The following is a 57,671-nucleotide window of genomic DNA, read 5'->3' as shown; positions in this document are numbered from 1 at the left end:
AAGCACAATATCCGCCTCCTCCTGAAGGGTCACTGTATCTTCTTTGATGTGAATGCTGTTTCGCAGGAGAAAACCGAGCGATTCCACCATTTGAGAAATTTGCTTCTGCTGATTCGCTTTCGCCAGCCAATTGATGGACTCAAGCGTGTTATACAAAAAATGTGGGTTGATCTGGGCTTGCAGCGCCTTCAACTCTGTTTCTTTAATAATAAGCTGCTTTTCCACGTTTTCTTCCATCAGCTCATTGATCCGCTTCATCATCACGGTAAAATGGCGGTTCAGCGTTCCGGCCTCATCTTGTGTATGTTCCGGCAATGACAGCGACACGCCCGCCTCAATCCCGCCGTGCTGCACCGATTTCATTGCGGATACAAGCTGCTCGATCGGCTCTGTGATGCTGTTGGCAATCTTCCGCCCGAAAAGCAAAACTACACTGAAAAACAAAAGAAAACACGTACCGATCACCGTTTTCATAAAGGAAATTTTCGCGAACATCTGATCAAAGGGGATGACATTGTAGTAGCTCCAGTTTTGATAGGATGATTGAAGGAAAGAAATAAAATAACGTTTGCCATTCTTTTTTACCAAGTCATAACCAGGATGCCGCAGCGTCTTCTTTGTCATCTCAGGCGTAAGCACCGATGCATGTGCCGAATACACCAGATTGCCGTCCTTGTCTGCGATCATCATGTCTCCGACCGAATCGCCCCAATCCTTCGGCAAGTCACGAATCATCTGTTTCACATTTACTTGAATCAGCACCATGCCCAAGCCATTTAAACTCAGCTGATGAAACGATCTGATTTGCCGCGCTGAAATCAGGACAGGATCTGAACTGCCTAGGGTCATCCAAAGATTTCTGCCTTTTTGCGCTTTCGCCCGTTCAAATACCTCTTCCTGCTGCTTCATAAGGTCCGATGAACTGCTTCCGGCGGAATACTCTGAGCCGCGGGCATCAATCAAATGAATCGAATCAATGTACTTTTCATCGCCGGCATATTGCGCAAGCTGATCCCACAGCTCCTGCTTCATTTGATACTGGTCATACGTATCATCACGGTTTTGCATGCTGAGAATGCGCTGAATTTGTTCATCGGTAATGATTTCATATGATACATCTTCAATTTTCTTCAGCTCGTCTTCAATCCGTTCAGAAGACATCCGCAGCACCTCCGAGGATTTGCGGTAAATTTGCTCATCATAGACATGAAAAGCGTACTGCACCCCGCTGTATACAAACAGAAAGGACACGGCCATGATCAATGACAGAAACACAAACAGCTTATCCTTAATCTTCATTCGCCTGTACCAGCCCGCGACTCTTCCTTTCATGCCGCCTTTTCTTTCTCCTGACGCTGATCTATTGACATAAATGCTGTAAAGGACAGCTTCGTTAACAACAAGCTCAGCGCGCTGCCGCTGAAAAACAGCAAAAACGTCACATGAAACAGCACTAGAAACAACATTCCGACCGCACCCGCTGCCATCATCAGTGTCACCAATGGCCGGCTGAAGGCAATCAAAAAGCTGATGCTCAGCACCTGTCTGAGCTTTACATCAAAATGAGAAAAGACCGGAAACACATATAACAGCACAAACACGAAAATCAATCCGATGCTCATAAACACATTCACCAGCACAGGCTGATTCATCTGAGCGGCAATCCGTATATCCGCAAACAAAAACAAGCCGGCCGTCACAAGAATGAGCCCCAACAGCTGAGCTGCACCCCACTCCTTCTTAAACGTCCGGATAAACACAGAAAACACCGGGACATCCGTGTTCCCCTTCGCCCACTCTCTCGCCACTGAAAACATCGCGGCCGTAGCAGGCATCAACCCAAACACGACGAGCCCGGCAAGAGAAAACAAGATCCACAGCACATTTACATAAGCCAGTCTCATCACCCATGTACAAAAACGATTCAGCCCATTTGTCAGGCTATGTATCATCGACATCACCTTCCCACTACAGAAAACGCTTTCATTGCAAAGTAATATGTATTTCTCCACTCGAAAGAAAATTCCTGCCGGCCCGTAAAAAATTCGACATCATTTGAGACGGCAAATGTCTTACCTTCTCCTGATTTGCCTTTTCAACAGCCGGAACACCGTCTCGATCAAGTACCCGGCAAACGCTCCGACTATCACATGAATCCCAAGCATGCCCAGCGCCAAGCCATCCCAGCCGCCGACAAAAAAGATGCTGCACCAAATTGTGATCACACCGAGAACAAGCAGCCCACCCAGTATCCATTCCGGCCATTTATTTTGCGGCATCCTCAACCGCAGAAAAATGAAGACACAAGCGGAAATACAAGCCGTCGCAATGGCCATCACATAAAAAAAAGATCATCCGCCCCGTCCTCCCTTTTCAAAAAGGCAAAAAAGCCCCCTAAAAAGGACGCTTATTCTGACTTGTTCAGTTCTTTCTCAAACAAATGAAACCCCGAGGCATCTGATCCCTTGAATTCATATCCCATTCTCCGGTAGAAGGAATGCAAGGCGTCGTTATCAGCAACACAATCAAGACGGATCCGCTGTTTCCCCGGATACTCAACACCTGTCTCGGTCCATGTGAGAATCTCGGCCCCAAGCCCATTTCCCGCAAACCGGCGGCTGACCGCCAGACGATGCAAATAAATGGACTCTTCGTGCCCCTCGTCTCCCCAAAGCGTTCTGTCCCACTCGCTCGGCTCAGGCAGAAGCATCACTACACCGGCCAGCTCTTGATCTTTCTGGAACACAAACACATGTCCGCTTTCAATTGAGCCAACAATATCATGTGAGTCATGCCCCTCCAGCAGCCCGCTCCATTGGTCAGAGCCCTGGTCCCGCAGCCATTCAGCCGTACGGACGAGCAGTCCCGTTATTTGCTCTGCATCCTCACGATCTGCCAGGCCGGCGTAAAAATCATTTGCGACAGTTTCTTTCGTAATCTTAAAAGATGTCATAAAGGCCCCCCGATCAAAACTAAACTTACATGCATACCTTCATTATAATGCAAGCAAACGACAAAAAAACAGAATATTTTGTCTGTATGTAAAAGGACGCATGAAGGGAGCCCCCGCTGCCTGTTAAAAGAGTTTCTTCTTATCCCTTTCTTCTTTTAAAATCTCAACCGCTTCCCTGAAGCGCATAGAATGCACAATTTCACGTTCACGCAAAAACCGCAGAGAATCGTTCAAATCAGGATCATCCGAAATATCAATCAGCCACTGATACGTCGCACGCGCTTTTTCTTCTGCTGCGATATCTTCATACAAATCCGCAATCGGATCGCCTTTCGCCTGAATATAGCTTGCCGTAAAAGGCACCCCCGCCGCATTGTGATAAAAAAGCGCGCCGTCATGATTCGCGTAATGATCGCCAAGCCCGGCTTCACGCAGCTGCTCCGGCGTCGCATCTTTCGTCAGCTTATACACCATCGTCGCAATCATTTCCAGATGAGCAAACTCCTCCGTGCCGATATCTGTTAAAAGGCCGATGACCTTATCAGGAATGGTATAACGCTGGTTCAAATACCGGAGAGCCGCGGCCAGCTCGCCGTCCGCTCCGCCATATTGCTCAATCAAATACTTTGCCAGCGTCGGATTGCACGTGCTGACCTTGACGGGATATTGCAGCTTCTTTTCATACACCCACATTCAAGCATTCCTCCTTATACTTGCCACGGCCATGGCCCTCGATTCCAATCCCAATCCTCACCCGCGGGGCTGTTGCCGTACTGCAAAAGCGGTCCGTAAGATAATTCGAACTGTCTTTTTAAGTGCCTCGAATAACCGGAATATTGATTAAATTGCTTTAGCGCGTCTTCATCATCAGGATGTGTATCTAAATACAGACTCAGCTCAACAAGCACAAAATCCGCTGCTTGAATCTGCTCAAGCTGGCGGTAATATTCCGCATCAACCTTTTTTGTCATGTGCGTCTCCCCCTCGATAAGGATTTTCATAAAAATCATAGAGATCCTTCCAAAGGGTGCCTTTCCTTAAAGCCTCCATCGGTGAAAACTGCTCCATATGCTCAGGCTGAAAGGTCATATAGAGGTTAGGCGGCGTTCTGTAATATTTCTTCCCTATGGGCGGACAGGGATCAAAACGGCTGTGAAAGGGCGTGTATGATTTAACAGGTGTAAACGGCTGCATATCCTTCATTCTGGCTCCTCCTTTCTCAAAAACAATGACCTTAATAGGTATGAGGCAGGAGGCGTCATTATGACAAAAATCTTAATAAGGAAGCTTGATTTGTTTTTCTATACCCGCAATCCGGAGAGGTCCCAAAAGCGTTAAACGTGTTAATTGATTTGCCATAAATAAAGGACTGTACTTCATGCCGCTTTCCAGCCAGGAACAAATCACCCCGATATGGGCGGAGGTGATATAGCTGACCAGTATCTCTTTCGGAATCTGAAGCTGTTTCTCAGATTCTTCAATGGATGAAAGCAATTCTTCGTAAATTCGTTTCTGAACGAATTCCGCCATCAGACTTCTGAATTGAGGAAGCCCTCTGTCACTCAGCATCACTTGAAAGTACTCGGCGTGTTCATGGATGTACTCAAAGAGCCTCACAAATGAAACAGGCGGATGATCCTCATCCATACTGACCGGTTCCACCGGCGTCTCAGGCTTAACCTGCCGGATCAAATCATCGAGAACCTCCGTCATGCTTTGAAACAGAAAATCCTGTTTATCCCGATAGTGCAAATAAAAAGTGCCGCGGGTCAGATCCGCTTTTTCAGTAATTTCCTGAATCGTAATCGAATTGGCTTCTTTTTCTTTCAGCAATGCGATCAAAGCGTCTCTTAAATATTTGTTCGTTCTTTTGACTCTCGGATCTACTTTATGCTTTTTAGACATTTTTTACCTCCTTGTCTAACTTTTATTTTATTCTGGACAAATCATCAGCTGATGTCTTCTTCTAAACGTTTGCACGTTCTCTGTTTATTGACCTTTTCCCAAAATCTACTGTACCATGAACTTACATCTTGTACATGATGTAAAGTAATAAACACGGTGTTCATTACCTATTGAAACGAAGCTTCGTGACGTAAAATGAGTGCACTCCATCTGATCTACACCAGACATGAAAAAGAGAGGAGCCTTTTGACATGAATGGAAAAATCGCATTAGAAGAGCACTGGGAATCTCCTGATTTTCCGGCAACGGGAAGTCACAATTTTACTGACGATGAATATTTCAGCGCTGTCCAAAAACGATTGCAGGAATTCGAGAAACGGATTGAAGACATGGATAAAAACGGCATCCAAACGTCGATTCTCTCATTAACCCAGCCGGGGATTGAAGGAATCACCGATCCTGACAGAGCTGTGAAACTCGCCAAGCAAATGAACGATCACGCTGCGGAATTCTTCGTTTCCAAACATCCAGACCGTTTTAAAGCATTTGCGGCGGTTCCGCTTCAAGATCCTGAAGAAGCAGCGAAGGAGCTGGAGCGGGCAGTAAACGAACTCGGTTTTGTCGGCGCCTTGGTCAACGGCTACAGTAATATCGGAGACGAAAATACCGCTCAATATTTAGACGAGCCACAGGTACGCCCTTTCTGGGAGAAAGCTGCACAGCTTCAGGTTCCCGTCTATCTGCATCCGCGTATTCCGCTGCCAAATCAGCAGCGTATCTATGAAGGCTACGAAGGCCTCCTCGGCTCAGCATGGGGCTTTGGCGTTGAAACAGCAACACACGCCATCCGCCTGATTCTGAACGGCCTGTTTGACGAATACCCTGATTTGACCGTAATTCTCGGACACTTAGGCGAGGGTCTGCCATTTACGCTGCCGCGCGTCGAACACAGACTGCGCCATCAGCGCCCTGAGACCCATGGAAACCATAAAAAAGCGCCGACTGAATACCTCCGCAAAAACTTTTATCTCACAACAAGCGGCGTATTCAGAACACAGGCATTAATTGATACATTGTTAGAGGTCGGCTCTGACCGCATCTTATTCTCGGTGGACTATCCGTATGAAACGATGGAAGAAATCTCTTCCTGGTTTGACCAATGTCCAATCAGTGAAACAGACCGATTCAAAATCGGCATCGAAAACGCGGCCAGTCTTTTTAAACTCAATAGATAAAAAGAAGACCTTCGGCAGAGCCGAAGGTCTTTCTAGACTATTCAGTCCAAAATGAGGTCAGCGCGTCCAGTACGAAACGTGATCAGCCGCAAACTCATCCAGCGAGCGGGGCTCTTTTCCCGTGACACGCTTCACTGTATCCGTCACCCGGTGTTCGGCACCATGGCGAATCGCTTCTTCTAATTCCGCCATAAAGCGGGCGTAATCCGCAGGCAAACCTGCTGTTTCCATCCTGTTTTGCAGTTCGGAAGAAGAAATGCTGACATGCGTCACCGGACGTCCCGCCGCGGCTCCGATGATCTCCGCCGCTTCAGCGTAGCTCAGCGCCTCAGGTCCCGTCAAAATATGATGAGTATTATGAGGCGCAATGTCAATCAAAGCACGCACTCCTGTTTCCGCAATATCATCAGCATCAATAAAACCAAGTTTCCCTTCACCCGCCGCCGTGATGATTTGCCCCTCAGTTTGAATGGACATGCGATGCTGGACATTGATGAAGTTTTGCATGAAGTATGACGGCCGCAGCACCGCCCATTCCGGAAACCCGCGTACTGCACGATGCAATGCACCAAATACAGGACCATCCTCAGGAACAGCGGACGCGCTGAGCATCACCACACGTTCAGCACCGAGCCGCTTTGCTTCCTTTAAAAATGGAAGCACATAAGGAGACGGATCAAACACACCAACCGGCGCAACGAGATAAATCCGTTTCACCCGCTCCAAAGCAGGCGTAAAGCTGTACTCATCCTTCCAATCAAAATATACATACTCCGCATTGCTAATCTCGCCCTTTTTCCTGCTCGCGATGCGAACGCTGTAACCCTGCTCAATTAACCGTTTAGCAATCCGGCTCCCTGTCGTGCCGGTTCCTCCCGTAATCAGAATCTGATCGTGACTCATCATTTTTCATCCTCCTCTGTTTGTATAAATGTTTCAATGGTTTCTCCAAACGTCTTATTGACGACAAGCGGATTCCAATAATCCTTATAATGCAAAATGCTGCCGTCCTTCGTTTCAATCACACTGATATAGGTTTGCCGGTAAGGCAGCCCAGTCGCGATCGCATAGCCTTCACATTGAAACTCCGCAATGATCGTGTTTGTATCAGCCGAGCGATACACTGTCGGAGCAGTAAACGCAGAAATATGGATTTTATCAGGAAAATCCTTAATATAATCGTAAATGGCCGCCTTCCCTTCAATTCTTTCCGGAAATCCCTCTGGCGCATAGGGAAACTCCAATACGGCATGTTCATCCCACAGCTCTGTCCAGCTCTCCATATCCTTTTCAAGCATATATTGCATAAATTGATTCAGTGTGTCACATGCTTTTTCGTATTCCGTCATCATCATGGATCATCACCTCGTATTTTATTCTAGACCATTCAGTCCAAAAAATGCGTCAAAGGGCTAAGCACCCTTTATCAAAAAAAGTCAATCAAGGACAGATAAACTCACTTCAACATAATCCTGAAGATGGTCAAAATCAGCAGAAACCTTAGCGATAAACGTCAGAGACAGCCTGCTCTGGTTTAAATAACGGGCAAGCGCCGATATATCAAGATGCTTCTTCAATTCTCCTTCAGTCTGTGCCCTTCTCAGCGCCTGATAAAAGGCCGTCTCAAGCTGTTTCGTCTGTCCTTCAAAGTACCGGGCAAGGGCCGAATCATGCGGGATTTGTTCAATAGCGCTGTTGATGATAAAACATGCCTTTGAACGTTCAGGATCTTTCAGGACATTCACACCCTCCTGAAAAATATCACGAATGGCTTCCTTGACAGAGCCCGGTGCCTCAAGCCTTTCAACAACAGCCGCGTTTTTTCCCTCAAGATACGTTTTCACAGCGGACAAAAACAGATCCCGCTTCGTTCCATACGTATCGTACAAACTCTGGCGCGCAATGCCTAAATGAGAGAGCAGCTCCTGAAGAGACGTGCCTTCGTAGCCATACTCTCCAAAAACCTCTATCGCTCTGCGTAAAACAAGCGCGGTATCGAATTCTTTATTCCTACCCAAACGAATATCACCTCCTGCAAGATGATATTACCTTTTCCAGACTGAACAGTCAAGAAAAAGAAAAAGAAAAAAACACCCTTGATCAGCAAGAGTGTCCGTTCTCCACGCTTTTTATTTATGGCCGTCTTTTCCCCAGTGCCCCATTTGGTGGTGATGGTGCCCGTAGTTACCATCATGATGCCCATAATTTCCGTCCTCATGATGGCCGTAATTTCCATCCTGATGGTGTCCGTAATTTCCATCAGGGTAATGCTGGTGATGTCCATCATTATCATAATGCATTCCGTAGCTCGGATAACTCATTGAGCTCGGATAGCCTCCGCTTGGGTAGCCGCCGAATCCTCCAGACATGCCATAACCCGGGTAGCCTGCGCCTCCATAACCTGGATGGCCCATCCCTGTATACATGCCATGGCCCGGATAGCCCGCGCCTCCGTACATGCCGAATCCCGGACCGCCTGCACCATAGCCTGGGTAAGCGCCAAAACCGGGTCCGCAGCAGAAGTGTCTTGTATCAGTCATATCCAATCTCTCCTTCACATAGGTTACAGTCCAGCGTATGAGAAGAGCTTGCAGATCGTATAGACACCTGCCTATAAACGGATAAAACAATTTCCCGGACAATAAAAAAAGCAGACCATGACAGTCTGCTCCTTTTTTATTCACCAAGATCTACGTTATGATACACCTGCTGAACGTCTTCCAAGTCCTCTAACGCGTCAATCAGCTTTTCGAACTGTTCCTTCGCGTCCTCAGGAAGTGTCACTTCACTTTGCGCAAGCATGGTCAGCTCCGCTACCGTAAATTCCTCAACGCCCGCGTTTTTAAATGCCTCCTGCACCGCATGGAATTGATCCGGCTCCGCATAGACGATCACGCTGTCATCCTCTTCTAAAATATCGCGGACATCTACATCCGCTTCCATGAGAATTTCAAGCGCTTCATCAGCCGTTTTGCCTTCCACACCAATAACAGCCGTTGCGTCAAACATGTAAGCGACAGATCCGCTCACACCCATGTTTCCGCCATTTTTTCCGAACGCCGCACGCACTTCCGGCGCCGTACGGTTCACATTATTCGTCAGCGCATCAACGATAATCATTGATCCGTTCGGCCCGAAGCCCTCATAACGAAGCTCATCATAATTTTCTTCCGCTCCGCCCTTCGCCTTCTCGATCGCACGTTCAATGATATTTTTCGGCACACTGTAAGTCTTCGCGCGCTCAAGCACAACCTTCAGCGCCTGATTGGATTCCGGATCAGGCTCGCCCTGCTTTGCCGCCACATAAATCTCACGGCCAAACTTTGCGTAAACCCGACTCGTATTTGCGTCCTTAGACGCCTTCTTCTCTTTAATATTGTTCCACTTACGGCCCATGATGTTCCACTCTCTTTCATTTATATCAATCTAAATACTGTTATTCACTTTAACCATTATACCTCAAATGCTTTGGTTGTTTCGAGTGTCTTGCGTTAGAAATAGAAGGAATGCGGTAGTTTAAAAGTACGAGACGACACAAACTTCCAATAAAGCAAGAAAAAAAGCCCTAGCTAAGGGCTTTCTTATCCGGATCAGTCATGACATGATGAGGGGAATGATCGATATACGTTGTGTTTCGATCCGTTGATTCCTTAAAATCGCCGGACTGTGTCAAGAAAGGAACCGCAATGCTTCCGCAAATAAGGGGAACAGCAAGACACATCATCACTTTTTTCTTAATAAGCATATAAACACTCTCCTTTTTGAATATCCTCTTGCGCTTGCAGCACTTTTCGGTAAAGCACAGCAGCATCTTCAAAATGACAGCGGCTTTCAAATACAGATGCCGCACTTTGGGCACATGCTTCCACATAGGCGTGCAGATTCTTTTCTTCAAAGCAGCTCAATACATCATGAATCCTGTCTTCATCCATAACATCTTTGTACAACGCCTGTAAGAACGTATACAATTCTTTATAGTATTTATGGTGAAGCATACTAGGATATTTTTTGATATATTCTAAGCCTTCATCTATAAACTGAAACGCCTGCTGTTTTTGTCCAGCTTTACATAATGTCCAGCTTAACCCAAACAAGACTTTCGGCAGCAAATCAGGAACCGTTTCTCTGCTTACTTTCGCCGCTTTTTGGAAGTGCTCAATTGCCAAATCATATCTTCCTGACCTGTCATAACTGTTGGCGATGTTCAATAAAGAGATGCCAATGAACCTGTCGTTTTGAATGTCCATTGCCAGCTCCAGTGCCTTTCTTAAATGCGGGAGCGCTTTATCATAACATCTGAAGTCATCATAATTTCCTGCTATGACAAACAAGCTTTGTATTCTTCTCATGCTATATAACGGATGATCTTGATAAATGTCTAAGGCTTGAAGGATATGATGCATCGACACATGGGTTTGCTTCATATGGTAATACGCTTCTGCCACTTTAAAATGAAATTCCGCTTTCTCAATTTCATCTGACAAAAACGGCAGTTCCTTCTCCGCCTCGCGATAAAAACCGATCGCTTCCACATATTCTTTTTGATCAAATTCATACATGCCGCGAAAAAACAAAGAGTAGTATTTCAAAAGGCCTGTGAGTTTTTTCTGAGGAGTTTCAATCGTTTCCAGAAGCTCTGTCACTGTAGGGCGATTCCCATATGTTTGTCCCGGCTCCAAATAATCCAGCATCAGCTGGTGCCGAAAACACATGAGAGAATAATAGATCAGCAAATCCTGATCCTCTTCCATCTGCTGAATGTCCTGCTCCACCTCCGCTTTGAGAACCTCAGCATCCGGAACACTGAACTGGCGAATCATCTTGTACCATTCATTAATCTTAACACCAACACGCGAAGACGGTATGGCTTGACTCAACGGCTTCCCTCCTTCTCTGTGAGATATGTCATATTCTATCAATCCCAAATTTTGAAAACAATACGAAAGGAAGAAATTGTTTTTTCATCCTGTCAATTTGTTTTTCTCCGCAAAAAAGGACCCCATGAAAGGGTCCCGTGTCATTCTTTTTTCATATACGTTTTCACTGATCGTACACCACAACAAAATCCTGAACCTTCACTTGTTCCTCAGGCAAATCAAACTGATAAAGCATCTTCTTAGAATGGATATCAAACACACCCACGTACCCGCCAATGCCCTTTTTATGCTCTTCCTGGGCAACAACATACAGTTGATTCCCCTTAAACTTTGCATCCATATAAGGGAATTTTAAGCCGTATGTGCGAAAAGAAAAGTCATTCCCATACTCAAGCAGGTTCGCTTCCCCCTCTTTGTCTTCGTACGTCACATAAAAACTGCCGCTTTCTTTGTCATAGTACACGGTATCAGCATATTCAAGATCATCAGGATAAGAAATATACTTCGTCTTCCATGTCCCTTTTTCAATCACAGTCAGTTCATGCTGCGAGCTCGCGACAATAAATTCCTCCGAGTCTGCGAATTTATCAGCGTATGAGGCTAAGCTCAGGGTCTCTATGATTTCCTCTGTGTTTCTGTCAATCACGTAAATTGCCATGCCTTGAATGACATAAATATAATTCTCGTCACTCGACCCCATCGTGACAAGTGAAGGCAAGGTGAGGCTATATTCCTTTTTCGTTTTTTTGTCGTTTATATGCACGTCATTCCCCGTCGTATCAACGTTATAGGCCTTAACAGAGACATCCTTTCCCTCATACCAAAACGCAAATGGATCTGACAGCGGATGCTTTTTTATGGCATCCTTCTCCAGCGTGTAATAAAAGGACTCATGTTCCGCTAATAAAACAATGTCTGTTGATGCGTAAGACTTCGTTTGGATGTACGGCACATCCGCCACCTTGAACGTGCGCCTATTAAATCTTTCGCCTGTTGAGGTTGAGAGCAGCGTGCTTTCTTTTATGAGAGGGTTGGAATAGATAAAATAGATGCGGTCTTCTTCGGGATGAATGGCAGAAGTTTTGACAGGAATATTGCTTTTATTATGTAACTGAAGATACAGAGCAAACAGGATGATGCATATCATAAACCCTAATAAACCGAATATAATGTTTTTTCTTCATCAAAATGCTCCTTTAACTGTCTATCAATAATCATTTCGACTATGTTTACACAATCCCTTCGTGAATAAAGACACATGCCAAACGACTCATTTTTCCATCGAAACACGTTTCCACAGCCATTCTTATCCTGCTCCGTGGTAAAATTTTGATATCGAGCGAACAAAAGAAGGGAAATGGTCATGAAAGTATTTGAAGCGAAAACACTGCTTTCGGAAGCGACAGACCGTACAAAAGAGTATAAAGAACTAAGAACGCAAATGGTCAACTTGAGAAAAGCATTAAAAAGCGTCGCTGATCTCAGTGACAGTGAATTCTCGGGAAAAGGCGCCAGCAACATCAAAGCCTTCTACCATGACCACGTCGGCGTCACCGACCAATGGATCGACTACATCGACATGAAAATCGCATTTTTCAACAGCATCGCCGGAGCCGTCGAGGATAAAGCCCTCTCTGACGCATACATCGAAGAATCCTTTCTGGAACACGAGCTGGCAAACGCCCACCAAAAATCGAAATCCATTATGTCCGAACAGAAAAAAGCGATGAAAGACATCTTGAACGATATCGACAACATCCTCCCGCTCGACCTGTTTTCAACAGAAACCTTCAAGGACGAGCTGGCCGATGCCAACGACAAACGCAAAAAAACACTGGAAAAATTGGACGCCTTGGACGAAGACCTGCAGACAGAATACTCCCTGTCAGAACCAAACGAACAATTCATCAAGTCTGACTTCCAAAAGCTCCAAGAAGCAACAGGCAAAGGAAAAAACGCCACACCCATCCACTACAACGCCAAAGCGTACCGTGAGAGTGACATACATAAGAAAAAAGGCGACATTGAAAAGCGGACTGAGGCTTACTTGAAAATTAAGAAAGAGGAAGCGAAGGAACGCGAGATCAAGGAATTGAAGAAAAAGCTTGCGGATGGGGTGTCAGATCCGGATGAGTATTTAGAAATTGCGAAGAAGATTGGGTATGAGAACCTTGAGCCTGCACAGTTACAGTATGTGGCACAGCTTGAACAAGCAAAACAGCTAGAAAAAGTTGGCGAGACTGTACTGGAAGTCGGCGAAACCGCTTGGGAAATTCTAAAAGGAAGCGGAGTCGCTCTTTATGATATCGGGAAAGACACGGTAACAGGCGTCAAAGATTTAGCTGTCGGCGCATGGGAATTCTCCCAGCTATCCGATGAACAAAAGCTCGCCAAAACAGTTTCAACAATATTAAACACACCTTCCTATGCAAAAATCATATGGACAAACATAGCTGATTCATGGAATGATAAAATGGTTAATGGCGATGCATACTCACGATCGCATTATATTACCTATGCGGTCGGAAGCCTAGTTGGACTAAAAGGCGCTGGCTCTGCTGTAAAAGTAACAGGCAAGCTTGGTAAAGCAGGTGCTGCCAAAGTCGATAAAGTGCTTGAAGCTGGAGAAAAAGCTACTACTAAACATGTAAAGACAGGAATAGAAAAAGGAAAAAACTTCATCAATTCTTTTCCTAAAAATGAATATGAACCTGCCCTTGTAGGAATAGCGCAAGACATTGGTAATACTCACAATGTTAAGAATACCCCCTTATTAAAGAAGATTATAGAAGAAACTAAAGAATCTAGCATTCTATTCACCAAAAGAAACATCCCAGGTGTAGCAACTGGTAAAGTAACTCCAAGTAGAGGGCTGCAGCTTCAAGAAAGACTGATGTACAATAATGGTAAATTAGGGGTTATTCCTCAAGAAGTACGCAAACAACTTCTTGGGAAGGAGTTCAAATCATTTGATGAGTTTAGAAAAGAATTCTGGAAATCTGTAGCCAACACTGAATATGCAAATGAATTTAATAAAAATAATATAGCTAGAATGAAAAATGGGAACTCCCCTATCGCACCTAAAAAAGAGCATTATGGTAAACATAAGTCATATATTTTACACCATAAACAACCTATTGATAAAGGTGGAGATGTGTATAATTTAGATAACCTAATTATTACTTCTCCAAAAATGCATCAGGAGATACTAGATCCAGCTTATCATTTCGGAAAAAAAGGAAGTAAAAACTAAAGTAAAGAAAAGGAGAATAAACCCTTGAATAAAATGTCAAAAGAAGAATTAGTCTCATTGGTGAAAAAAATTATGAATCCTGAATTAGAAGATGAGGTTATTGGTAAATACATCGATTTATTAGAAGAAAATGTCCCTCATCCTGCACCAAGTGATTTAATTTTTTGGAGCGAAGAAGAATACACAGCCGAGCAAATTGTGGAAATTGCTCTTAACTATAAAGAAGAGTAATCACACTATAATCCGTAACCTTCAATTATAATCAAGATGTTTTGTCCAATTAGAGCCTCAATAGGGACATTTTAAAGTTTTCATATTATTATGCTTATACCGATGGACTTAAAAGGTACCTTCAACGCCCAGTGGTATGAGGATCTATAAATCCAAGATAGCTCTTCTATACTGGGCTATTTTTGATTCTAGAGGTACTTTTATGGAAACAGAAAAAATGGGCGTATTATATCAAAAAATAGCAGAACAAATTAATGAAATGATTCCACAGAATGGAATAAAGTTTCTCTATACGCAGAGATTTTAGATGACTCTAGAGAAGTATACTTTTTCTTTAATACAAAAAATAGTGAAGAGTTCATTTATTCTCATGACATTCCCGAATATTATCAAGTAAGTGCACAAATTTTGATAACTTGTTAATCGAACTACAAGATTTATTTGATGAACTAAGGGATGAATGGAAAGCGAATAACTCAGATGTGTGGACTAACCTTACGCTCAAGCTAGATTACACTGGAAAATTTTCAATAGACTATGATTATGAAAATGTTATTGAATCTACGTTAGACGACTACCAAAGACAAATGATCTGGGGATACACTAACTTGGGTATTTCCCCTATGGACAAAGAGGATGAGGAATTTATAAAGAACTATCTGAATTAGTGATGACGTTTACATCTGATGCAATTTCCATTACCCTCTTTTGAACCATTATGCTTGAGTAAGGGGTGAAAAATTGGAAAAACAAAGTTTTGTATCGCTTTGGATAGGGTACATAAAAAATTCATCCTCTTTAAATGATTACGTTAACCTAAAATACAATGAAGATGAAGGCGATTTTCTCCCTTCTCAATTTTTAATTGACTTTGATATAGATATCGATGATTTAGATGAAGACTTTATAGAAAAAGTCGCACATGAAAATAGTTGTAATAATTTAACTACACTAATTGGCGGTTGTTCGTACGATAGTGTTATCTTACCTCGATTTGAGAACATGGTAGGTACCACAATTCCTGAACAAATCAATGCTGCTGTTCTCTTATATAATTTTGAATATGACGGCAGGGAGAAAGAAATAAATGCAAAAAACTATTCATTTAAATTTATTGGTGCAGTATCCTATGTTTAAGTAAGGTTTAAAACAAAAAAAGTTCTAAATAAATATGAAAAATAGAAATTAATAGGTAAAATTTAATGTAGTAAAGATTTATTCGTTCGACTGTGCTTAATAAATCTGAAGCCCTCTTACTTGAGGGCTTTATTTTTATCTCATCTCACCTTTATAAAAGGAGCATCACCTTGACAGTAAGAAAAGAATTAATAAAACAAATAAATTTAACAATCACAGCAATAAAAACAAACAATCAAAAGACTCCAACTCCAATGGTGAAAAACATATTAAAAAGATATGAAGAGGCAAAAGAATTTATCCAACATTCAACTGAGGAACAATTCGAAGAAGACCTCTCTATAGTTAAAAATAAACTAGATACTCTGACAAGAGCATATCTAGAATCAGCTAACGACTATATGAATCCTATGAGAAATGCATAAGACAGAAAAACTGCTAAAAGAGTATGACGAAACTGCCCAGTCGTAATAACCGCAATCCAAAATTCAAAATTTGAGTTCGCACTAACCACCACAAAACCAAATATAACGCAAAACACCCATACTCCCTTTTGCGGATTACACCGAAAATTTATTTTGCGGTCTCTCAACCCCTTCCTATTAAATTTCAGTATTGATAAAATTTACATAATTAGTGAGAAGAGTGAGCAGTTTGGGCACAATTTCGTCTCCGCACGGGATGAAAATTAATGAGTGGAATCGGCATATTCAAAAGTTTAATGTGACTGACGCTGAAATGCTGAAAGCTGAGATCGAACGGGACATTGACATTATGGAAGAAGACCAAGATCTCTTGATTTACTATCAGCTCATTGCATTTCGTCATCAACTTATGATCGACTATGTGATTCCATCTGAAGGAAAACAAATGAAGTTATCAGAATATTTGAAGAGAATTGAAGGCAGCAACAGGAAGATGGAGAAACTTGTTGAATATTACTATTACTTTTTTCAGGGAATGTATGAATTTAAACAAGGCAATTTCTTGACTGCTATTACACTCTATCAAAAAGCAGAAAACACAATTCCTTATATTTCAGATGAAATTGAGCGGGCGGAATTTTATTTTAAAATGGCTGAAGTGTTTTATCATATGAAACAAACCCACGTATCCATGCACTATTCTTCTCAGGCGTATAACATCTATAAAACGCACGACCTTTACTCAGTCCGCCGCATACAATGCCATTTTGTAATCGCAGGTAACTACGACGATTTAGAAAGTCATGAAAAGGCGCTCCCTCACCTCGAACAGGCACTAAAAGGCGCACGGCTGCTTGAAAGCAAAAACAAGCGGATTTACGGCCAAGCTTTATTCAATATCGGAAATTGTTATCTTAAAATGGGCGAATTGACGAAAGCAGCAAAATACATGGAGAAATCGATACTCCAATTTAAAAAATCAAATTTCAACAACTTGACACAAGCTTACCACGATTTAGCCTTAATTTATTTTCTTCAACCTAAACAAGAACAGGCAATGGATTGTTTCAGAAAAGGCGTACGCTTCGCATGTAAATTCGATGATGACCTATTTAAAATCATGTTTGAAGGATTGCAGGCGCTGTTTATCAAAAAAGGAGAAGCGTCCATTTTATTAAATGTTTTCAACAAATTAGAGACGCCCCAAGGATATCCTTATATGGAAGAGTTGGCATTATTAGCCGCAAAGTTTTATACTGAAATTGGGCAGGTGGATGATTCTGTTATCTGTTTCAAAAAGATGGTTCATGCCCGCAAACAAATTCAGAGAGGGGATTGTTTGCATGAAATTTAAACTGATTTCATGCGCTGTAATTGCTTTGATCGGTGTAAGCTTTATCAGTTCTTCCTTAGGAAATGAAGTAAACGTAGCATCCAGAAACATGACAAGCAAAGCTGCAAACGATTCAACGAACTCCCTAGCAGACAAAGCCATCTTTGACAAGGAAATGACGATTGAAAATGGAACGCTTGGTTAAGGACAAGACGCAGTTTAGGCTGCGTCTCTTTTTCTAAAGAATACGTTAACAAGGTGAAGGAATGTTTTATGTTCAAACCTCTTAGAAAAAATAAATAGCTACGGTCAAACAAATATACTTTCTGTTGAATTCGAAGAACAACAAGACAATCTAAATGACTTGTCTACAATAATAAACGAAATGGATAATCTTCTAAAAAAGAGTAAACGTATTGATCTTAACAATGTTCAAGATGCTGATCAACTTCTGCTTGAAATCCACAAAACGATGACCTCACTTGAGTAGCATATATCTGAAATTAGTGATCTAACTATAAAATTACTCAAGAAAAACAATGAAGATTAGCCTTTCCATTTATAACAATCAAAAAAGGCAACAACCCCAAGGGTTAGTTGCCTTCTCTAAGTTCAAGCACTGCCATACACTCCACATGTGTCGTGTGCTTTTGACAGAACTGCGACTATATTCTACTTAAAATATAAGGAGTGGTTATCCACTCCTTATAAATATTTTATATTTAATTTTTCCACGTTTTAACACCACTAGTAATAGGTAACGCTCTAATTACTTCTCTAAAACCTTCTAAATGACTATCAGGGGGTTTTCCATACATACCTCTGTAACATTGATGGTACCTGTCCCCTTTTCCCTTTCTTATCAGGTAGTGAAAGTGTAATTATTGAAAATCTCTCTCTTTTTTTCATCTTTTCTGTAATCGCATAATCAATCTCTTGCTCCAAATCACCATCATCAACATAATTAGGGGTAACAAAGAATACCGCAGCACAAGAGTCCTCCATCCCCTTCAACAAAGCTCTATGAAGTGCTTCACCAGCAGCCATGGCATCCTCATCAAGCCATGGTTCAAAACCAAGCTCCTTTAATAAATAATGATATTCTCGTACAGCTGGTTTATCGATCCCCTTGTGACTTAAGAAAATCTTCTGTGGAAAATTCAAAATTATATCCTTCTTTAATATGTGAAAACTTATAGTAGGTAATCCAGTTTTTATATCGTTATCTAAGATCGGGGCGGCTTTTATAATTCCTTTCAACCAACTAACATCATTAAACTCAGAATGTGACGCCTTTAATAAACTGAGATTTATATAATAATAGTTATCCTCTATAATTAACCATTTGAACTTTACTTTATACTCTTTCATTTTCTCAAATAACAATCGTTGGTTAGTTTGAAGAGTAGGTATTGTAGAAATTTATAATTAACCCCTCATCTTTTTTCCAAGGTTGATGGTAATATTGTGAAATTCAATTAGAACTTCATTTTCTTTTTAAGATATATGTAGTGTCTTCATTTTATTATCTCCGTTGTTTCGCAAATTTTCTTATTTGATTTGACAAAGAAGTAATTAATTCAAATAAAATTTCTGTACTAATATACTTATTGAATTGAATCATATTTGGGTGCCTGAAAGTAACCATTGCGTTAAAGCTTAACGGTTGAAATTTGACATGTAAAATCTCTAAATGATTTAAATTTAGAATAGCTTCATATATCTCGCTCTTGTTTATGAAGGACCCGCTATATGACTCTGACTCTAAATCGTCTAAAAAGTTTAGATTTTCAATTGTCACATCCATTAGATTATTACTAAAGTTTTCTTTAAAAAGGAATTTGATAAATTGCTTATCAGTTACATTTATTTGAGAGATGGAATTTTCAAAAACTTTTTCAATATTAGTTTTAAGGTTTGCATGATCTTCATTTTTACTAAGAAATATCTACAATACCTGTTCAGTATTTATTAAATAAGGCGAATATGACATGGTCGACCTTATATTTTTAAATTTGTATTACTTTATATTGTTAAGAATTAGTCCTTATATTCTTATAATGAATTTGTCGAAAAAATCGACTTTAATACTTAAAAAGAAAAGGAGAGAATTATTATGTTTACAGTGGCAAAAGTAGCAGAGTTTTTGCAAATGAGCAAAATTACGATTTATGATCTAATTAAGACCGCAAAGTTAAAAGTGTATAAGATTGGTCATCAATATCGAGTATCATTCATAATCCACTCCGTTCGTTCCTCACGTTGTGGATGGGGGTCGCTAACGCTCCCCCTTTATTCTTCTTCCTATAACACTCATTCTTTTAAGGAGCATGAGCGCAGCGAATTGCTCCGTGCACCTTGACCGAGCGTAGCGAAGGGCAAGTGCACCAATTTAAATGGTGCTTAAAAATAAACTATTTTTCTTTGACTGTACCCTTTTTATCAAAAGTCCATCTTGAAATATCCTGATCAAATATTACTTTTTCCTGAGACCCATCTAAATATTTCAATAGGAGCAATGCAATTTTACCACCTGCATCTACCACACTCGTATCTTCTACGCTATAACACATGAATGAATAGGCGAATCCTTTCATTCCTATTAGTGTATCGTTAACATAAATATATTTCACTTCATCAAACATATATTGTCCAGTGGTTTCTTGTCCATCAATTCTTGGTAATCCATTTATTATAGGACTTAGGACACTTTCGTAAGTAGAAACTGAATTTCCCTTCGCATCGTAAAAATAATTAGCCCGAGTATCAGCTTCTTGCTGTAATGTGCCTTTTCCATTTAATGCTTCTTTTAACTTTTCAGTATCGTTTTCATCGTAAATAAAGGATATCCGCGGGGTATCAAAAAGTAAAGCTTTGATTGATATATGAATTTCCTTAATTCTGCCTTCCCAATCTGTTTCCTCAAATTCTCTTAATACTGCAAGTTTAATGTTTTCATCATCTGCAAAATTAACAGCTTCTCTTGTATACCCTTGACTTGTCACCACAATTGCTTCATCCGGCTTGATCTGATGAACCGCACCATGAAAATCTCTTATTATACTAATGCCAACAGTATTGGTATAATTTTTACACTCAATCAAAACCCTCTTTTTTACCCCAGCCCTCTCAATGACGATATCGATCTGGTGCTTAGTTTTTTTACCCACCCCAGACAGACGCATATCATGTATAACAACGTCCTGGGTCTCCAACACCTTGTAAACAATAGCTGCTAACTTCTCGTACTTTGTACCGTTTTTCAGCTTTTCTTTTACAACATACTGATCATATATCAAATCCATGCGGCTCATTGGCTACACCTCTAGTACTATAAGTTTTTTATACTTTTAAGAAAGGGCAAGTGTTGCACTTACCCTTTTTAAATATTAACCAGCAAACATCCTTGTTATATCATTAGCAAATCCACTATTCTTAGGGGAAGCAGGATGTATTACATTAGCAAGATGTTCATCCTGACTTACATGCCAATATTGACATTCATGGAGGAAAGCATCCTTAATATTGTGAGTGTACTTAAAAATAAAGTAATCGTAATTGTAAAGGTGGTTATGACTAATTAGTCTTGTTCGTAGACAAAACGGTCAGAACGTCCTACGTATCCAACTTTAAATCCATTTAAATCATTACCCAGAACGTAAACGCCAGTTCTATTGGGTTGACTTAAAACACTCTTTAACAATTTCAGGTGTGAACTTCCTTGTTAAAGCGAACATATTACAGCTGTTCCTTCTCTGCAAGGCTATTTATTGCTACTCCCAGTGCTAGACCCCATTGGGAGCGTAACTGGCTAAGCACTATATCATTATTATCAAAGAAGGACTCGGACTTAGCATAGCTCAACAATAAAAGCATAAAGGCGCGGCGTATCTTTTGTTGTTCAACAGTTTTCGTTCCTTCGTAAATATCAGACTCCTCATCCATTGTCTCTATGCTTCCACATAAAGGCTCAAAAATTTCCTTGTAGAATGGGTGATTAATATTTAAGTTGACAACAATATGTCCTAATAGATGCTTAGTTTCAAAGAAAATGGACTCAGGATACTCTACAGGTACAATACTGTACGGCTTTTCCTCTAACTCCTTTCTTCGTTCCTCAACAGTTTTGTCTTCGACCCCCGTTTTGGATGCTGAAGCTGCCAACTTATCAAATTCTTTATTGGCAGTCTCTTGTGAGACATCTGATCCTCTTTTTCCTTTGGCCATAATCTTGTCCGCCTCAGCCATTGCATCTTCAGCCCCAGCAAAAATGCCTGACTTTTTCGCTTCTAGACGTTTATGTTCACGGCGATCACGCTGAATCTCTTCTCTTAATGATTTGACAGCCTCAGAAATAATATCTCTGATTTTGTCACGTAGCGCAGTTACTGGCTCTGCACCACGTTTTATATAACGGACATGAAAATAGTTATCAAGTTCCGGCGGGAAGGATATCTCACATCCCCACCATCTATCGATATCGAGAGACCTAGCCTGACCTCTTTTTCCAATAATATAAGGTACATGGCCATATAAAACTTCTCGATTTGCTCTAAGAATAGAGACTCCTTCATTCTCATGAATTTTTCGGTCTGTAGCAAATTTACCGCCACCAGACTGGTCTTTTATACGCCATTCTTTTGGCAATAGGGTCATTGTTATTTCAACATCAGCGAACTCACCAGGTTTGCCCTGTACCTCAATAGGAATTTTAACAGTTTTACCCCAAAGCCTTGCTTTCATTTTCGTTTTAGGGTCCTCTAGGCTCTTTGGATCCACTTCAAATCGTGTTGGCCCTAATCGATATAAAGGATCATGAAGATAAACCTTTTCCTCATTGATGGTGATGTTAATACCACCATAAATAAACTTTCTAAAAGTTCTACCAATGTAGCTGGATAAACCCTTAATTTGTTGATCAGCTGCTAAAGCTTTTTCATTAATCTGATCGTATTGCAATCGGTCACAATCTTTTAAAATAATAATTGTGCCGGTACTATTTTCGAGAAATTTACTGTATTCCGCGGGCGGCTCCTTATAAACCGGAAATGGAATATATGCCTTCGCTGGATCTTTGATCACATCCAAGTCTAAGTAGGTATGATAGAATGCACCATCTTTCTTATCACGGGAGTATAATTCTAGACGCCTTGCAAGTGAGATACCGCCCAGGGTTAAGCCAACACCAAATCGGCCAATACCCAACCCTCCTTTTTTACGAGGGCGTGGACTGTCACCTAGGATCAGTGCACGACTAATTACGTTGTAATCCATTCCTTTACCGTTATCAATTACAGCAATTTCGTCCATGACTTCTTTAGCTTTTTTGCTATTTTTACCTTTTGAGTTAATTGTCTTCGTCAATATATGAATGTTATTCGCCTCAGCTTCAACTGCATTATCAATTATCTCGCCAAGCCCACTTGAAATCTCATATTCCGCATAACGCAGCGACTCATACATGGTTCCTGCTTTTACTAGTGATGCTCCTTTTTCCTCTAATAGCGGTACAACATCATCCGTAAAAAGTTTCTGTTGACCATACTGTTCAATAGGTAATTCAATCTGTCCTGCGATAACTTTTTCTTTTTCTTTACTCAATTACTTCACTTCTCCTTTGTAATGGTATGCGAGCCAATACAAAGTGCCCATACAACACAAATAGACCTGCTTATTTACGCAGATCACATAGCGTTATATGGGCAAAAAGGTAGTATGGTAGCTTTACCTTAGCTATTATTCTATGATGTATATATAAATGAAAGTAGTTTAGTTGTGGTTAGCTCTCATCCTTATCCGTTTTTGACCCATAGCCCCAATGGGGTGCTATGAGACCTGTGTCGGACTCGCTAAGAATAATTTACCACCTTTTTTAATAGTTGTAAACTCATAAATTAAAAAATTCTTTTTTGTGTGAAAACCTTTTATACTTAAACTAAAAGAAATTTAAGGAGGCAATAATAGTTAAACCTTTACAATTATATGAAACTTATGACAGGAAAATGGTGCATGACATTTTCGACCCCTTTTCTTCTTTTCATCCTGGCACAGGGAAATGGGGCGGCCAGGGAATAGTTAAAATTCCAAACCGAAATAAAGACTATGTTTTCTTTGTTACTTTTGGCAGAAAGCAGGGTGAGCATCAGTTTAAAGAGGAAATTACCGAGGAAGGAATTTTAACTTGGCAGTCGCAGCCGAGTCAAAGATTAAACGACCAAAATATTTTAAACTTTATTACCCACGATCATGTTACCAATAACATTTATTTGTTTTTACGGACCCGGAGCTTGAACCCTATCACAAAAAAAGCTGAGCCCTATACTTACCTGGGGCAGCTTGCATATATAACACATGATGATACAAAAGAACGGCCTGTTCATTTTACTTGGCAAATTCTTGATTGGCACATCAACGAAGAAACTTTACGTAGAATGGATCTAGCTATAACACCAACCGAGAATGACCGAATGTTAAATAGTAACAAATCCAATATCAATCTAGTACTGGCTGATCCGCCATACAGCAAGAATGACCGTAATGTAAGTTCCCCAAGTTTTCAAGCCAGGCATATTAACTTTTCTGAAAATGAAACAATAAAAAAATCCATTGGACTTTCAGGGGAATTATTAATTTTGGAAAATGAAAAGCAATTCCTAATAGAAAATGGTCGTAAGGATTTAGCCGAAAAAGTTCTGCATACTTCATTAGTTGAAGGAGATGGCGCAGGTTTTGATATACAGTCTTACTTTTTAGATGGTAAGCCAAAATTCATTGAAGTTAAAACAACAGTTGGTGGTATAAACACACCTTTCATTGTAACCGCCAACGAGTTGGCATTTTCAAGGGCTAATTCTGACAGTTATGAATTACATCGAGTTTATAATTTCAAACCAATTTCAAAATCAGGGTATTATTACTTGCTTAAAGGGGATATTGCGATTAATAAAAACCTTATTCCACAACAATTTATGGCTTATTAAGCCATACCAAAGAAAGTCTCCTATTTTGGAGACTTTTTTCACAAGTGGCTATTATACATTAACTTGTCCACTTTACCGTTCTGATATTTAATAACGTTGCTTTTTCGGTCATAAATCCCTTTAGCTTTATGAATAATGCGATGATGTGTTGGACTAAGGATCATGATAATAGCGGGTGAGTTATTTTGTGTAATGGAAAACTCTTCTATATGGTGTTCCTCAACAACGGAAACCCCATAAACCTCCAAACTTGCATTACCAGATTTTGCATTTGCAATTGACTTTGCCTTTAAATCATTAATTATATTTTTATTATATTTTTTGAACTTCTTTAGCCCTTCTTTAACTTCAATAGATGCGGAACTATCTAGAGAATTGATGTAGGTAGAGAATTGAGCATCATCCATACTTTCGAAAGAATTCTCTATTTCCCTTTCGCCTTGCGTAAATAATGCAGCCGCAAATTGATCATTTGTATGTTTTAAGTTTTTATTGTTTAAGAAATTAATAGTAGACTCAATTGTACCAAATTCATTAAGCACATTATTTAGTCTTTTATCTTCAATGTAGTATAAAGCCCTGAGGGAAAAAGGTGCTTTTATATCCAAAAAATAATGCAAGGTCCTGCATACCAACTTTTATTTCTTTTAAATCTCTTATAAAAAAGATATATTCCCATGTCTCCCCGCTTTTATTGGTACCCCAAGCTTCTTTTGCAATTAAATCATTATGTATCTTGCCAAAGACTTGGCCAAAATAATAATAATTCTTATTATGGTAACCTAATATATAGTCACCAGGTTTTAATCTTTCCCATGTGGAAATATTCCTTTCTCCAGGTGTTGCTCCCCCCATTCTAACCTCATCTGCCGCTCCATTACTTAAAAGCATTTGACGCTCAGGTTTCTTTAGTAAAGAATGATGCTTTCCAATGTAAAAAGAATTTTTAATTGTATCTTCTAAGTGTCTTTGAGCTCCTGGATCGCTGGCCGTAAAGTAAAATAAACCCATAGCATTTATCCCTCCCTAAGTTCTGAATACTTTTTATTGGAACCATATGATTTCCCGATGGGCTATTTAACTTCGTTCTTCTTAAAATTATCTAGTATTATTTCCTCCACATTCAACTGATCAGCTATAAGGATGCTATTAAAACATCTGCTAATTCTTCTTATATATTTTCTTTATTTAGCCTTAGACCCTCCTCACTGGTTTTCCATTGAAAATTCTCTAATAGCTCACTTGCTTCTAGGTTCAAAGAAATAGCTAAGTCTTTAATATTATGAAACTGCCCCCAGTTGCGGGCTTCTCTAAAATCCAGGATCTTTTCTATAACCTTATCCATCGCTTTTCACTACCTTTAGTTCCCACTTGATAACCATATCGTACCATATACCTGTTCTTCTCCGTTGAATATAAAAAAAATATCGCAACTATCCCTGTACATGGAGCGACTGCTAGGTTGGAGGGATAACTATGAAAATACAACGAATTTTTGGCGGTACAACTGAATTTATGACATTACTTTCACTTCAAATAGAAATAGAAAAAGAAATTGAAAAGATCATTAAGGCCGAATAAAATGAGAAACAAGTAGATATAGTCGCCATTAATTATGGAGGGCGACAAAAATGAAAGTAGCAGGGTATATACGAGTTTCAACTAACAACGTAGGTCAAAAAGAGTCTCCAGAAAACCAAAAGCTAATGATTTTAAACTACATGTCCGAAAATAATTTTGACCTATATGATTTTTATACAGATATTCAAACTGGGACTACAGATAATCGCGAGGGTTTAAAAAAGCTTATAAAAGACGCCGAGAGTAAGCAGTTTGATTTAATTGTTGCAAAGGAATTAAGCAGATTAGGTCGTAATGTAGAACTACTTTATCAATTAAAGCGTGTTGCAGAGACAAAAGGAGTTCGCTTAATTACTTAAGACGGGAAAGTTGATACACAGGACTTTTCAAAACAAGCTATGTTCGGTCTTTATGCTTGGATTTATGAAAGTGAAAGTCAGAGAATAAGTGATAGTATTAAATCTGTTTTATCAAATGAAATCCAAAATTAGGGAATTTATGAGGAGTATTCCTCCTTATCGTTATAACCTGCATTAGGGAAAGCTACTAATTAGAGATGATTACACAGTAGAAGTTGTAAGGGACATCTTTAAAAAGTATCTAGAAGGTTGGGGACATGGAAAATAGCAAGGTATCTCACCAATAAAGATATTCCTACACCTTCACAAGTTATTAATAAGGCTAATGCAGGCTTATATTGGCAAGGTTCTACAGTAAAGAAAATTTTACTGAACCCCCACTATGTTAGCGATCTTGAACAAGGTAGAGAGACAACTACAAACGCAACAAACAAGGTGCGTAAGATAAACGAACAAATAGAATGGATCATTATTCCAGACACTCATGAAGCTATTATTTCAAGAGATTTATTTGTGCAAGTGCAAGGCTTACTTGAACAAAAGGCGAAAAGAGGTAGAGGTGGGACTAGAGATAAAAAACACCTTTTCACCAATATTGCATATTGTTCAGAGTGTGGTAATGGGATATGGTATCGATCGAACCGAAAAGGATATATATGTGGAACTTACGCAAAGCATGGAAATAAAGCTTGTTCTAATCATGCTATTAAAGAACAATTACTGGTTGACATCATTCTTGATGATCTCAAAAAAATGGCGAACAAATTAGATCAACCGGATCTAGAAAGCAGTATTGAAAAAAAGGTGAAAGCTTCTGCTAAAAAGAATGAGTCACGGCTAGAAGCAATTGATAAACGAATTAACAGACAGATGGATTAAAGAGAAACGCTTTACAAAAGTTTATTAGTGAAGACATTTCCAAACAAGACTATGATGATTTTATAGGTATTGTCCAAGATCAGCTTCAACAATTAAAATTAGACCGATCAGAAATAGAAAAAGAGATGGCAGAAAATGATACTAATAGTAAAAATTCTACCATCACAAGACAACTTAAGAGCTTTTTAAACTTCAATACCTTAACATCTGAAATTTTATCAAGTTTCGTTGATAAAATTGAAGTAACGAATAAACAGGATGTTAAAATTTTTTACAAGTTTTCACAGGTTGAGGGGCTATAACCCCTCAATCATTTTTTAAAACTAACTGTGAAATGCACTCCACATGATTCGTATGCGGAAACATATCCACAGGCTGCACTTCTCGCGTCGCATACCCGCCATCCTCAAGCACCCGCAAATCCCTCGCAAGCGTGCCAGGATTACAGGACACATACACCACCCGCTTCGGTTTCATCTCCACAATCGTCCGCAGGAGCGCTTCGTCGCAGCCTTTTCTCGGCGGGTCGACGACTAGCGTATCGGCCATGATTCCTTCTTCATACCATTTTGGTATCACGGTTTCCGCTTCTCCGACCGCGAACTCTGCGTTTGTGATGCCGTTTAATTCTGCGTTTCGCTTCGCATCCTCAATCGCTTCCGGCACAATCTCTACACCGTACACTTTTTTCGCCTGCTTCGCCAGAAATAGAGAAATTGTACCGATGCCGCAGTAGGCGTCGATGACGGTTTCTTCCCCTTGAAGCTTCGCGTTCTCCAGCGCTTTGTCGTAGAGCACTTTTGTTTGCTCCGGGTTAACCTGATAAAACGATCTGGCGGAGATGGCAAATTTGACGTCTCCGATGAGGTCGTAGATGTATTCTTCGCCCCAGATGACATTTGTTTCGTTCCCAAAGATGACGTTTGTTTTGTTTGGGTTGATGTTTTGCACGATGGATTTGACGTGCGGGAATTGCGCTGTGATGTCTTCAATGATCTTCGCTTTGTGCGGGAAGTCGTTTGTTCTTGTGATGAAGACGATCATCATTTCACCTGTAACGACGCCGTATCTGACCATGATGTGGCGGAGCCAGCCTTTGTGGCGTTCTTCGTTGTAGGCTTTGACACCGTATGTGGCACAAATGTCTTTGACGGCTTGGACGGCTTCGTCGTTTTTAGATTGCTGGATCAGGCAGGCGCTCATGTCGATGATGTCATGGCTTCTTTGCTGATAGAATCCGGCGACGAGTCCGCCTTCCCGTTCTCCTACCGGCACCTGTGCTTTGTTCCGGTAGTTCCAAGGGTCTTGCATGCCGAGTGTCGGGTGCACAGTGACGTTGGACAGGTCCAGCTTGCCGATCCGTTCTAAGACGTCTTTGACTTGTTTCTGTTTAAACAAGAGCTGGCCTTCGTAGGTCATGTGCTGAAGCTGGCAGCCGCCGCATTGCTTGTAAATTGGGCATGGGGCGTCCGTTCTGTGCGGGCTTTCTTCTTTCAGCTCAATCAGACGGCCAAAAGCAAAGCCTTTTTTGACACGTGTGACTTTGATTTGGGCTTTTTCTTCCGGCAGAGCGTTCGGCACGAAGATCGGGAAGCCCTGCACCTTTGCGACGCCCGCTCCTTCGTGAGTCAAATCCTCAAATGTCACGTCGTAGTATTCGTTTTTTTCTACTGGGGGTTTCATTTTCATGTATGTTCACCTCTTGTTTTAAGCGAAAGAAAAACTTGGCTCATTAAAGCCAAGTTTTTAGTCATCCAGCTGTTCCGCTTTCTCCTTCGGCATGACAACGTGAATGTGTCGATACAGATTCACGAATTCGCCCGGCAGCATGCCGCCGTACTCGCCGTCCAGGTTCAGCTGCATCTTTTCTGATACATTGACTTTCACGCGGTTCGCTTTTGTATAAATAATGTGCTGGTCGTTGATGTGTTCGCCGCGGAGCGCCATCGATGCGACTCTGATAAATTCAGCAAGGTTTGCTTTCTTTAATATCATCAAATCAAACATGCCGTCATTCAGGCTGGAATCCGGCGCTAGTTTTTCGAACCCGCCGACGGAATTTGTCAGCGTGACCAAAAACAGCATGATTTCACCTTGAAACAGCTTGCCGTCATATTCAATCTCGACTTCTGTCGGACGAAGTGAAGGCAGCATTTCCATACCCTTTAAATAATAAGCAAGCTGGCCGAGCATGGTTTTGAGTTTGCTTGGGACGTCGTACGTCAGCTCCGTCAGGCGGCCTCCGCCGGCGATATTGATAAAATACTGGCCGTTGACCTGTCCGATGTCGATCGGGCGGGCAACGCCGTTAATCACCGTATCCGCCGCTTTTAAAATATCCTCTCGCGGAATGCCGAGCGCTCTGGCGAAGTCATTTGTTGTGCCGACAGGAATCACGCCGAGTGTCGGACGATTGTCTAATGGGGCAAGCCCGTTAACGACCTCGTTGATCGTTCCGTCTCCGCCTGCCGCAATGATCAGGTCAAACTCACGCAATGCCGCTTCCTTGGCAGCGTGCGTTGCGTCTCCCGCGCATGTTGTGGCATGGGTGGAGGTTTCATAGCCGGCTTGTTCAAATTTTTGCAGGACCTGGGCAAGATGCTTTTTAAAGACCTCCCGTCCCGAAGTCGGATTGTATATTATGCGTGCACGTTTCATTATCTCATCATCCTACTTAAGAGTATCCGATCCATTTTTACACTAACAACCTTTAATTATACTATGAGTTAAAAAAATCGCAACAAAATGTACATAATCTTACAGACGGAAACGCACAAAAGCCCCAGCATAGCTGAGGCTTTTTGTCATTTTTACTCTTCTTCCGTTCCCGGTTTTTTCTTGCGGAACTTCGCCAATACTTCGTATACGATTGGCACGATCAAGAGCGTCAGAAGCGTCGAACTGATTAAACCGCCGATAACCGTTACGCCGAGTCCTTTTGAAATGACCTGGCTTCCGCCTTCGAAGCCGAGAGCTAATGGAATCAAGGCGCCGATTGTCGCGATGGCTGTCATCAGGATCGGACGGAGTCGTGTGGAGCCGGCTTCTAAGAGCGCTTCTCTCGTAGACAGTCCTTCCGCTTCCTTATGAATCACGCGGTCAATTAAGACAATGGCGTTTGTAACAACGATACCGATCAGCATCAGCATACCGATCATCGCGTTCAGACTGATTGTCTCACCTGATACGTAAAGTCCGACCAGGGCACCGATGATTGTAAACGGCAGTGAGAACAGAATCGCAAATGGCGCTAATGCTCCGCCGAATGTAATCACAAGCACAAGGTAGACGATCGCAATCGCTGCTAGCATCGCTAATCCAAGCTTCGTAAAGGAATCCGCGATATCTGCGGAAACACCGCCTGTATCGATTGTTACGTTGTCAGGCATGTCAAGCTTATCAATTTTCTTCTGTACATCAACTGATACAGCTGTCACGTTATCTGATGCAACCTCACCAGTGACATCAGCATACACTTTTCCGTCACGTTTAGACACCGTATCAGATGTTGTGCCTTCTTTTACTTTTGCCACATCACCAATTTTGACTTCTTTGCCAGTGGCTGATGTGATCTTTTTGTTCTCTAAATCTTTGACACTCTTATACTCGTCTTTTTCGGTTTTAATGTTCACATCAAGCTCTTTGCCGTCTTTTTTCACGGCTGTGAGCGGGTCCTGTGCTGTCTCTGACATTAAGGCCTTAGAAATTTGAGAAGCTGTTAAACCGAGTTTGCTCAGCTTTTCTTGGTCAGCGACAAATGTATACTCATCATATGTGCTGGAAAGGCCTGAGTTTACGTTCTTCAGATCCTTTTCATCCTTCATGACCTTCTCAATGTCTTTGACAGTGTCTTTAATGTCATTTTCTGAGTCGCCATACACATAGTATGTCAATTCATTGTTATTGCCTGAAGAGCTGAAGTCCTGTGACTTCCATTCTCCGCGGTCAGACTGCTTTTTGATTTCTTTCAGCACGTTGTCTTTTTCTTTATCAAAATTCGGCGTGTCGCTGTCATATTTGATATAGAACAATGCGCCGTTTGAATCTCCTCCGGCAAGCGGGCTGCCAGAGCCTAATGAATACTGAACCGTATCGACATGCTTGCGGTCAAGCAGGATTTTTTCTGCTTTTTCAGCTTCATCTTCCGCTTCTTTTTTCGTTTCACCCGGTTCAGGGCTGTATGTGATCTGCATCGTTTTTTCTTCCTCTGACGGAAGGTAGCTGGCACCGATTAACGGTACAAGGAACAAGCTTCCGAGCAGCATCAGAACGGCGATGATAGACGTGATCCATTTGTGGCTCAGCGCCCAGTTCAATACTTTTTTATAGATGTTTGCGAGTCTGCCAGGTTTGTGTTCTTTCGCTTTTACCGGCGCTCCCGTTAATGATTTTTTGAACAGGCTGTGCGCGAGCATTGGCACGAGCGTGATCGAAATCAACAGGGATGCGGCAAGCGCAAATACAATTGTTAAGGCGAAAGGAATAAACAATTCGCCAATTTGTCCGCCTACCAGTGCGAGCGGCAGGAATACCGCGATCGTCACGATAGTGGATGACATGATCGGTTTAAACATTTCCTTCGTTGCTTCACGGACCAGAGCTTTTCCGCGCAGCGGTTCATCTTTCAGCCTCATGCGGCGGTAAATGTTTTCGATAACAACGATGGAGTCATCGACAACCCGTCCGATAGCAACGGTCATTGCACCGAGCGTCATGATATTTAATGTAATATCAAGCTGCTGCAGCACAAGCAGTGCGATCAGCAATGATAACGGAATGGAGATAATCGAAATTAATGTTGATTTAATATCTCTTAAGAATAAGAGAATAATCACAATCGCAAAGATAGCGCCGAAAATGGCTTTGCTTAACATTGTGTCAACTGATTCTGTAATCGGTTCTGCCATGTCAAGGGTAGCGCTGTATTCGAAGCCTTTATGGTCTTCTTTGTATTGCTTCAGCTCATCTTTGACACTGTCGGCAACCTCTACCGTGTTGGCATCGTTTGCTTTGATGATGTTGATGCCGATGCTGTCTTTTCCATTTGTGCGGGAAATTGATTCAGCTTTTTTGACATCTTTAATCGTTGCAATGTCAGATAGCTTGACCGTCGGCACGTCTGTGCTAACACTTTGCTGCGTCTGTGCTCCCGCCTGCGCGCTTTGAGCCGCTTGTGCGCTTTGTGCTGCTGCGGCGCTGCTGCCTGCACTAGAAGCAGATGCCGTTGGAATTCTCATATTCTTCAAATCTTTAATGGTTTCAATATCGCCGCTGACAACGACTGATTTCTCTTCTTTGCCGAATGTGTACAATCCAAGCGGAGTTGTCACATCTGAACCTTGAATCACTTGTTTGACTGTATCTTCATCAAGGTTGTATTCCTTCATTTTGTCTTCTTTGAAAGAGAATTCAACCTCTTCAACCTGCTGGCCTGATACTTGGACAGAAGCTACTCCTTCTGTTCCTTCAAGCTTCGGTACGAGGCTATCTTCCACTTTTTTCGTCAGCTCTTGAAGATTATCTTTATCGCTGGATACGCTGAGCGTCAGAATCGGGAAGGAATTCATGCTGTAGCGGGAAATTTCAGGATCTTTCGCGTCATCAGGCAGGCTGACGTTTTCTAATGCTTCAGCCGCTTCTGTTTTCGCTTTGTCCATATCTTTCTCATAATCATATTCAATCATAACCGACGATGCGTTTTCATAGGACGTGGACGTAACTACGCTCACGCCGTCCAGGTTCTGCACCGCTTGTTCAACCGGTTTCGTTACTTCATCAGCGACTTGGCTAGGCGTCGCTCCCGGATATGTCGTGCTGATTGTCAGGTAAGGCATGTTTACATCAGGAATGGATTCTTGCTTCATATTCATACCCGCGTACAAGCCGGCTGCCGTTACAATAATCGTCATCAGCCATACGGCGAATTTGTTTTTCAGAACGAAATTAATAACGTGATTCATCATATCCTCCATTGTGTTTTTATTGACTGACTGGTCATTCTATATAATACTAAACGGTATAACGCAACATCGTCAACTCATATACCAGAAAATTTTTCTAAATTTTTCAAGGATTAAGGGGAAGCACGTCATGAATGAGAAAAAAGAGAGAATCATAAAAACAAGCATTCGTTTATTTGCGAAAAAAGGATACGCTTCGACGACCATCCAGGAAATCGCCAGTGAATGCGGCATCTCAAAAGGCGCTTTTTATCTGCATTTCAAATCAAAAGAAGCGCTGCTATTGTCTGCCTGTGAATATTACATCGGCATGTCTATGAAAAAAATGAAACAAATAGAAGAGGATCTCGCCGGACAGCCGCCTAAAGATGTGCTGAAAAAACAAATCAGCGCCCAGTTTGAGGATTTTCGCGATCATAAGGATTTTATTGTTCTGTTGCTTACTGAAAATATCATTCCGGAAAACCAAGAAGTAAAGCAATACTTTTACAAAGTCACAGCCGAGACAGATAAACTGTATCGGAACGCTTTGCTTGCGACTTATGGCAAGGAAACTGAGAACTACCTCTCAGACCTCTCCATCATGGCAAGAGGCATTGTGCACTCCTATATGAATGTGATGGTATTTAATGAAGAAATCAAAATTGATGCAGACAACATATCTGAATTTATCATGGAGAGACTGGATGATCTTGTACAGGGGCTAAGCCGTTCCAGCCTGAATCCACTCATGCCAAAAGACATTTACAGCCTGGTGCCGGCGGATAAAGGCCAGATCCTTCAGGACATTCAAAAAGTGAAAGAAAACAGCGCATTGCCTGAGGACATCATCGTTTCGCTCGATGTGATCGAGGAAGAGCTGTCACAGGAAAAGCCGCGCAAGCCGATTATTAAAGGCCTGCTGTCAAATTTGACCGGAAGTGATTTTGAAGAAGTTGAAAAGCTTCGCGCTTTGATCTCTATCTTTATTTCTATTTGATCATAAAAAAGCAGCTCCCTCTGCAATGAGGAGAGCTGCTTTTTCATTAGCGTTTTTTGATTTCTTCAAGCAGGATTTTGTTAACCATCGGCGGGTTGGCTTGTCCTTTGGACGCTTTCATAATTTGTCCGACAAGGAAGCCGATCGCGCGGTCTTTCCCGTTTTTAAAGTCTTCAATCGACTGAGGATTGTTGTCAAGCGCCTCTGTGACAAGCTTCAGAAGCACGCCTTCATCAGAAATCTGCACAAGGCCTTTTTCTTTCACAATCTTCTCAGCGTCGCCGCCTTTTTCAATTAATTCCTTGAACACTTTCTTCGCGATTTTAGAAGAAATTGTTCCTTTTTCAATCAATTGAATCATGCCGGCAAGGCCTTCCGGTGTCAGCGCAACATCAGAAAGCTCTTTTTGCTCAGCGTTCAGATAAGCTGACACTTCACCCATGAGCCAGTTTGATGCTTGTTTTGCTTCAGCGCCTTTTTGAACTGTTTCTTCGAAGAAGTCTGCCATTTCTTTTGTCAGTGTCAGAACCATCGCATCATATGCAGGCAAGCCAAGCTCATCGATATAACGCTTGCGGCGTTCATCCGGAAGCTCAGGAATGCTTGCTTTTACGCGCTGCTTCCATTCATCGTCAATGTAAAGCTCGACAAGGTCAGGCTCAGGGAAATAACGATAATCGTCAGAACCCTCTTTGACACGCATAAGAATGGTTTTCTTCGTTGCTTCATCGTAACGGCGAGTTTCCTGCTGGATCACACCGCCGGACAGAAGAACCTGCTCCTGGCGTTTTTCTTCATGCTCAAGGCCTTTTTGAACAAACGCAAAGGAGTTCAAGTTTTTCAATTCCGTTTTTGTGCCGAATTCCTCTTGGCCGGTCGGACGAAGAGAGATATTGGCGTCACAGCGGAGTGAACCTTCTTCCATTTTACAGTCAGACACGCCTGTATATTGGATGATGGACTTCAGCTTTTCAAGATACGCATATGCTTCTTCCGGCGTGCGGATATCCGGCTCAGATACGATCTCGACAAGCGGCGTTCCCTGGCGGTTGAAGTCAACAAGAGAATAGCCGTCGCCTGTATGCGTCAGTTTTCCGGCATCTTCTTCAAGGTGAAGGCGTGTGATGCCGATACGTTTCGTTTTTCCGCCGACTTCAATTTCGATCCAGCCGTTTTCGCCGATCGGCTTATCAAATTGAGAAATCTGATACGCTTTCGGGTTGTCCGGATAGAAATAGTTTTTGCGGTCAAACTTTGTATCCGTCGCGATTTCACAGTTCAGCGCCATAGCCGCTTTCATTGCGAATTCCACGGCTTCTTTGTTTAGTACAGGCAGGACACCCGGATACCCGAGGTCGATGACGCTTGTCTGTGTATTCGCCTCCGCGCCGAATGGCGTCGGAGAGCTTGAGAAAATTTTTGAATTTGTTTTTAATTCAACGTGGACTTCAAGTCCGATTACCGTTTCAAAGTTCAATTCATTTCACCCCTTACAGTTCAGGTTTTGCTTTATGATGGTCTGTCGCTTGTTCGAATGCATGAGCGACGCGGTATACAGTACTCTCGTCAAAGTGTTTTCCGATGATTTGCAGGCCGAGCGGAAGTCCGTCAGCAAATCCGCATGGCACGCTGATTCCCGGAACGCCGGCAAGGTTGACCGGAATCGTTAAGATATCGTTTGCGTACATTGTGAGCGGGTCTTTCGTGTTTTCACCGATTTTAAACGCAGGTGTCGGTGTAGTTGGTCCAACAATGACATCATATTTCTCAAATACGTCTTCGAAGTCTTTCTTAATCAAAGTACGCACTTTTTGCGCCTTTTTGTAGTACGCATCATAGTAACCTGAGCTTAAAGCAAATGTTCCAAGCATGATACGGCGTTTCACTTCATTTCCAAAGCCTTCAGCGCGCGTTTGCTTGTAAAGGTCGATCAGGTTTTCCGCATTGTCCGTGCGGTATCCGTAGCGGATGCCGTCAAAACGTGCAAGGTTGGCAGACGCTTCAGAAGATGACAGCAGGTAATACGTCGCAAGCGCGTATTTACTGTGCGGAAGAGATACTTCTTCCCATGTAGCGCCAAGGCCTTCTAGAACTTTGAGCGCTGCAAGAACAGATTCTCTCGCTTCTTTGCCGACGCCTTCGCCAAGATATTCTTTCGGAACCGCGATTTTCAATCCTTTGATATCGCCAGTTAATGAAGAAAGAAAATCCGGAACGTCTACATTTGCGCTTGTAGAGTCCATTTTATCAACACCTGAAATGGCTTGCAGCAAGAATGCGTTGTCCTCAACCGTACGTGTAATCGGCCCGATTTGGTCTAATGAAGACGCAAATGCAACCAATCCGTAACGGGACACGCGTCCGTATGTAGGCTTTAATCCGACAACGCCGCAGAAAGAGGCAGGCTGGCGGATGGAGCCGCCTGTATCAGAGCCAAGAGAAAACGGAACTTCTCCCGCGGCAACTGCAGCCGCAGATCCGCCGCTTGAACCGCCGGGAACCGTATCTAAGTTCCAAGGGTTTTTCGTCAGCTTGTAAGCTGAGTTTTCTGTTGATGACCCCATGGCGAATTCGTCCATGTTCAGTTTTCCGATTGTGACCGCTTCAGCATCTTGAAGGCGCTGAACGACAGTTGCGTCGTAAATCGGGTCAAAGTTTTCGAGAATTTTGCTGGAGCAAGTTGTGCGCAGCCCTTTTGTTACGATATTATCTTTTACGCCGATCGGCATACCAAAGAGAAGACCATGCTCAGAACGGTTGTCAACCGCCTCATCGAGTTCTTTCGCATACGCGCGCGCTTTTTCTTCATCTAATGCCAAAAAGGCTTGTACCTTATCATCTACCGCTTGAATGCGTTTATAAGATTCATCGACCAGGTCAGAAATCTTAATCTCTTTTTTATGTATGAGCTGTTTTAATTCTGTGATTTTGTGATCAAATAATGACATTCTTGTGTCCCTCCTTTAGTCCAGAATTGATGGCACACGAATATAGCCGTCTTTGTGGTCAGGCGCATTTTTCATGACATCCTCAACCGGAAGACCTTTACCCGCTTCATCTTCTCTCATGACATTTTTCATTTTCAGCACGTGAGTTGTAGGCTCAACATGGTCTGTGTTGACTTCATTCAGCTCCTCGGCAAATGAAATGATGCTGTCAAGCTGTTTAGTGAACATTTTTGCTTCTTCTTCAGTAATCGCAAGTCTCGCAAGATGCGCAACGTGCTTTACTTCTTCTATTGAAATTCGTGACATATGATCCACCTCCACATATTTCTCCGTTAAGTCATATAATACTGATCATATCAAAAACAAGCCCTCTAAAGCAACAAAACGCCTTGGGGCGGGCCTGTGTTTTCGAGACAATACCCTATATATTTTATACTAAAAAGAGGCGAAGGAGAAACGAAATATTTTTCTGAAAATTTTTACTTTAATTATTTTTGAAAGCGTTTTAATCTTTATTCCCTTCTAGGTTTGCCTCGGTATTTCCCGCTGACCGTCTATGTTTCATCGCTTGAATGGGTGGGAATACTTTGTTAGGTTAAGTTACCAAGTGCACCTGCAAAAGAATATCTTTTGTGTCGCACTTGCGCCAGGCTGCTTAACTGGCACCATCAATTTGAGAGGTGATGCAACATTATTAGAATTGAAGAGAGGGTAAAACGTGAGTATTGAAATTATTATTTCTTTAGGAATTTACTTTATTGCCATGCTGTTAATCGGCTGGTATGCATTTAAGAAAACAACTGATATCAACGATTACATGCTTGGAGGAAGAGGCCTCGGACCGTTTGTTACTGCTTTGTCTGCCGGAGCGGCGGATATGAGCGGATGGATGCTGATGGGTGTTCCCGGCGCGATGTTCGCGACAGGGCTGTCAACCTTATGGCTTGCTTTAGGTCTTACAATCGGGGCGTACTCAAACTACTTGCTGCTGGCTCCAAGGCTGCGTGCTTATACGGAAGCGGCGGATGACGCGATTACGATTCCTGATTTCTTTGATAAACGATTCCAGCATTCTTCATCACTGCTGAAAATCGTATCTGCTTTGGTCATTATGATCTTTTTCACATTGTATACCTCTTCCGGTATGGTATCTGGCGGACGGCTGTTTGAATCTGCTTTTGGCGCGGATTACAAATTAGGCTTGCTTCTGACTACCGGTGTTGTCGTATTGTACACACTATTTGGCGGTTTCCTTGCTGTCAGTCTGACTGACTTCGTGCAGGGTGCGATCATGTTTGCAGCACTAGTGCTTGTGCCGATCGTTGCTTTTACCCATGTGGGCGGCGTTGCTCCGACTTTCCATGAAATCAGCGCTGTTAACCCAAATTTATTGGATATCTTTAAAGGCGCGAGCGTCATTAGCATTATTTCCTATTTAGCCTGGGGCTTGGGCTACTACGGCCAGCCTCATATTATCGTCCGGTTTATGGCCATTAAAAACATTAAAGATTTAAAGCCTGCGCGCCGAATCGGCATGAGCTGGATGATCATTTCAGTTCTCGGTTCCGTCCTGACGGGTTTAATCGGTGTTGCTTATGCCCATAAATTCGGTGTTGCTGTAAAAGATCCGGAGATGATATTCATTATCTTCTCTAAAATCTTGTTCCACCCTTTAATTACAGGATTCTTATTGTCAGCTATTTTGGCTGCGATCATGAGTTCCATCTCCTCACAGCTCTTAGTAACAGCAAGTGCTGTGACAGAGGATTTATACCGGACGTTTTTCAGACGAAAAGCTTCCGATAAAGAATTAGTAATGGTCGGGCGTCTGTCCGTCTTAGTGATTGCCGTTATTGCGGTGCTCTTATCCTTGAATCCGAGCAGCTCCATTCTTGATTTGGTCGGATACGCGTGGGCCGGTTTCGGTTCAGCTTTCGGGCCTGCGATTCTGCTCAGCCTGTATTGGAAGCGGATGAACGAATGGGGCGCGCTTTCTGCGATGATTGTCGGGGCTGCGACCGTGTTGATCTGGATTACAACCGGCCTGGCAAAATCAACCGGCGTGTACGAAATCATCCCTGGGTTTATCCTCAGTATGATTGCCGGCATTATCGTCAGCATGATCACGAAGCGGCCTGCAAAAGCCTCTTACCGATTATTCGGTGTCATGGAAAAACTGTTAAAACGCAAAAAATAATCAAAAAGCCATCAAGCGCTGCTTGGTGGCTTTTGTGCCCTTGTTTTGCGATAAATACTGTGAGAAAATCATATTTATTTAAAAACACCATAGATAAGGGGGAAGTTGCTGTTGAGCTGGTATATTGATCCTGACATTTTATTAAAATTAGGCATTGCCACTTTGATTGGCATGGTCATCGGGCTGGAGCGCGAGCTGAAGAATAAGCCGCTCGGATTAAAAACCTGTATCGTTATCGCCGTCAGCTCATGCATGCTGACGATCGTCAGTATTAACGCGGCATATCATTTCCCTAAATACTACCGCATCATGATGGACCCGCTGCGTCTGCCGGCGCAAATCATCTCCGGCGTCGGGTTTATCGGCGCAGGTGTCATTTTGCGGAAAAGCAACGACGTCATTTCCGGCTTAACCACATCGGCTATGATTTGGGGTGCGGCAGGACTCGGGCTTGCTACCGGAGCGGGATTTTATAAAGAAGCCTTTGCCAGCCTTCTGTTCATCCTGATCAGCGTTGAATTTCTTCCGTGGGCGGTCAGAAAAATCGGTCCAGACCGTCTGCAGGAAAAAGACATCCGCATCAGAATGTCACTTTCTGATAAAGACAAAATGACAGAGATCTTAAAAGAAATGAAAAGAAGAAACATTAAGACACACTCCGTCCGAATCGATGACCTTCATGAAAAAGAATTCCCGATCATGGAAGTCAAGGTCCGTGTCCATAAAAACAGATATACGACCGATGTCTACTATGATATAAAAGACATTGAAGGTGTCGTCGGCGTGAAGTGCGATACATTATAAAAGCCAATGGGGCATTATATCCCATTGGCTTTTTTCGTTCTAGACGAGCTTTGAAAAATCAAATTCTGTGATCGGCGTGCGGTTTTCTATATCCCTTCTGAAACCGGCCAGCATTTCTTTTTCTTCTGCGCCTATTGAGTTAAGATCAAACATTTGATGCAGCAGTCCGTATATCAGCATGTGACGCAGACGAAGAAAATCAGGTATTCTTTTCAGCCACGAAGCATCAAGATTATTTTCCTCTCTGTATCCGTTCATAAAGTGCGTCATAAATTCCTCTGTAAACACGGCTTTATTTTCATATGGAATGACGGGGTACCACAGCACATTATAAAGGAGAATGCTGATATCATTGACAAACCAATTGTATCCGATGTCATCAAAATCAAATGTTGTGATTTTCCCTTGGTCCCAGTTAAAATTGCCATGGTGGAGGTCTGCATGAACCAAGCCGTAGCTGTCCCTGCTTTTTGGTAATTGGCGCAGTTCATTCATTAGCTCATCCGCCTGCTGAAACACCTGTGTCTGGTCTTCCGGCACGTATTTTCTAAGCATCAGCTGCTCTTCTTCATCCCACTCCTGTCTTTTAAAAGCAGGATTTTTGAGCTTGTAGCTTTTTGTCAAGCTGTGCATTTTCCCTGTGTATCTGCCAAGCTCAAAAAATAGGGTTTCATTCCAGTCGGATTCGTCCACTTTGTGCCCCGGCGCCTTCTCATATACTCTGAGTAAAAACGCTCCGCCATTTCCATCTGGCACTTCCTCAACATCTTTTCCATTTAGCGACGGGATCGGTTTGGCTACTGAAAGTCCTCCTTCAGCAAGGTGATGGAGCCACTCCATTTCCCCCATAATGTAATTAGGCGACCTGCGAATTGTGTGTGTAATCTTTAAAATATAAGATTCGTTGTCTTTAGCAAACTCATACACATAGTTTTCCGCATCTGCTAAGAATTGCACCTGCTCTCTTGTAAATCCATATATAACGGCAGCTTCTGCCAGAACCTTTTCTTCATCGAATATTGCTTTAATATCTTTATGCATGCTGATTCTCCCTCTTCATATATTTAAATAATTCTTTTATCGTGTGTTTTTTTGTGAAATTCCAATCATCAACATACCAGCCCTTCTTTTCCACATTTACTTCCATTTTGACAGCGAGAAGTAAATTTCCTCCTAAATGAAAGAAATAGTTGGGTCAATACCTACATGATCCAAGTGGAGAATATCCTTAAATGTCCGCAAGTATTTTTTGCTGTTCTGTTTCCGGTTCCGGCCCGCTTTCTACTGCTTCGGCTCCTATATGTTCCTTCACTAATAAAGCTCGCAAATGCTCCGGCCGGTTTGTATCTAAGGCCACTATATGAAGAATGCGGGATTGTTCAGCATGCAGCACTTTCCAATGAGCATTTGTGTTTTCAATGAAAGCTTGCGGCAATACATCACCTGCAGCCGTTTTTTCCGTTACATCCTGCGCAGGCTGCCGAGAGGATACCCCATTCGATATGCCCGCTTCGATCCTCTACATCATACACAGAATTGTGATACATACGATCCGCTTCTTCTTCAAAACGATGCGCAGCCCAGAATTCAGAAAAAGCCCGATTTCTGCCTGAATCCTTAAACTGCAAGGATATCGTCGCAAGCTGTTTTTCCCATGCATATGAAGCCAGCCCTGTCAGAACTTTATATTGTTCAATGCCTTTGCCTGATGCGCGGCAGCTGAGCTAAAATGTATCGATCTTTAATGAGTCTTCCATTAGGACCCCCATGACCGCACCAACAATGCCTTCATCACTAAATCTGTCCGCCGCTTCAACAATCCAGCCGATGTGTCCCTCCGTATCAAGCCGATGGGGAAGCTTCTCCTCGAGGGAAATCGACGGGATGCTGCCCCTATAAAGATCTCATCAACGATCCTCTCCTGAAGCCAGCTTTATAACAGAGGTTGCAAAAAGGCGCCGACAGATGTATGTGGAGGATGATCACAGAAGAGAGGCTGAAGAGCAGTTTGAAGGACCATCCGATCAATTTATTTCCAGTCTAAATATAAAGTTTACAATCAGCTATGCGCAGGAAAGCAACTTGCAGCGGGCCGAAGAGCTTACGGTGCGTACGAATCAGCTGAATGCAAGCGGGAAACATACGATTATGAGGAGTTATATTATTTCAAAAGTCGGATTCTCATATGCTTTTCGTCTGCGAGCTTTTTAACGGGAGAAAGAGGAAATAAATGAAAATGACCGTCCAAAATTCCAAAAGTATTTGATTAAAAACCATTTAATCACACAAACATATTTATGTAAATATTTATAATATATTGTATATATTTGTTCATTTTTGTAGTTTTAATGATAGAAGCGCTGAAACAATAAAAATGATAAAATTCAAGAAAAAGATATATTGCACACCAAGCCAATCAGTTAGACTGCTCATAATCAAGATAGAAGCACCGTATACAAATGTGCTTATTGTATGCTGAGCAGACAGGATTTTCGGTAGCAGTGTTTCGTTTATGTTCTCCTGCACATAAGTTCTGATCGCAATCCCCCTGAGCTGAAATGAGGGTCCGAGAATAAAGACAAGAAGCAGGGATACCAGCGCATATTTGTTTAGCGCAAGACATAATGTAGAAGCGCCGATGGCAAGTGATGTCCATAAAATCATTGAGAACAGCTTTCCGTTGATGTTTTTCGAAAATTTCCATACGATTAAACCGCCTGTAATGGTACCCGCGAAATAGCTGGCATTAATAAATCCCCACCATGTTTCGTTTTTATGAAGCATTTCATCGACATATACAAGAATGATAGCCCCCGTCCAAATGCTTCTGCCGAACATGGATAAAAGCTCAAGAACAGTCAGCATTCTGATAACAGGCATTTGATAAATCGCTTTCCAGCCAGCTGAGATTTTATCAATAAAAGATTCGTTTTCTTCCTGTTCTCCATCTCCTTTACCCGCATCCTTGACAAAAAATAATGACACTGTTGAAGTGCCATAAAGCACAAAAGTCAGCATTAATAGCAATTGGGGCCCGAGCCATTTGATCAAAAGGCCGCCGAGCAGCCAACCGAGCAAGAGCACGATCTGATCAGAGGTCAGCACAAGACTATTTGCTTTTAATAGCATGGGTTTTGGAACAAAACGGGGAATCATAGAATTTCTGACCGGGATGGTTCCTCCATCTAACAGCGACATGAAAAATACAATCAAGAAAAAGATTACAATAGATTTAAAATCTATAATAAATATGAGGAGCAGCAAAGATAAAAGTATGGTTTGCGTAAGCTGTAAAAAGATTAAAATCTGCTTAAGCCTGTATTTATTGATAAAAACAGGTATAAATACTGCGCTTAATGATTGGCCGACAAATTGCATCATGGCCACAAGAGATGCTAAAAAAGCCGAGTCTGTGACTTGATAGGTAAACAGGGTCAGCACCAGCACATATAGAGAGTCTCCTAAATTGGCAATCGACTGACCCGCCCATATGAAATAAAAGGATTTGTTTTTCATATTTCCAACCATTTTCTATTTTTAGAACATTATAACATAAATGCATTCCCTATCCAACGATCTCCAAATTCAATATAAAAAATAACCCCAGCGCCGCTGCGGCGCAAGGGGTTAACTTATTTTAGTCATAAATGTGAACAGTCGGCTCTTTATCGCCAGCATCGCGGAGAATGACCGCTTCCTGTCCGTCTGAGGATGTAATATCCACTTCGAGATCTAGTGAGCTCTTTGAGTAGTAGTCCATGACTTCACCCGTTAAGAACTGGGTAAACGCGACGACTTCACTCTTTCCGTAGAATTGCATCGGAATTTCAATTTTCATTTTCTTCATTTCATCGTTTTCATACAGGGCCGTTCCGACAACACCTGTGTAGTTCGGGAAGTAGTTGTCAATTGAGTTTTTGAACCGTTTAAAAACTTCAGTATCATCAGGATATTTCTCTGCAGTGCTCGTATCGGCCGGATAGAAGACGTATTTTTCATTTACATCGTCCCAGTTTGAGATATCAGAGGAGCCTGCTTTGACTTCTGTTTTGGCGATAAAATTGCCGGGAACGATTGATGTTTTGGACGCCTGTTTGTAAAGCGCAATCGTAATCGGCACATTTTTCAGGTTGTCTTTTTTGCGAAGGCGGTTAATGACCTCCTGCGCGATTTTTTCTCCCTGTTTACGGAGTGTGCTGTTATCAATCTCCACTTCTTTTTGAGGGTCGCCTGTTTTTTCACGGTAGTAATACACTGAATTTAACGCCAAGCCGATCATAACGCCGCCAAGCTGGATGGAATTCTTGTCTTTTCTGACTAAGTAATCATGTTCCAGCATAGAAGCTAAATAAACCGGACTGCTTTCGTTTTTCTCTTCAGTTGAACCAGAGCTAGGGAGTGCTGGGTTCAGACCCTCGTTTTTAAAGTTTTTATCTTCTTTTTGGGCTTTTTTCAGATCAGAGCCTGTTTTTTTCCGAGCCAGCCAGCTTAATACTGTATCTTCATCTAAGTATTGTCCTTCTTGGAACAGATAATCATCTGTCGAGAAAGAGTCCTGGGCAAGGCGCATCAGCCCCGTTTCAAACTCATCAATATCAAGTCTTGTATTCAGCTGTTCCGTTGTCAGGCCACGTGCTTTCCCCGCCTTAAACGGAAGCACCATTTTGTAATAGGAGTCAGAGATATTGTATTTCGGGATAATCGCTTTTTCTGACGATTTCGCCGTTTTTTGCGTAATCTCTTCCTCCTTCTTCCCCCCAAAACCTGACGAACAGGCAGACAGCATTAACACTGCCGCCGTTGCCGCCATTACCAACGTCTTTTTCAATAGAAAACACTCCTCTTATTTCTTTAGCTCTCCCATTAACTGTTCTTCATTCCACACTTCAATGTTCAGCTCTTGCGCTTTTGTCAGCTTGCTTCCCGCCGCTTCTCCGGCGATGACCAAGTCTGTGTTTTTGCTGACGCTTCCAGTCATCTTTCCGCCGAGCGCTTCAATTTGCGCTTTCGCTTCGTTTCTTGACAGCTCTTCCAGCTTTCCTGTCAGAACGATGGTTTTGCCTGCAAAATAGGAATCGCTGTCCTCTGCTTTTACTTTTTTCGGACCTTTATAAAGTGTGTTTACGCCCAGCTCCTCAAGCTCTGCCAAAAGCTCGAGCATTTCTTCTTTATGGAAATAGGTGATGACTGCGTCAGCCATTTTTTCACCAATTTCATCTATTGCGAGAAGCTCCTCTATGGTGGCTTTTTTCAGATTATCCAGGCTTTCAAAGTGCATGGCGAGCGTCTTTGCAGCCTTCGAGCCGATAAAGCGGATGCCAAGGCCGAATAACAGGCGCTCTAATGAATTTTCCTTCGATTTCTGTATAGAGCTGATCAGGTTTTCAGTTGATTTTTCGCCCATGCGTTCGAGCTGAATCACCTGTTCCTTCGTCAGCTTATACAGATCTGCCACATTTCGGACGAGATTCTCCTGAAACAGCTGTGTAATGACTCGTTCGCCAAGCCCGTCAATGTTCATGGCATTGCGGGAGACAAAATGAATCAGACCTTCTCTGATTTGTGCAGGGCATTCAGGATTGATGCAGCGAAGTGCCACTTCTCCTTCAATGCGGACGAGTTCACTGCCGCATTCAGGGCATCTTGTCGGCATGCTGAATTCCTTTTCTTCCCCTGTCCGCTGTTCAACGAGAACGTTCACGACTTCAGGAATGATATCGCCCGCTTTTTTGATGACTACCTTATCCAAAATCCGGATATCCTTCTCTCTAATTAAATCTTCGTTATGAAGGGATGCTCTTGAGACCGTTGTCCCGGCTACTTTTACCGGCTCAAGAATCGCGGTCGGCGTAATCACACCCGTCCTTCCGACATTTAATTCGATATCGAGAAGCTTTGTCACGACTTCTTCTGCAGGAAACTTATACGCTATGGCCCAGCGCGGGCTTTTCGCCGTAAAACCAAGCTCCTCCTGCTGATCAAGGGAATCCACTTTGATGACGATGCCGTCAATTTCATACGGGAGATCGGCGCGTTTCGCCTGAAGCTCATCGATCATCGCAATGACTTCTTCTATGCTGCCGCATTTTTTCCGTTCCTGGTTCGTTTTAAAGCCGATGTCGTCGAGAAAATCAAGTCCTTGGCTTTGTGTCTCCACACCCATTTCGTCAAGCTCCGCTATACTGTAGACGAAGATATCGAGATTTCGTTTCGCCGCAATTTTAGGGTTAAGCTGTCTGAGTGATCCCGCAGCGGCATTGCGCGGATTTGCGAACGGTTCTTCCTCGTTTTTGATCCGTTCTTCATTGAGCGCTTCAAACGAACGCTTCGGCATATACGCCTCGCCGCGCACTTCAATCGAAAGGCTGCGTTTCATTTTGAGCGGGATAGTGCGGATCGTCTTCAGATTTTCCGTAATATCCTCTCCCGTCGTCCCGTCGCCTCTTGTCGCGCCTCTGACAAAATAGCCGTCTTCATAACGGAGAGAAACAGCAAGACCGTCTATCTTCAGCTCCACATTATACGCCACATCATCACCCACGGCCTGTCGCACACGGCGGTCAAAGTCGCGGAGATCGTCAGCATTAAACGCGTTGCCCAGACTGAGCATCGGCGTGCCGTGAGTGACTTTTTGAAACGCATCAAGCACAGCGCCGCCGACACGCTGTGTAGGAGAATCAGGCGTTCTGAGGTCTGGATGCTCCTCCTCAATCGCAATCAGCTCCTGCATCAATCTGTCGTATTCGGCATCCGGGACGCTCGGTTCATCTAAGGTGTAATATTCATAGCTATACTTGTTGATGGTGCGGCGCAGTTGTTCTGCCCGCTGCTTCGCTGTTTCTTTGTCCATCTGCTTCTTCCTTTCCTCTTCAATTACTGCTTTTCTATTGGCGCGAATGCCGCTAACAGGCGTTTCACACCGATCGGGCTCGGGAAGGCAATATCGAGTTCGGTCCCTTCTCCTTCGCCTTTCACGCTGACAACGGTTCCTGTGCCCCATTTTTTATGCCCGGCTTTATCTCCGACAGCCCAGCTTAGGGTATCGCCGCCTGTTTTGCTTGCGTAGGACACCGGACGGGAAACAGGGCCGCGTCTCGGCTGCATTTTTCTCGCAGACGGCGCTCTCGTTTCTTTTTTCTCATTTAGGTTTTCCAATAAATCATCAGGAATTTCACCGATAAAGCGTGATTCCGGGTTCATGTTTGTTCTGCCAAACAACGTGCGCATTTTTGCGTTGGTCAGATAAAGCTCCTGCTCCGCTCTTGTAATGCCCACGTAAGCGAGACGGCGTTCTTCTTCCATCTCTGCTTCTTCCATCAGTGAACGGCTGTGCGGGAAGACGCCTTCCTCGAGTCCCATAAGGAAAACAACCGGGAATTCCAATCCTTTTGCGGCGTGCAGCGTCATCAGCGTGATCGCATCCGTGCCGCCGGATTCTTCCTCTTTCTGGTCGAGCTGGTCGATATCAGCGATCAGTGCCAAATCAGTCAGGAACGCAACGAGTGTTTTGTCTTCGCTTTTCTGTTCAAAGTTTTTCGTTACAGACAGGAACTCGTCGATGTTTTCTAAACGGCTTTGGGCTTCAATTGATTTTTCAGCCTTCAGCATTTCTCTGTATTCGGTTTTATCGAGAATTTCTTCGGTCAGCTCGGTAATTGATAAATAGTCCTGCATGTTTGTCAGGTTCTCAATCATCTGTCTGAAGCTGTCGAGCGCGTTTGCTGCCTTGGCGCTGACGCCAATGAAATCAACCTGCTGAATCGCTTGGAATAGTGACAAGCCGTTCATCGCTGCATATGAAGCGATTTTTTCAAGCGATGTGGCGCCTATTCCGCGCTTCGGCACATTGACAATACGCGTGAAGCTGATGTCATCATCCGGATTGGATACGAGACGCAGGTACGCGAGGATGTCTTTGATTTCTTTTCTGTCATAGAACTTTGTGCCGCCGACAATGTTATAGTTCAGGCCCGCTTTGAGAAGCGTTTCCTCAATCACACGGGACTGGGCGTTTGTCCGGTACAAGATGGCGATATCCGACAGCTTCCGTTTGCCGGTGTTATGAAGCTCATAAATTTTCCCGGCAACAAATTGTCCTTCACCGAATTCATTGTCTCCGCGGTAATAGGAAATTTTAATTCCTTCATCGTTTTCCGTCCATAGATTTTTCGGCTTTCGGTTTGTGTTGTTTTGGATCACTTCGTTGGCCGCGCGCAAAATCCGTTTTGTCGAACGGTAGTTTTGTTCAAGCAAAATGACGCTGGCATTCGGATAATCCTTTTCAAAGGAAAGAATGTTGGCAATGTCCGCCCCGCGCCATCTGTAGATGGACTGGTCGGAGTCGCCGACAACACAAAGGTTTTGGAAACGCTCAGCCAGCTGCTTCACGAGCATGTATTGCGCTCTGTTCGTATCCTGATACTCATCGACGTGGATGTATTGGAATTTGCGCTGATAAAACTCAAGCACTTCCGGAATACGGTCAAACAGTTTAATGGTCGTCATAATTAAGTCGTCGAAATCAAGCGACTGGTTTTTCAGCAATTTTTTCTGATAATCAGTGTATACATCGCTGACGACCTGATCATAGTAGCCGCCGGCAACCTTAGAAAATTCCTCAGGTTCGGTTAATTCGTTTTTCGCACTGCTGATCGTGCCGAGGATGCTCCTCGGATCAAATTTTTTCGGATCGAGGTTGCGTTCCTTCAAAATTCCCTTGATGACTGAAAGCTGGTCAGCCGTATCAAGGATTGAGAAATTGCGGTTGATCCCGATGCGGTCGATATCTCGGCGCAAAATCCGCACACACATGCTGTGGAACGTGGAAATCCAGATATCGTCCGCGCCCGGTCCGAGAATGCTTTCCACACGTTCTTTCATTTCCCGTGCCGCTTTATTTGTAAATGTGATCGCCAGAATGTTCCACGGCGCCACATGCTTTTCCGCCATTAAATAAGCGATCCTGTGTGTCAGGACACGCGTCTTTCCGCTTCCCGCTCCCGCCATCAGCAGCAAAGGCCCGTCCGTTGTTTTGACAGCTTCCTGCTGAACGGGGTTTAATCCGCTTAATAGTTGATTGCTAATGTAATTCAAAATTCGTCACCCGCCTATACAAACATATGTTCTATCATAAACCAAATCCGTACATTTCGCTACTCGCCTTTGACAGCTGCTACTGTCTTCAGCGCTTCATCAAAATTCTCATACACAGCGTTGCCCACCACAATGACATCCGCGTGCTCGGCATACTGTTTTGCCGTCTCCGCATCTTTAATGCCGCCTCCGTAAAACAGGGTGGACGTTTCCAATACAGCCTTCGTTTTCTTCACGGCTTCTATGTCCCCAAGAGCGCCGCTGTATTCCAGATAAAAAATCGGAAGCTGCAGCAGTTCAGATACGCGCGCATAGGCGATGATATCGTCATGATTCAAATTGGTGTCCGCCTCCGTTAATACCGCGGCTTTGCAATCAGGATTTACGATACAGTAGCCTTCCGCCACGATTTCTTCCATCGACATCAGTTCTCCATATTCCTTCATGGCTTTCTGATGCATTCCGACAATCCAATCCGGATTTTTGCTGTTTAATACACTCGGAATAAAATATAAGTCAAAGCCAGGGACAATCGCTTCAATCGCTGACACCTCAAGGACACACGGCACTAAAAACCGTCTCACCTGAGACAGCATCCGCAGGACATTATCCTCCGTTACACCGTCGCTTCCTCCGATAATAACCGCATTAGTCCCTGACTCACAAAGAATCTCCAGCTGTTCATCAGGCAAATCTTTATTTGGATCGAGTTTAAAGACATGCTTCCACTCCGTTACATCGTACACGTCATCCGTTCCTCCATTCGTTTCTTACCATTTAAACATTATAACAAATTCACATAGCGCGGAAAAACGGAAAAAGCCGTCATTCTCTTTATTCACTGAAAAAGGTGTTTTGATTCTATTTCCGCAGAAAAAAAGCGGCTGTTCCGCTCTCTTTTTATAGAAAAACACAGTAATATTTTCTATTGTTTGGAAACGCCCCAACAGTGGAAATGGTTACATAAAAAAGGGAGGCTGACAGATGGAATACATCATTATTGCACTTATTGCATTTATCATCGGGATCATCGTTATCCCCATCGCATTGTTTGTCTGGATCTACATAAAGGACGAAAAACAGCAGGAGCATTCAATCCTCCGCAATTATCCTGTCATCGGAAGGTTTCGCTATATTTTTGAAAAAATCGGACCGGAGCTGCGGCAGTATTTATTCAGCAATGACAATGAGGAACAGCCTTTTTCACGAAAAGAATATGAGCAAACAGTCATATCAGGAAAATACAAAAGCAGAATGATGGGGTTCGGATCGGTAAGAGATTTTGATCAACCGGGCTATTATATCCGAAACGCCCTTTTCCCAAAACAAAAAGAAGAATTGCGTGTGGGCCAGTCTCCGAAAATCGAAACCCACATCTATAAAATCGATTCGGACAATCTGTTCAGACGCAGCGAACATGCCGAACGTATCAAGGCTGATCCGTATTTTCTCCATCCTGATGATGTTCAAGTCATCGGCGGGAGTACATGCGAAAAGCCTTTTTATGTGAAGGGATTAGTCGGTCAATCCGCCATGAGCTACGGTTCACTTGGAGAGCGCGCCATTACGGCGCTGTCAAAAGGGCTGCACCAGGCGGGCGGCACTTGGATGAATACCGGTGAAGGCGGATTGTCTGAGTATCACTTAAAGGGAGGTGCTGATATCATCTGCCAAATCGGCCCCGGTCTATTTGGCGTACGCAATAGAAAAGGGGAATTTTCGTGGGAGGAATTTAAAAAGAAAAGCCGGCTGGATCAAATTAAAGCGTTTGAGCTGAAGCTCGCACAAGGAGCTAAAACCCGCGGCGGACATGTGGATGGCGCTAAAGTATCAGAAGAGGTGGCAGACATCCGGAATGTCGAACCCGGAAAGTCAATCGACAGCCCAAACCGCTTTCATGAATTTTCAAGCGCGCCTGAAATGCTGGATTTTATTGAAAAGCTGCGAAACGTCGGTCAAAAGCCGGTCGGCATTAAAATTGTTGCAGGCCAGCCTGATGACTTGCATGAGCTTTTTTCTTATATGCAGAAAAGCGGAAAACATCCTGATTTTATTACGGTAGACGGTAGTGAAGGCGGTACCGGCGCTTCCTTCTATGAGCTTGCCGACACAGTCGGCCTCCCGATTATGACGGCGCTCCCTATCGTTGATACGCTGCTCAGACAATACGGCTTGCGTGACCGTATGAAACTTTTTGCTTCCGGAAAGCTGCTGACCCCTGACAAAATCGCGGTCGCTTTAGCTCTGGGCGCTGATTTTGTCAACATTGCACGCGGCATGATGTTTTCAGTCGGATGCATCCGCGCCCTCGTATGCCACACCAACACATGCCCGGCAGGCGTTGCGACCACAGATCCGAAGCTGCAAAAAGCGCTGAGCGTTGAGGAAAAACAGCACCGCGTCTGCAACTACGTCATTTCGCTGCGTGAGGGGCTGTTTAATCTGGCCGCAGCAGCCGGGATCGATTCTCCGGTTCATTTTTCCAAGGAGCATGTTGTCTATCGAAAAGAGGATGGCAGCACAGTTGACATCGACAATCTGATTGAGAAAATTGTTTCATAAAAAAACCGCCCCTTGCCAGACGGCAGGGCGGTTTTTTATTTGGAAGAAGACTCTGTTTCATTCTCCTTCACACGGTCAAGCGCCATTTCATATGCGTCATTTCCATAATTTAAGCATCGTTTCACTCGGGAAATGGTCGCTGTAGAAGCGCCTGTTTCTGTTTCAATTTTATGATACGTGTTTCCTTCGCGGAGCATACGCGCCACTTCAAGGCGCTGAGCCAGCGATTGAATTTCGTTAATTGTGCAAAGATCATCGAAGAACCGATAACATTCCTCCAGGTCTTTCAGCGATAAGATCGAGTTAAATAACTGGTCCAGTTCTTTGCCGCGTAATTTATCGATTTGCATCGTTACACACCTTCTCCTTTACTAATGGAAGCCGCATCGAGATCAGGCACGATATTTATCCATGTCTTTCCTGGCACAAACGGCAGCCATTTGCCGTCTTTTACCGGCACAATTCTTCCGTTTACATTTTTCCAGTCTGCTTCAATGACGTTTCCGTGCTGAAACAGCAGACCTTTACCCCCTGATTCTATGTCGATGTCACGCCTTCCATCTTGGTCAATAGTATGATGGCTGGCTTCAACAATGAAAATATTTTGCATTGCAACCGGCTTTCCGGTCTCCCGGTCTGTCGTCATGACACCATCAGAGCTTCTCGTATAAGCTTCAGTTTTTTTATCATAGTTGTATTCGACAAGATTTGTAACGTTTTTTGTTCCATAATCTACCCGAACATTATAAGATTCATTTACAGGTTTTGCATCTGATGTTTGAAACAGCATTGGATCTGTTTCCTGCTTCAGCTCATATCCCTTTTGTTCTGCCGCCTTTTTTATGTACTGATAAGACGTGTAAGAATTGTGGGGCGGTTCGCTGAAATCAGCTCTCCAAAATAAGCTTCCGTCAAAATCCAATCCATTAATATAATCGGCAGCTCCGGATTCCAGCTGCTCCTTGGCGCCGGGACTCCAGCCGTGATGGACAAATATGCTGTCAAAACCGTTGCTGAGAGTGACGAAATATTCCCGCGCACTCCGCACAGGTCCGACAGTTTCAGGCATCTGGCTTTGAAAAATGGCCAGAAACCTTGTGATTTGGCCTTCGGCAAGCGCTTCTATGACAATGTCGGCTTTAGACAGTCCTGATTGCGGCCTCGCCTTCGGGTGATTGTTCACCATGACAGCAACAGGCCTGCGTTCAGTCACCTTCTGCTCAGTCTCCAGTCCCGTCAAAGGAGCTTTCAGCTTCTTTGTGTGATCAGGGACAGCGTCCTTCTGCTGGCAGGATACTAGCAGGAAAAACGCGAAACACAGTACGCAAACTGTCATCCATTTTTTCATATGTCGGCTCCCCGCTCTTTTATATTTTAACGCATTATCGATGGAAAGAGTACAGTTTTTTTCATCACGTCGAAGATTCCTCTTGGCGTAATGCGTATATACGGGAGGTGCGTGCTTTGCAAAAAGAGCAGCGTATAAACCGGATCACAATACTCATAGCCTCTTTCAGTCAAAAGATCTCTCAGCTTCTGTTCCTTTTCCAGCACGATGTCATACGATTCCGAAGAAGCGCATCCGCACAGTGAAAGCGGTATTTCGTGAAGGATTTTTCCGTTTTCCGCAAGCACAATTCCCCCGCCGATTTCTTTCATGCGGGAGAAAGCAAGCAGCATATCCGCTTTGTTTTTTCCGATCGCGACAATGTCACCCGTCGTCGTAAAGGAGCTCACAAATCCCTGCACACTTGACGCAAATCCTTTTATCATCGTATTCACGCGCCATTTCCCATGTCTGTCAAGCATCGTTAAATAACTTTCATCATGGTCAAATGAAAGCTGTTCGACTGAGTTGTCGATCTCAATCATATACGGCTCCATAATCACCGCATTCCGCATTTTTACGCCCATCGGCATGGAAAACTGCAAATCATCCATCGTCATATCATATGAAAGCTCAAGCGGGACAAGACCGCCTTTATTCCAGTTCGTATGTGGAAACGCATTCATATCACGGCCGTCTTCACGCAGAATTTTGCCTTTTGACAGAACGGTTACCGGATTCGGCTGCAACGGGTCCTCAAGGATATTCAGTGACGCAAGTCTTCCCGGTCCGACAACGCCTAAATAATCATCCATTTGGTAATACTTTGCGATGTTAAAGGATGCCATATTGTACGCATCGATTGCCGGAACCCCTTCTTCCAGGGCAATCCGGATAAGCTCGTTTGTCATGCCGCCTTTATAGAAATTAGGCGTAGCGCCGTCTGTTGTGTAAAAAAAGTGGTCGTAGTAGCGGAAGCCCTTTTCATGAAGCTCCTGCAATATATTTCTTAAATCAGGGCGAATGGACGAATTGCGAAGTGATACATAATAGCCCAGTTCCAGCCTTCTCATCACTTCATCACCTGTCATGGCTTCATGATCACAATCCGCTCCGAACAGCTTCATTTTTGTAAGCGTTTTATCTGATGCGCCGGGAAAATGCCCTTCTATGCGTTTCCGCTGTTTTTTTGTGGCCTGCATACAGTGAAGCATTAAATCATCGCCATCTACAAGACGCGGCCAGCCAGTCATTTCTCCGCCTTGAATGACATCCGGATGTTCAATCCACTGCTTTCTGACGTCAAACGGAAGAACGTGATCCTCGTTCAAAACCTCGGTCTGCAGGTCATACCGTGACCACCAAAAATACTGAACCGGAAGCTTTTTGAGTTCGTTCAAAATAGTAAGCGCTTTCTTTTTTCCGCTTTGCAAAAGCAAAAATAAGTTATCATTTACGAATGTCGTTGTACCGTACTGAGACACATATTCCGCCAGCGTTTGGGGATTATATATTTGAAAAGGATGTGCGTGCGGTTCGATATAGCCAGGCACAATGTATTTTCCTTCACAATCAATCGTATGAATTTCTTCGGTTCTATCCGGAAGTTCATGACCAACATAAACAATACGGTCCTGATAAATCCAAATGTTTTTTTTCAGCCATTGTTTTACATATGGATTTAAGACGAGAGCATTCCGTAAAAGGAGCGTTGGAAGCAGCTTAGAGTCTACAACATCAACCTGTGCCCTGATGTCTTTGTTTTTCCAGTTAAAGGTGCGTTCGGACATTCACATACTCTCCTTTACATGTATTAGACTCATGTTATCACATCCTTCTCCATCACGCACGATAAAAACGTTACAAATTTTTGAAGGTTCGATTAAAAAACTTTTTTAAGTAAAAGGAGCAGATTCCATGAAACCAAACATCAGTCTCATCAATGCCGTCTTCCGTATCGCCTGCGGACTGACAATTATGTCAGCTGCCAGTGCCAAGTATACGAAAAAACCTTGGTGCAGAATGCATCTGTTCTGCATCTTTATGGGCGCCATGAAGGCAGGTTCAGGCATACTGCGTTTCTGCCCTGTGACCTATATGTTTCAAAACAGCACTGGTGAAAACCATGGACAGGATCATCAAGAATCGTAAGCAAAAAAGCTTGATCATGAAACGTGATCAAGCTTTTTCTCAGTATATCCCTTTGTCTTCATATAGAAAAAACCAACAGCCGCAAACGCAGCCGGATACAAGAGAGCCCAGCCGCTAAATAAGTAGATCACTGTACAAAGAAGAAGCGCCCCCAAAGCCATCCACCAGCCTGAATCCTTCCAGTTCAGCAGCTTCAGCGCTGCCGCCATTGTGCATATGTAAGATGCGATGAATGCTGAGCTTGGTCCTTTCAGGAGCGTTGTCAGATCAATTTGAAATATGCCGTTTGCCATAAGAACGAAACCAAACACGAAAGCCAGCGCTGTTAATACACGGACAGGTGTATGTTTTGTATGACTGAGCTTCCCGAAATACCCGGGAATATGACCTTCTCTCGCCAACGCATAGACCATTCTTGAAAATCCCGCAATGTTGGCATGAATGGTGGCGAATGTAATAAAAAGAGCTAAACAAGTCGTTACATATACCCCAATATCCCCTGTACCTTTTGATATGAGCATCGTCAGAGATGCGATTTCTCCTTTTTCTCCATATGCATGAGTGCCTACAGTGACAAACGATAGCATGATATAAAGCACCGCCACACAAGCTGCCGCCAAGAATAAACTGATTGGAACATCCTTTTCCGGTTGTTTAAACTCTTCAGCTAATGGGGTAATCATTTCCCAGCCTACAAAAGAAAAAAAGATGATGACAGAAACAGAACCCGCGGCAAACCAGCCATGCGGCAGAAAAGGCTTAAATTCAGCTGCTTTTACATGGGGCAGTGAAACAGCAACAGAAATGACAAGCAGCAGCAGAATGACACAGATGACGAGTATGCTGATGTTTGCTGATAATTGAATGCCCCTGATATGAAGCAAAATGGAGATCGCCAGCATACTTGCTGCAATGCAAGCAATCTGCCAATCTGAAGCCTGTGTGACGTAGCTGACATAATGTGCGCCAGTCAAAGCGATCACTGGCACACCGATCGGAACCGATCCCAGCATAATCCAGCCCAACATGGCTCCGGCTTTTGGCCGAAAAGCTAGCTGTACATAAGCCGTGATTCCTCCTGCGCTTGGCGCCATTCTGACAAGGCGCGCCAGTGTGCCGACGAGCAGAAAAGATAAGAAAGACATAAATCCCCAAACCAATAAAGAAGCGGGACCAGCGGCGTCAGCCGTGACAGACGGAAGAATTAAGATCCCGCAGCCCAATACGGCCCCGATCGTTAATGCCGCTCCTTGAACCCAAGTAATCGAACGCTGCAATTCCGGCAAAATGATGCCTCCTCTCATGTTGATGGCTTTATTATAGAAAAAAGATGACGACACTTATATGCTACAATTAAGATAAAACAACAACATCACCTAATCATAAAAGGTATTTTTATCAATTCACCTAAATATGTAAAGGAGCAATACCAATGGACGATACAGACCTTCAAATTCTTTCGCATTTGCAGCAAAATGCCAGATTAACGATGGTTGAATTAGGAAAGCTTGTCGGACTCAGCTCTCCGAGTGCGGCGGAACGTGTCAGAAAGCTTGAGGACAAAGGGGTCATTACCGGGTACAGCGCTGATATCTGTTATGAAAAGCTAAACAAACATGTCACTGCTTTTATCCTGATGGAGCCGAAAAGCTGCAAACACTACGCCGCCTTTGCCGCAGCTCACCCCGATGTGGCAGAGAACCACCGGATTACAGGTATGTACAGCTATGTGACAAAAGTGGTGACGGAATCTGTGCATAGTCTAGAAGATTTTATAGACGCTTCAATGGCCCACGGAAAACCGACCACGCTTGTTGTGCTTTCTTCTTCCGCTTTCCGGCATGCTTTTGTATAACAAAAAACCCGCAGCACAATCTGCGGGTTTTTCTTCACTTTATTTTTGGGCAGCCTTCAGAGCTCGTGCTCCGATATCTTTTCTGAAAAACAGGCCGGGTTTGATGATCTCATCAACGGCTTTGTACACTCTGTCTCGTGCCGCTTCAAACGTTTCATCAAAAGCGGTCACATTGGCGACACGGCCGCCGTTTGTGACGAACTCTTCACCTTCTGCTTTCGTTCCGGCATGGAAGACGACAACTTGATCAGCATTTGCTGTCAGGCTGCCAATCGGCGTGCCTTTTGCATAGCTTTCAGGATAGCCTTCTGAAGCAAGCACGACACTGACTGCCGCCGTATCCTTCCATCTCAAGTCAACTTCCTTATCATCTAAAAGATCTAGAAGCACTTGTACCAGATCAGAATCCATACGAGGCAGCACAACCTGCGTTTCCGGGTCGCCGAAGCGGGCATTAAATTCAATGACCTTCGATCCATTCGCAGTGAGCATCAGCCCCGCATACAAAACGCCTGTGAAGGAGCGACCTTCTTGAACCATTGCTTTTGCGGCTGGCTTGACGATCGTTTCTACAGCATGACGCACGGTGTCTTCCGAAATTTGCGGAACAGGAGAGTAAGCGCCCATTCCTCCTGTATTCGGCCCTT

56 protein-coding genes and 4 pseudogenes (2 of these 60 cut by a window edge) are annotated in these 57,671 nt (G+C 43.1%); 20 read left to right on the top strand and 40 right to left on the bottom strand.

All coding sequences use genetic code 11. The features are described 5' to 3' along the window. The 8 genes from CJU60_RS16795 to CJU60_RS16760 all read right to left on the bottom strand — a co-directional run. Positions 1–1,332: the 5' portion of a cache domain-containing sensor histidine kinase gene (locus tag CJU60_RS16795; RefSeq protein WP_095714372.1), read on the bottom strand. It extends 399 nt beyond the left edge of the window; 1,332 of the gene's 1,731 nt are visible here — the first part of the coding sequence; the start codon lies at positions 1,330–1,332; the stop codon falls past the left edge of the window. Then, complete coding sequence (locus tag CJU60_RS16790; RefSeq protein WP_081638248.1) at positions 1,329–1,958, bottom strand: YesL family protein; 630 nt, start codon at positions 1,956–1,958, stop codon at positions 1,329–1,331. Before CJU60_RS16790 ends, CJU60_RS16795 begins: the two co-directional genes overlap by 4 nt. Positions 1,959–2,072: 114 nt before the next feature. Beyond that, entirely contained in the window at positions 2,073–2,336 is a 264-nt protein-coding gene (locus tag CJU60_RS16785; RefSeq protein ID WP_095714371.1) for a YesK-like family protein, read from the bottom strand. 71 nt (positions 2,337–2,407) lie between these two features. Further along, a complete protein-coding gene (locus tag CJU60_RS16780) occupies positions 2,408–2,953 on the bottom strand; it encodes a GNAT family N-acetyltransferase (RefSeq protein ID WP_024120491.1) in 546 nt (181 codons plus the stop codon). A gap of 123 nt (positions 2,954–3,076) precedes the next feature. Then, positions 3,077–3,646 (bottom strand): spore coat protein CotJC, encoded by a 570-nt coding sequence (gene cotJC / locus CJU60_RS16775; protein WP_024120490.1) that lies wholly within the window; start codon positions 3,644–3,646, stop codon positions 3,077–3,079. Positions 3,647–3,660: 14 nt separating this feature from the next. After that, positions 3,661–3,924, bottom strand: coding sequence for a spore coat protein CotJB (gene cotJB / locus CJU60_RS16770; protein ID WP_095714370.1), 264 nt, complete (start codon positions 3,922–3,924; stop codon positions 3,661–3,663). Next, positions 3,908–4,156 (bottom strand): spore coat-associated protein CotJA, encoded by a 249-nt coding sequence (gene cotJA / locus CJU60_RS16765; RefSeq protein ID WP_095714369.1) that lies wholly within the window; start codon positions 4,154–4,156, stop codon positions 3,908–3,910. Before cotJA ends, cotJB begins: the two co-directional genes overlap by 17 nt. Before the next feature lie 72 nt (positions 4,157–4,228). Then, entirely contained in the window at positions 4,229–4,858 is a 630-nt protein-coding gene (locus CJU60_RS16760) for a TetR/AcrR family transcriptional regulator (protein ID WP_024120487.1), read from the bottom strand. Between the two features lie 251 nt (positions 4,859–5,109). On the opposite strand from CJU60_RS16760, the gene CJU60_RS16755 reads away from it, so the two are divergent. After that, positions 5,110–6,093 (top strand): amidohydrolase family protein, encoded by a 984-nt coding sequence (locus CJU60_RS16755; protein ID WP_095714368.1) that lies wholly within the window; start codon positions 5,110–5,112, stop codon positions 6,091–6,093. A gap of 57 nt (positions 6,094–6,150) precedes the next feature. Here the strand turns inward: CJU60_RS16755 and CJU60_RS16750 are convergent, their stop codons facing one another. The 8 genes from CJU60_RS16750 to CJU60_RS16715 all read right to left on the bottom strand — a co-directional run bounded on the left by CJU60_RS16750 (position 6,151) and on the right by CJU60_RS16715 (position 12,117). After that, positions 6,151–6,999, bottom strand: a complete 849-nt coding sequence (locus CJU60_RS16750; RefSeq protein WP_095714367.1) for an NmrA family NAD(P)-binding protein — start codon at positions 6,997–6,999, stop codon at positions 6,151–6,153. Beyond that, entirely contained in the window at positions 6,996–7,448 is a 453-nt protein-coding gene (locus CJU60_RS16745; protein ID WP_095714366.1) for a nuclear transport factor 2 family protein, read from the bottom strand. Before CJU60_RS16745 ends, CJU60_RS16750 begins: the two co-directional genes overlap by 4 nt. A gap of 81 nt (positions 7,449–7,529) precedes the next feature. Then, positions 7,530–8,111, bottom strand: a complete 582-nt coding sequence (locus CJU60_RS16740; protein WP_095714365.1) for a TetR/AcrR family transcriptional regulator — start codon at positions 8,109–8,111, stop codon at positions 7,530–7,532. Between the two features lie 111 nt (positions 8,112–8,222). Beyond that, positions 8,223–8,633 (bottom strand): spore coat protein, encoded by a 411-nt coding sequence (locus tag CJU60_RS16735; RefSeq protein ID WP_095714364.1) that lies wholly within the window; start codon positions 8,631–8,633, stop codon positions 8,223–8,225. Positions 8,634–8,769: 136 nt separating this feature from the next. After that, positions 8,770–9,489: a YebC/PmpR family DNA-binding transcriptional regulator gene (locus CJU60_RS16730; RefSeq protein ID WP_010333282.1), complete on the bottom strand. Its 720-nt coding sequence runs from the start codon at positions 9,487–9,489 to the stop codon at positions 8,770–8,772. Positions 9,490–9,658: 169 nt separating this feature from the next. Further along, positions 9,659–9,838, bottom strand: a complete 180-nt coding sequence (locus CJU60_RS16725) for a phosphatase RapH inhibitor (protein WP_095714363.1) — start codon at positions 9,836–9,838, stop codon at positions 9,659–9,661. After that, positions 9,828–10,970, bottom strand: coding sequence for a response regulator aspartate phosphatase RapH (gene rapH, locus CJU60_RS16720; protein ID WP_095714362.1), 1,143 nt, complete (start codon positions 10,968–10,970; stop codon positions 9,828–9,830). Before rapH ends, CJU60_RS16725 begins: the two co-directional genes overlap by 11 nt. Before the next feature lie 163 nt (positions 10,971–11,133). Next, a complete protein-coding gene (locus CJU60_RS16715; protein WP_095714361.1) occupies positions 11,134–12,117 on the bottom strand; it encodes a hypothetical protein in 984 nt (327 codons plus the stop codon). A 216-nt stretch (positions 12,118–12,333) separates the two neighbouring features. Here CJU60_RS16715 and CJU60_RS16710 point away from each other — a divergent pair, with 216 nt between their 5' ends. From CJU60_RS16710 to CJU60_RS16680, 7 genes and pseudogenes are all read left to right on the top strand, one after another. Further along, positions 12,334–14,223 (top strand): T7SS effector LXG polymorphic toxin, encoded by a 1,890-nt coding sequence (locus tag CJU60_RS16710; protein ID WP_095714360.1) that lies wholly within the window; start codon positions 12,334–12,336, stop codon positions 14,221–14,223. 24 nt (positions 14,224–14,247) lie between these two features. Continuing rightward, positions 14,248–14,454: a bacteriocin immunity protein gene (locus CJU60_RS16705; RefSeq protein ID WP_095714359.1), complete on the top strand. Its 207-nt coding sequence runs from the start codon at positions 14,248–14,250 to the stop codon at positions 14,452–14,454. A gap of 202 nt (positions 14,455–14,656) precedes the next feature. Continuing rightward, a pseudogene (locus CJU60_RS16700) lies at positions 14,657–15,122 on the top strand (antitoxin YezG family protein). Positions 15,123–15,195: 73 nt separating this feature from the next. Next, a complete protein-coding gene (locus tag CJU60_RS16695; protein ID WP_095714358.1) occupies positions 15,196–15,591 on the top strand; it encodes an immunity 22 family protein in 396 nt (131 codons plus the stop codon). A gap of 170 nt (positions 15,592–15,761) precedes the next feature. Next, positions 15,762–16,062, top strand: a pseudogene (locus tag CJU60_RS16690) (hypothetical protein). A 183-nt stretch (positions 16,063–16,245) separates the two neighbouring features. Then, on the top strand, positions 16,246–17,370 hold the full coding sequence (locus CJU60_RS16685; protein ID WP_095714357.1) for a response regulator aspartate phosphatase: 1,125 nt from the start codon (positions 16,246–16,248) through the stop codon (positions 17,368–17,370). Then, on the top strand, positions 17,360–17,554 hold the full coding sequence (locus tag CJU60_RS16680) for a hypothetical protein (RefSeq protein ID WP_095714356.1): 195 nt from the start codon (positions 17,360–17,362) through the stop codon (positions 17,552–17,554). The genes CJU60_RS16685 and CJU60_RS16680 overlap by 11 nt, the downstream gene beginning before the upstream one ends. Before the next feature lie 593 nt (positions 17,555–18,147). Here CJU60_RS16680 and CJU60_RS16675 read toward each other — a convergent pair. Continuing rightward, a complete protein-coding gene (locus tag CJU60_RS16675) occupies positions 18,148–18,720 on the bottom strand; it encodes a toll/interleukin-1 receptor domain-containing protein (RefSeq protein WP_095714355.1) in 573 nt (190 codons plus the stop codon). Between the two features lie 745 nt (positions 18,721–19,465). Between CJU60_RS16675 and CJU60_RS22085 the strand changes: the two genes are divergently transcribed. Further along, positions 19,466–19,711 carry a helix-turn-helix domain-containing protein gene (locus tag CJU60_RS22085; RefSeq protein ID WP_095714354.1) on the top strand — a complete coding sequence of 82 codons (246 nt, stop codon included), beginning with the start codon at positions 19,466–19,468 and terminating at the stop codon, positions 19,709–19,711. 52 nt (positions 19,712–19,763) lie between these two features. On the opposite strand, the gene CJU60_RS16665 is transcribed toward CJU60_RS22085, so the two are convergent. Then, positions 19,764–20,663 carry a restriction endonuclease gene (locus CJU60_RS16665; protein WP_095714353.1) on the bottom strand — a complete coding sequence of 300 codons (900 nt, stop codon included), beginning with the start codon at positions 20,661–20,663 and terminating at the stop codon, positions 19,764–19,766. Between the two features lie 424 nt (positions 20,664–21,087). Continuing rightward, on the bottom strand, positions 21,088–22,950 hold the full coding sequence (locus CJU60_RS16660) for an ATP-binding protein (RefSeq protein ID WP_095714352.1): 1,863 nt from the start codon (positions 22,948–22,950) through the stop codon (positions 21,088–21,090). Between the two features lie 356 nt (positions 22,951–23,306). Here CJU60_RS16660 and CJU60_RS16655 point away from each other — a divergent pair, with 356 nt between their 5' ends. Then, entirely contained in the window at positions 23,307–24,329 is a 1,023-nt protein-coding gene (locus tag CJU60_RS16655; RefSeq protein ID WP_369679549.1) for a protein NO VEIN domain-containing protein, read from the top strand. A gap of 38 nt (positions 24,330–24,367) precedes the next feature. Here CJU60_RS16655 and CJU60_RS16650 read toward each other — a convergent pair whose 3' ends face one another. The 3 genes and pseudogenes from CJU60_RS16650 to CJU60_RS16640 form a co-directional block, all read right to left on the bottom strand. Then, positions 24,368–24,937 carry a hypothetical protein gene (locus tag CJU60_RS16650; RefSeq protein ID WP_141243793.1) on the bottom strand — a complete coding sequence of 190 codons (570 nt, stop codon included), beginning with the start codon at positions 24,935–24,937 and terminating at the stop codon, positions 24,368–24,370. Next, complete coding sequence (locus tag CJU60_RS16645; protein WP_095714349.1) at positions 24,891–25,340, bottom strand: hypothetical protein; 450 nt, start codon at positions 25,338–25,340, stop codon at positions 24,891–24,893. The genes CJU60_RS16650 and CJU60_RS16645 overlap by 47 nt, the downstream gene beginning before the upstream one ends. Before the next feature lie 62 nt (positions 25,341–25,402). Beyond that, positions 25,403–25,674, bottom strand: a pseudogene (locus tag CJU60_RS16640) (MazG-like family protein). A gap of 286 nt (positions 25,675–25,960) precedes the next feature. Between CJU60_RS16640 and CJU60_RS21930 the strand changes: the two are divergent. The 3 genes from CJU60_RS21930 to CJU60_RS21920 all read left to right on the top strand — a co-directional run bounded on the left by CJU60_RS21930 (position 25,961) and on the right by CJU60_RS21920 (position 27,450). Then, positions 25,961–26,269, top strand: coding sequence for a recombinase family protein (locus tag CJU60_RS21930; protein ID WP_255238354.1), 309 nt, complete (start codon positions 25,961–25,963; stop codon positions 26,267–26,269). Between the two features lie 249 nt (positions 26,270–26,518). After that, the gene (locus tag CJU60_RS21925) at positions 26,519–27,148 is read left to right on the top strand and encodes a recombinase family protein (protein WP_255238353.1); all 630 of its coding nucleotides are present in this window, start codon (positions 26,519–26,521) and stop codon (positions 27,146–27,148) included. A gap of 125 nt (positions 27,149–27,273) precedes the next feature. Further along, positions 27,274–27,450 (top strand): DUF4368 domain-containing protein, encoded by a 177-nt coding sequence (locus CJU60_RS21920; RefSeq protein ID WP_255238352.1) that lies wholly within the window; start codon positions 27,274–27,276, stop codon positions 27,448–27,450. Between the two features lie 4 nt (positions 27,451–27,454). On the opposite strand, the gene rlmD is transcribed toward CJU60_RS21920, so the two are convergent. The 3 genes from rlmD to srfP form a co-directional block, all read right to left on the bottom strand. After that, positions 27,455–28,837 carry a 23S rRNA (uracil(1939)-C(5))-methyltransferase RlmD gene (gene rlmD / locus CJU60_RS16630; protein ID WP_095714348.1) on the bottom strand — a complete coding sequence of 461 codons (1,383 nt, stop codon included), beginning with the start codon at positions 28,835–28,837 and terminating at the stop codon, positions 27,455–27,457. Between the two features lie 57 nt (positions 28,838–28,894). Beyond that, positions 28,895–29,806 (bottom strand): diacylglycerol kinase, encoded by a 912-nt coding sequence (locus CJU60_RS16625; protein ID WP_010333270.1) that lies wholly within the window; start codon positions 29,804–29,806, stop codon positions 28,895–28,897. Between the two features lie 152 nt (positions 29,807–29,958). After that, complete coding sequence (gene srfP, locus CJU60_RS16620) at positions 29,959–33,108, bottom strand: surfactin resistance protein SrfP (protein ID WP_095714347.1); 3,150 nt, start codon at positions 33,106–33,108, stop codon at positions 29,959–29,961. A 130-nt stretch (positions 33,109–33,238) separates the two neighbouring features. On the opposite strand from srfP, the pseudogene CJU60_RS16615 reads away from it, so the two are divergent. Further along, positions 33,239–34,103 (top strand): annotated as a pseudogene (locus tag CJU60_RS16615) (TetR/AcrR family transcriptional regulator); the annotation flags it as partial. 30 nt (positions 34,104–34,133) lie between these two features. On the opposite strand, the gene gatB reads toward CJU60_RS16615, so the two are convergent. The 3 genes from gatB to gatC are packed head-to-tail and all read right to left on the bottom strand — an operon-like array spanning position 34,134 to position 37,341. Further along, entirely contained in the window at positions 34,134–35,564 is a 1,431-nt protein-coding gene (gene gatB / locus CJU60_RS16610; protein ID WP_095714345.1) for an Asp-tRNA(Asn)/Glu-tRNA(Gln) amidotransferase subunit GatB, read from the bottom strand. Between the two features lie 13 nt (positions 35,565–35,577). Next, complete coding sequence (gene gatA, locus CJU60_RS16605; RefSeq protein WP_095714344.1) at positions 35,578–37,035, bottom strand: Asp-tRNA(Asn)/Glu-tRNA(Gln) amidotransferase subunit GatA; 1,458 nt, start codon at positions 37,033–37,035, stop codon at positions 35,578–35,580. A gap of 15 nt (positions 37,036–37,050) precedes the next feature. Further along, positions 37,051–37,341, bottom strand: a complete 291-nt coding sequence (gatC, locus tag CJU60_RS16600; protein ID WP_095714343.1) for an Asp-tRNA(Asn)/Glu-tRNA(Gln) amidotransferase subunit GatC — start codon at positions 37,339–37,341, stop codon at positions 37,051–37,053. A 412-nt stretch (positions 37,342–37,753) separates the two neighbouring features. On the opposite strand from gatC, the gene opuE reads away from it, so the two are divergent. Together opuE and CJU60_RS16590 are read left to right on the top strand one after the other, a co-directional pair. After that, positions 37,754–39,232: a proline transporter OpuE gene (gene opuE, locus CJU60_RS16595; protein WP_095714342.1), complete on the top strand. Its 1,479-nt coding sequence runs from the start codon at positions 37,754–37,756 to the stop codon at positions 39,230–39,232. A gap of 105 nt (positions 39,233–39,337) precedes the next feature. After that, entirely contained in the window at positions 39,338–40,036 is a 699-nt protein-coding gene (locus tag CJU60_RS16590) for an MgtC/SapB family protein (protein ID WP_081638247.1), read from the top strand. Positions 40,037–40,075: 39 nt separating this feature from the next. Here CJU60_RS16590 and CJU60_RS16585 read toward each other — a convergent pair whose 3' ends face one another. Both CJU60_RS16585 and CJU60_RS21915 read right to left on the bottom strand, forming a co-directional pair. After that, positions 40,076–41,077, bottom strand: coding sequence for a phosphotransferase enzyme family protein (locus tag CJU60_RS16585; protein ID WP_095714341.1), 1,002 nt, complete (start codon positions 41,075–41,077; stop codon positions 40,076–40,078). 187 nt (positions 41,078–41,264) lie between these two features. Further along, positions 41,265–41,471 carry a hypothetical protein gene (locus CJU60_RS21915; protein ID WP_255238351.1) on the bottom strand — a complete coding sequence of 69 codons (207 nt, stop codon included), beginning with the start codon at positions 41,469–41,471 and terminating at the stop codon, positions 41,265–41,267. Positions 41,472–42,001: 530 nt separating this feature from the next. On the opposite strand from CJU60_RS21915, the gene CJU60_RS16575 reads away from it, so the two are divergent. Next, on the top strand, positions 42,002–42,247 hold the full coding sequence (locus CJU60_RS16575; RefSeq protein ID WP_255238350.1) for a hypothetical protein: 246 nt from the start codon (positions 42,002–42,004) through the stop codon (positions 42,245–42,247). 120 nt (positions 42,248–42,367) lie between these two features. Here CJU60_RS16575 and CJU60_RS16570 read toward each other — a convergent pair whose 3' ends face one another. The 5 genes from CJU60_RS16570 to pcrB form a co-directional block, all read right to left on the bottom strand. Continuing rightward, positions 42,368–43,552, bottom strand: coding sequence for an MFS transporter (locus CJU60_RS16570; RefSeq protein WP_255238349.1), 1,185 nt, complete (start codon positions 43,550–43,552; stop codon positions 42,368–42,370). Positions 43,553–43,673: 121 nt separating this feature from the next. Then, entirely contained in the window at positions 43,674–44,864 is a 1,191-nt protein-coding gene (locus CJU60_RS16565; RefSeq protein ID WP_024120459.1) for a CamS family sex pheromone protein, read from the bottom strand. Between the two features lie 15 nt (positions 44,865–44,879). Then, positions 44,880–46,886, bottom strand: coding sequence for an NAD-dependent DNA ligase LigA (ligA, locus tag CJU60_RS16560; RefSeq protein WP_095714340.1), 2,007 nt, complete (start codon positions 46,884–46,886; stop codon positions 44,880–44,882). A 23-nt stretch (positions 46,887–46,909) separates the two neighbouring features. Then, positions 46,910–49,129: a DNA helicase PcrA gene (gene pcrA / locus CJU60_RS16555; RefSeq protein WP_095714339.1), complete on the bottom strand. Its 2,220-nt coding sequence runs from the start codon at positions 49,127–49,129 to the stop codon at positions 46,910–46,912. A gap of 59 nt (positions 49,130–49,188) precedes the next feature. Further along, positions 49,189–49,875, bottom strand: coding sequence for a heptaprenylglyceryl phosphate synthase (gene pcrB / locus CJU60_RS16550; protein WP_095714338.1), 687 nt, complete (start codon positions 49,873–49,875; stop codon positions 49,189–49,191). A 238-nt stretch (positions 49,876–50,113) separates the two neighbouring features. Here pcrB and CJU60_RS16545 point away from each other — a divergent pair, with 238 nt between their 5' ends. Further along, complete coding sequence (locus CJU60_RS16545) at positions 50,114–51,691, top strand: FMN-binding glutamate synthase family protein (RefSeq protein WP_095714337.1); 1,578 nt, start codon at positions 50,114–50,116, stop codon at positions 51,689–51,691. Between the two features lie 35 nt (positions 51,692–51,726). Here the strand turns inward: CJU60_RS16545 and CJU60_RS16540 are convergent, their stop codons facing one another. The 3 genes from CJU60_RS16540 to CJU60_RS16530 are packed head-to-tail and all read right to left on the bottom strand — an operon-like array spanning position 51,727 to position 54,808. Next, positions 51,727–52,041 (bottom strand): YerC/YecD family TrpR-related protein, encoded by a 315-nt coding sequence (locus CJU60_RS16540; RefSeq protein WP_014479070.1) that lies wholly within the window; start codon positions 52,039–52,041, stop codon positions 51,727–51,729. Between the two features lie 2 nt (positions 52,042–52,043). Beyond that, entirely contained in the window at positions 52,044–53,039 is a 996-nt protein-coding gene (locus CJU60_RS16535; RefSeq protein ID WP_024120454.1) for a DUF3048 domain-containing protein, read from the bottom strand. A gap of 26 nt (positions 53,040–53,065) precedes the next feature. After that, positions 53,066–54,808, bottom strand: a complete 1,743-nt coding sequence (locus CJU60_RS16530; RefSeq protein ID WP_024120453.1) for an adenine deaminase — start codon at positions 54,806–54,808, stop codon at positions 53,066–53,068. Positions 54,809–54,935: 127 nt separating this feature from the next. Between CJU60_RS16530 and CJU60_RS16525 the strand changes: the two genes are divergently transcribed. Further along, complete coding sequence (locus tag CJU60_RS16525) at positions 54,936–55,169, top strand: YgaP family membrane protein (protein ID WP_095714336.1); 234 nt, start codon at positions 54,936–54,938, stop codon at positions 55,167–55,169. 14 nt (positions 55,170–55,183) lie between these two features. Here the strand turns inward: CJU60_RS16525 and CJU60_RS16520 are convergent, their stop codons facing one another. Further along, positions 55,184–56,458: an APC family permease gene (locus tag CJU60_RS16520; RefSeq protein WP_095714386.1), complete on the bottom strand. Its 1,275-nt coding sequence runs from the start codon at positions 56,456–56,458 to the stop codon at positions 55,184–55,186. Between the two features lie 143 nt (positions 56,459–56,601). Here CJU60_RS16520 and CJU60_RS16515 point away from each other — a divergent pair, with 143 nt between their 5' ends. Then, on the top strand, positions 56,602–57,024 hold the full coding sequence (locus CJU60_RS16515) for an Lrp/AsnC family transcriptional regulator (protein WP_024120450.1): 423 nt from the start codon (positions 56,602–56,604) through the stop codon (positions 57,022–57,024). Positions 57,025–57,063: 39 nt separating this feature from the next. Here the strand turns inward: CJU60_RS16515 and purD are convergent, their stop codons facing one another. Then, positions 57,064–57,671, bottom strand: partial view of a phosphoribosylamine--glycine ligase gene (gene purD / locus CJU60_RS16510; RefSeq protein WP_095714335.1) — the end only. It continues 661 nt past the right edge of the window; only the last 608 of its 1,269 coding nucleotides appear in the window; the start codon falls outside the window, past its right edge; its stop codon occupies positions 57,064–57,066.

This window comes from Bacillus sp. 7705b, from assembly GCF_002289525.1.
Taxonomy (GTDB): domain Bacteria; phylum Bacillota; class Bacilli; order Bacillales; family Bacillaceae; genus Bacillus; species Bacillus halotolerans.
Note: the sequence above shows the minus strand (reverse complement) of the source record. Positions and strands in the feature narration are given on the sequence as shown.

What these genes read in the sequence shown, in the direction of transcription:
- CJU60_RS16790 (WP_081638248.1), bottom strand. Translation starts at nt 1,958, where the DNA reads ATGTCGATGATACATAGCCTGACAAATGGGCTGAATCGTTTTTGTACA.
- CJU60_RS16785 (WP_095714371.1), bottom strand. Translation starts at nt 2,336, where the DNA reads ATGGCCATTGCGACGGCTTGTATTTCCGCTTGTGTCTTCATTTTTCTG.
- CJU60_RS16780 (WP_024120491.1), bottom strand. Translation starts at nt 2,953, where the DNA reads ATGACATCTTTTAAGATTACGAAAGAAACTGTCGCAAATGATTTTTAC.
- cotJC (WP_024120490.1), bottom strand. Translation starts at nt 3,646, where the DNA reads ATGTGGGTGTATGAAAAGAAGCTGCAATATCCCGTCAAGGTCAGCACG.
- cotJB (WP_095714370.1), bottom strand. Translation starts at nt 3,924, where the DNA reads ATGACAAAAAAGGTTGATGCGGAATATTACCGCCAGCTTGAGCAGATT.
- cotJA (WP_095714369.1), bottom strand. Translation starts at nt 4,156, where the DNA reads ATGAAGGATATGCAGCCGTTTACACCTGTTAAATCATACACGCCCTTT.
- CJU60_RS16760 (WP_024120487.1), bottom strand. Translation starts at nt 4,858, where the DNA reads ATGTCTAAAAAGCATAAAGTAGATCCGAGAGTCAAAAGAACGAACAAA.
- CJU60_RS16755 (WP_095714368.1), top strand. Translation starts at nt 5,110, where the DNA reads ATGAATGGAAAAATCGCATTAGAAGAGCACTGGGAATCTCCTGATTTT.
- CJU60_RS16750 (WP_095714367.1), bottom strand. Translation starts at nt 6,999, where the DNA reads ATGATGAGTCACGATCAGATTCTGATTACGGGAGGAACCGGCACGACA.
- CJU60_RS16745 (WP_095714366.1), bottom strand. Translation starts at nt 7,448, where the DNA reads ATGATGATGACGGAATACGAAAAAGCATGTGACACACTGAATCAATTT.
- CJU60_RS16735 (WP_095714364.1), bottom strand. Translation starts at nt 8,633, where the DNA reads ATGACTGATACAAGACACTTCTGCTGCGGACCCGGTTTTGGCGCTTAC.
- CJU60_RS16730 (WP_010333282.1), bottom strand. Translation starts at nt 9,489, where the DNA reads ATGGGCCGTAAGTGGAACAATATTAAAGAGAAGAAGGCGTCTAAGGAC.
- CJU60_RS16725 (WP_095714363.1), bottom strand. Translation starts at nt 9,838, where the DNA reads ATGCTTATTAAGAAAAAAGTGATGATGTGTCTTGCTGTTCCCCTTATT.
- CJU60_RS16715 (WP_095714361.1), bottom strand. Translation starts at nt 12,117, where the DNA reads ATGATATGCATCATCCTGTTTGCTCTGTATCTTCAGTTACATAATAAA.
- CJU60_RS16710 (WP_095714360.1), top strand. Translation starts at nt 12,334, where the DNA reads ATGAAAGTATTTGAAGCGAAAACACTGCTTTCGGAAGCGACAGACCGT.
- CJU60_RS16680 (WP_095714356.1), top strand. Translation starts at nt 17,360, where the DNA reads ATGAAATTTAAACTGATTTCATGCGCTGTAATTGCTTTGATCGGTGTA.
- CJU60_RS16675 (WP_095714355.1), bottom strand. Translation starts at nt 18,720, where the DNA reads ATGAAAGAGTATAAAGTAAAGTTCAAATGGTTAATTATAGAGGATAAC.
- CJU60_RS22085 (WP_095714354.1), top strand. Translation starts at nt 19,466, where the DNA reads ATGTTTACAGTGGCAAAAGTAGCAGAGTTTTTGCAAATGAGCAAAATT.
- CJU60_RS16665 (WP_095714353.1), bottom strand. Translation starts at nt 20,663, where the DNA reads ATGAGCCGCATGGATTTGATATATGATCAGTATGTTGTAAAAGAAAAG.
- CJU60_RS16645 (WP_095714349.1), bottom strand. Translation starts at nt 25,340, where the DNA reads ATGGGTTTATTTTACTTTACGGCCAGCGATCCAGGAGCTCAAAGACAC.
- CJU60_RS21930 (WP_255238354.1), top strand. Translation starts at nt 25,961, where the DNA reads ATGAAAGTAGCAGGGTATATACGAGTTTCAACTAACAACGTAGGTCAA.
- CJU60_RS21920 (WP_255238352.1), top strand. Translation starts at nt 27,274, where the DNA reads ATGGCAGAAAATGATACTAATAGTAAAAATTCTACCATCACAAGACAA.
- rlmD (WP_095714348.1), bottom strand. Translation starts at nt 28,837, where the DNA reads ATGAAAATGAAACCCCCAGTAGAAAAAAACGAATACTACGACGTGACA.
- CJU60_RS16625 (WP_010333270.1), bottom strand. Translation starts at nt 29,806, where the DNA reads ATGAAACGTGCACGCATAATATACAATCCGACTTCGGGACGGGAGGTC.
- srfP (WP_095714347.1), bottom strand. Translation starts at nt 33,108, where the DNA reads ATGAATCACGTTATTAATTTCGTTCTGAAAAACAAATTCGCCGTATGG.
- gatA (WP_095714344.1), bottom strand. Translation starts at nt 37,035, where the DNA reads ATGTCATTATTTGATCACAAAATCACAGAATTAAAACAGCTCATACAT.
- gatC (WP_095714343.1), bottom strand. Translation starts at nt 37,341, where the DNA reads ATGTCACGAATTTCAATAGAAGAAGTAAAGCACGTTGCGCATCTTGCG.
- CJU60_RS16585 (WP_095714341.1), bottom strand. Translation starts at nt 41,077, where the DNA reads ATGCATAAAGATATTAAAGCAATATTCGATGAAGAAAAGGTTCTGGCA.
- CJU60_RS16575 (WP_255238350.1), top strand. Translation starts at nt 42,002, where the DNA reads ATGTATGTGGAGGATGATCACAGAAGAGAGGCTGAAGAGCAGTTTGAA.
- CJU60_RS16570 (WP_255238349.1), bottom strand. Translation starts at nt 43,552, where the DNA reads ATGAAAAACAAATCCTTTTATTTCATATGGGCGGGTCAGTCGATTGCC.
- ligA (WP_095714340.1), bottom strand. Translation starts at nt 46,886, where the DNA reads ATGGACAAAGAAACAGCGAAGCAGCGGGCAGAACAACTGCGCCGCACC.
- CJU60_RS16545 (WP_095714337.1), top strand. Translation starts at nt 50,114, where the DNA reads ATGGAATACATCATTATTGCACTTATTGCATTTATCATCGGGATCATC.
- CJU60_RS16540 (WP_014479070.1), bottom strand. Translation starts at nt 52,041, where the DNA reads ATGCAAATCGATAAATTACGCGGCAAAGAACTGGACCAGTTATTTAAC.
- CJU60_RS16535 (WP_024120454.1), bottom strand. Translation starts at nt 53,039, where the DNA reads ATGAAAAAATGGATGACAGTTTGCGTACTGTGTTTCGCGTTTTTCCTG.
- CJU60_RS16530 (WP_024120453.1), bottom strand. Translation starts at nt 54,808, where the DNA reads ATGTCCGAACGCACCTTTAACTGGAAAAACAAAGACATCAGGGCACAG.
- CJU60_RS16525 (WP_095714336.1), top strand. Translation starts at nt 54,936, where the DNA reads ATGAAACCAAACATCAGTCTCATCAATGCCGTCTTCCGTATCGCCTGC.
- CJU60_RS16515 (WP_024120450.1), top strand. Translation starts at nt 56,602, where the DNA reads ATGGACGATACAGACCTTCAAATTCTTTCGCATTTGCAGCAAAATGCC.